Consider the following 51,127-nt stretch of genomic DNA (forward strand, 5'->3'; position numbering starts at 1 on the left):
CGCGCGGTTGCTACCTTTTTTTGAGCGACCTGTACATCGAAACTTTGTTTCGATGTACAGGTCTAATAGTCCTAATATTTGACAAACAACTACTTGAATAAGAAAGAAACCCTTGTGGAATAAGCTCAATAGCTGATTAAGCTACAATTAACAAATTCCAATGTCACACGAAAGAGTACATCACCTGGCAGAAGCCCTTCCTTATATTCAAAAATATGAGAACAAGATTTTTGTAATTAAATACGGTGGCTCTGCGCTGACTAATCAAACAGTTTCAGAATCAACAATCAAGGATTTGGTTTTACTCAATAGCGTAGGAATCAAAGTGATCCTGGTTCATGGTGGCGGCCCCGAGATCAATGAGATGCTCACTAAACTAGGCAAAGAAATAATATTTGAAAATGGACTAAGAACTACAGACAAAGAAACCATGGAAGTAGTTGAAATGGTTTTGCACGGTAAAGTGCAACGTAGGCTAGTAACAATGATCAATTGCGCTGGAGCTAAAGCAATAGGTCTCAGTGGTAGAGACGGCCGTATCATGATCGCTGAGCGACACGCTAGTGCCACAGATGGCAACATGATTGGTGATATTAAATCATCAAACTTAGAATTGGTTCATCAAATACTTAAACTAGGAATGATTCCAGTAATTAGTTCTATTGCGCCAGATGAACAAGGTAATGCCTACAATATTAACGCTGATACTATGTGTGCAGAACTTGCAGTTGGCATGAATGCTTGCAAGATGATGTTAATGACTGACACTCCTGGTATTCTCAAAGACAAAAATGATCCTGCATCTTTAATCACCGAGCTCAGTATTAAAGAAGCTCGCCAACTTATCAAAGACAAAGTCGTCAACGGTGGCATGATCCCCAAAACCGAATGCTGCATTAAAGCAATTGAAAACGGAGTAGCAGAGGCAATTATTCTTAATGGTTTAAACGAGCATAGTTTATTACTTGAAGTTTTTACTGATCTTGGATCAGGGACACGAATTAAACCCTAATTACGCAACTCAAAAGCAATCTCAGCAATCTCTGGTAGTTCAAGTTCTATCATTAGTTCTTTGAATTTTTTTTGAAGCATAGGTTTCATAAATTGAAGCTCATTTGCCATGACAGCAGAGCGCACTCCAATTATCAAAATACGTTCTATAGTAGACTTACTGCAAAAGTCCTCTTTATCTTCACTAGCAAAACCTTGTTTTGCAGGATGTCTAGTCACACGATGAGCAAAAGTATATTCTTTGAGTTTCTTGGCAAGTAAGGGCTTGGTTGCAGTGCTCAAAAATCCATCCCAAGCTTGCATGATTTTAAAATCATCCATCTTGCCATCAATCTCCAAGTTCTTAAAGACTTGGCTCAGTACTTCCTTGATCCCTACTGGCTCAGCTAGTTTGATTCGTTTGGCCATCTAGACAATATCGTAACAAAGTGTGGACTCTGAGCTTGTACCCATGACCCTCCCTGCTTCAATCTCCATAATCTGTGCATTCTCACTCCACTTCTCAAGATGCTTACCAATATGAGTAGTGGTAATAATGACTTGAGTTTGTGGATTAATACACTCTAACAAATAGTCCTGCCTATCTTCATCTAGTTCAGCAAGTACATCATCCAGTAATAAAATCGGGTACTCACCATGTTTAGTTTTGTGCAGCTCAAGCTCAGCGAGTTTAATAGCGAGAGTGATACTACGGCGCTCACCTTGCGAAGCAAAACTAGCAGCAAGTGAGCCATTCAATAAGAACTTAATTTCATCACGATGAGGACCGATATTTGAATAACCTCGAGCAAAATCTCTTGCTCTTACATCTTCAAGCGCTTCTTGATCAATTTGCATGCCCATATAATCTAAAGCAAGCACAGTGTCGCTTCCAGAGATCTCACTATAATAGCGAGCGGCAATCGGTTCAAGCTCCATAATGAAGTTCGCTCTAAGTCCAGTCATTTCATTTGCTGCAGCGATATAAAGCTCATCCCAAACCATCAATTGATCTTGTTGACTAGTATTGAGATCGCGATAATAATAACTCCCTGCTTCAACTAATTCCTTAAAAAATGAATTGCGTTGTGCCAGTATCTTCTCAAACTTGGTTAGCTTGTCCTTATAGCCAAAATCCAATTGAGCAATTACAGAATCTAACCAATCACGCCGGTGAGACGGACTACCATTGATTATTTCGATATCATCCACCATAAAAGAAACAGAAAATATATGATGTAATAATTCATTGGGTTTGTGACTAATCTCATTAATCTTGAGAGTTCTTTTACCACTACGACGAATCAAAAGAGCTATCTCAAGTTCTTCTTGCTTTCTTTCTGCAATAGCATGAATAATAGCTTCACCCAAATCAAAATGCACCAAGTCAGAATCGCGACTCGCACGTCTTGATTTCACGTGACTAAGAATTTGAATCACTTCAAGCAAGTTAGTCTTGCCTTGAGCGTTTTTGCCAATAATGATAGTCTTGGACTGATTGAATTCAATCGCCGCTTCTAAATAGTTTCTGAATCCGAGTAATTTGAGTGATTTAACAAACATAATGAGCTGAGTTCTATCTATCATAACAAGTCAATTGCGGCCAGATGCGTCAAGACGGTATGTTTACTGGTCTCTTTATCCAAATCCCCTTATAATTAGCAGGTGCATCGCAAAACCCTAGCCCTATTAATAAACTTACTGCCAAAGTCCCCTTTCTCTTTATTAACGGAACTAGTGCTCTGCACCGTTCCGACCTTTTTTGTGTCGACATCACTCGCAAAACTTTGTTTTGCAGGATGTCTAATACTAAGCAGCCTTATTAGCCCAGTAGCTGCAAACCCAAGCAAGCTCTATTTTCCGATTGCAAAAGAAGATGTGCAAAACAAAACTCAAACTGAACTTGCTTCTGAAGCAATAATTGATATTGTCGCCGATGAAGTTAGTTACGATCAAGAAAAAACATTTTATGAAGCAAGCGGCAATGCTGAGACTTATCTCAGTTCACGTAAAGCCAAACTTTTTGCAGACTATATTAGTTACGACACTCAAGCCAAAATACTTGAAGCCACAGGCAATGTTAAAATGGTACAAGCAACTGATGCCAGCATTCTTGAAGAGCTGCGCTATGACGACGAGCTACCTGCTGGCACAGACACAATTTATGGTAACTATATTTCTTTCAATGTTGGGACTAGCGAATATAAGCTAACAGAACCAAGACTTTACGCCAATGGCATCAAGATGCTAGCGCGCGAACTCAAATCAAAATACCATACCAAACAAGAAGGCAAGAAGTCCCAAAACATCCTCAACTTCAATCAAGGAACAGTGGCGCTCGATGAACCAATCTCAGTTTATTCTCACGCTACAAGAGTCAGAACTCGATATGGCTTCGATCAACGCCGCCAAGCAATGCGCCGACAAGTAGACTGGAACGACGTTTCAGACAAAAAAACTGTTCGCTATACAGCTAAAGAGGTTTACTACGACAATACTCGCAAAACTAACAACCTCAAAATCAAAGGCGCACGTTTGTGGATCGGTGAACATCTTAGTATCCCATCACCAGTCCATATTACAACAACAGTAGGTGAAGCAGGCAATACTAAATTCAAAGGACCAATTATTGGTACCAATGAGCGGATCGGTGGTTTTGCAATGGGTCCAAGATTTTTTTATGAAACAAAGCCGGGTGTTTTTTCAATTGTGCCTCTAGTGCAAATTGGTAACGGACCAGAAGTATCTTTTGGTGCAATTGGTTCTTTCAATACACCAGGCGACACGACCTCATTGATGGCAGGTTACGGACAACTTGAAGAGCGCTTTATTCTAAATGCTCACCAAAATATATGGCATAGATACCTTCAAGTAGATGCTTTAGTAAACCAATTCAAACGTAACAGTGTCTTTGGAACCAGCCAAGTAGGACAGCTCTACGATCTCTCTAGTGACTTCAGACTCAAACTTCCTTTTATGGATGACAGAGGTATGCGCATTCGCTCAGCAGCCGGTTGGGCAAGTGACAACAACGATCTCTTTAGTGAAGAGCGTAGGGAGCAACTCGCTGAAGAACGTGGAGCTGGTGGACTTGGCAAAGAGCATAGTGGTTACAGAATAGAATTTGAAACTGATTTTTATACCAAACCTATTTGGCGTTATGGAAACGAAAAATACAACTTTAGTGTGCGAGGAAGATCGCAAGCTGCTCTTAGATTCTATGATACTGGAGACAGCTTGCAAGTAGCTCGTTTCGGTCCTGCTTTTGAAACTAGATTTGACAATCTCAAATTTGAACTTGCTTATTTATTTGCAGCCATCGGAGGCAGTTCACCGTTTTTGTTTGATCAATTCGTTGATGGTTTCCAAGCAGTAATTCTTGATGGTGATTATGAAGTCAATAAATGGTTCAGTATCGGTACCTTGCTTACCTACAGCTTGGACAAAGAACGTTTTACCAATAATCAAATCAGAACAGAGTTTGGAGCAGAGGACTTCAAGATGCGCGTAAGTTACGATACCATTCGTAATCAAATTGGACTTGGCTTCAATGTGATCTTTGGTGATACTATTGATTTTGATAAGTTGAGGGTTAAGATTTAAATCCACAAACTTGTCATTGCGAGCTTTAGCGAAGTAATCGAGAGCTCTATTTATAGCTGAAACCACCCAAAATACAGCTAAATTAAAGATTTTTAAACAAATAATCACACAAACTTGTCAAAAAACAATACGTCTATACCTTGTATATGCATCATTCAAGGAAGTCCCCCCGAATCGAAAAATCAGCTCCAAGGAGCTGGTTTTTGTTTTTAACTCTCTTTCAAACCACTCATTGCAATCCCCTTCACAAAATACTTTTGCGTCAGTAAGAAAAGTATCACAATCGGCACTATCATAATTAAAACAGCAGCCATCAATGGTCCCCACTCGGCTCCGCCAAGCTTGCTTTGATATTGCTGCAAGGCCAGTGACAAAGTATATTGAGTTTCGTCGATAAGGAAGATACTTGGTTTAAGCAGGTCGTTCCAGCTAATCAAGAATTGAAACAAGCCAACCACCATCAAAGCTGGCTTGGCTAATGGAACATAAATATCTTTCCAGATAGTGAATTCATTAGCGCCATCGATACGCGCGGAGTCAGCAAGATCACGAGGGATGGTCAAAAAGAATTGACGCAATAAAAATATATAGAATGGCAGCCCGCAAAAATACGGCACAATGAGCGGTAACATAGTTCCATACCAACCCATTTGTTTGAATAGAATAAACTGTGGCACCATCAGAACCATGTCAGGCAGCATGATAGTAGCAAGAGTGATTGCAAAAAACAAATCGCGCCCCTTCCATTCAAGTGCACTAAAAGCATAAGCAGCCAATGAGGAAGCAACCACAACTCCAAAAATATTAAAAACAGCAATATAAATCGTATTTAGCAAAGAATTTAAGAAGTTGATTTTACTAAGAGCCAACCAAAAATTGGACCAAACAACAGGATTAGGAATCCACTCAAACCCACTACTGGACTTACTAGACTTGTTTTGAAAGTCGGAATTATCTCCAAAGGCAACACGCGCATTCAGCGTGGTTGCTACCTTTTTTAAAGCGACCTGTACATCGAAACTTTGTTTCGAAACTGGTCCACTGCAAAAGTCACCTTGATCTTTACTCACGAAACTAGTGCTTTGCACCGTTCCGACCTTTTGTGTGTCGACATCACTAGCAAAACGCTGTTTTGCAGGATGTCTACTATAAATCTGTTCAGAACCCTTAAGGCTCGTTGAAATAATACAAATAAGTGGCAATAAAAAAATGCAAGAGAGGCTAATTAACAGTACATGGCTAATTATTTTTTTCATTTACTTTTGACAAACCAATCACCAGTTGCCCTTGCAAGCAGTTTACCGTCTTGGTTTTTGACTCCACCTTCAACATAGTAAATCGTTCTACCTTTCTTCACGACTTCACCCCAAGCAGTTAATTTATCACCAGGTCTTCCGGCTCTAAGGAAATTAACATTCATTTGCATAGTAACAACGCTATGGGCATTGTCCATAAAATCACAAGTCACTGCGCCAGAAAGAGCAATATCACAAAGTGAATTAATAATCCCACCATGGACTGAGCCACCGATGTTTAAGTGATCGTTCGTAATATCTAGAGTGATGTGGCAAACACTTTCTTCATACTTAAGAAATTTGACACCCAAGAAGCTCTCAAAAGAACTTTTGTACCTGTCTCCAGTTAGTTTTGCGACTTCATCCATGCTAACCAGTATACTAGGGTTATTGTGTAATGTTCAATAGCAAGGCTGGCGAGCCCGAAGGGCTTGATCAAAGTTTATTATTCATAAATGAGATCGAGCGTAACGCAGCTATTGGACATTACGCGACAAGCCTAAGCTTGCGGCAGACACCTAATTTCATGTATTTTGCAACAGAGCTATGTATAATAGAGTTGTTGCTAAAGGGCTTCGCCCTTGTGCAATAACTCTATCAAAATCTTAGATTTTGAAGTTTTTTATTAGACCTGATTACGCTCAAGCTTCGCTTTGGCAACAGGTCTAATGAATTAGTACGCGATGTTAAATACCAGAAAACTCAATTTAATAGACATATTTAGCCTCAAAAAAGACCTACTTTGGGGGAAGGACTACTACGGCTTGTTTGAAAATGGCAAATTGATTGATTGCCTGCTCTATTCCAAACTATACAAAAACAGAAGACTTTATCAAGTTCATGAAAGCGGAAATAGAACCAGAGAGTTTTTGAACCAATTTACTAATCACTTCAGCAGAAAGAGAAAAGTACGATATTTCTTTGCAGAGTTTGATGAAGTTGAGCAAGTTCAAGACATTGAATTTATGCATAATTGCGGCTTCAAAAGATTCGATCGCAATTATTGTTTTGAATATGATTCCAAACATCATGACCTTCATGACAACACCAAACCAACTATTCATTGCCGGGTACTAGAAAGAGAAGACATTGACAAGCTTGTTGAAATTGACAGTAGCAAACAGATTCTTGAATACCGCGATGAGCTTTTTCGCTCACGCCTATTCTTTAAAGAAGAAATAGAAAACATCATTGTCTTTGCCGATCCAGCTGACACCAGTCATATACTTGGCTTTGCCCACAAAAGAGAAATCAAACATGAAGCTAGTTTTGATTTCATACTTCAATCAAAAGACCCTGGCTTGATACAAGACTGCATCACTGCGTTTGCTGAGTATCATATTCATTTTGAAAAATACTCTGAGAGTTTTAGATTCATACTCAGCGAAACTAACAAAGATCTATTCAAAGATCTTGCTCAAGACTATAACCAAGTCTGGACTAGTCAATGCCTCATTCTTGAAGGCGCTCCGCGCATCAAAAACAAAAATCCCAAGTCTAGCTTGGCATTTAGAAGAGCAGCTACTAGTTAAGGATTCACTTCATTGCGGAATCCGTCATTGCGAGAAGCGAAGCGACGAAGCAAACTAATGCTCCTTAAAGCAAACGCAACATTCGTTGCGGTTGCTACCTTTTTTAAAGCGACATCACTAGCAAAACGGGGTTTTGCAGGATGTCTAATACTTAGATTACTTCGCTGCTCTCGCAATGACGCTCATCCCAAAACTAAAGATAAATTAGTCTTGGCATGACCAACGGGAATATCCTTAGCTAAGCTAAAACCTTTACGCAAAACAAGTTCACTTAAATAAGTATCTGGATAATTTGCCTCAGAAGCTATACCTAATTGCATTTCAGCTATTGAATCAAAAATCCCTGCTAATTCAAGTTGATAAAACATCCGCTCAATTTTATAGGCTGGTTCTTTACAATCTTCTAAAAACAAAATCGCATCTTGCATATCTGGCAAATACTTTGTACCAACCAAACTAGCAACCAAGCTCAAATTACCACCATGTACTTTAATCCCTTGGTTTAATTTCATTTGATAATTCATATAAGCTTCTGGATCAATTTGATTCAACAAATCTATGAAGCTATCATTCGTTGTTTTATTCATTGTCGCAAGCTCGATGAGCATTGGCGTGTGAAATAATTCAAGTTTGCCATGATAGGCTTGTGTATACAAAGCCATAAACAAAGCCGTCAAGTCACTGTAACCCAGTACTGGCTTAGGATTCTTGCCCATATAATCATAATCAAGCTTGTCGAGTAATTGCATGCAACCATAACCACCACGCATCGACAATAAAATATCTACTTCTGGATCTGACCAGACTTGCATTATCCCTTCTATCCTCGCTTCTATAGATCCAGCAAAGAAACTCCCGTGACAGAGCTCTTCTTGCAGCAAAATATTTTTAGCTTGCTTTACTTTAAAGCCAAGCTCTTGAAGATAATGAATACCAGCTTCTAAGTTCTCTCCATCTTTGAGAGCTGAAGCAGGAGCAATGATTCCAATAGTAGATGCTTTGGACACACCCATAGTATATATCAAAGCTTATCTGTCAGCGCTCTGCTCTACATTTTGACTATGTTTCCAGTCTTTCAGTACCGCATCCTACGCCCTTGCAATAGTAGTATTGCCATAAGGATCTTGCTTATTTAAATCTGATTCAGCAGAACTTGCAATCTGTCTAATTGCATATTCTGGTTTAATATCATCAACAGAGGAGGCTCCAGGAAACTGAACAGCTTCATCATGGTAAAGATTATGTCCTAAGCCTTGGCTCTTAGCAATATGTTCAAACAATCCAGATAAACTTGCAACACGCTCAGAAATAGAGTTATCACCAGATTCTGCTTTTTTTTGTACAGAATCAGGTGATTTCAACCGGGAAATCTGCTGGGAATCTCTTGTTTGGATAGCTTCACTGCGTTCCATGACTATACAAGGGTTTTCAGAGAGGATATTTTACAAGAAATGCCTTAATCAAGTATTAACCTATTTATTTCTTGGCATGTCCCAAAATCCCTAGAATCGCTTCAAAATCATCAGCTACTGGAGCTTCAAAAAACATTCTTTCTTGAGTTCTCGGATGTTCAAATGACAGACGATAAGCATGAAGCATGGGACGTTTGACATTGAAGCCAGTCTTCTTACTAGCATTGTAAATATAATCACCAATAATTGGATGATTGTACGAAGACATATGCACGCGGATTTGATGAGTGCGACCAGTTTCAAGTTCACATTCAATCAAACTATAATGCTTGCCACCAAACTCTAGAGCCTCAAGCACTTTGAACTTGGTTAATGCTGATCTGGATTTGGTTCTAGCACTAAGGACAACTGCCATACGTTTGCGTTCTTTAGGATCTCTACCAATTGGTTTATTAATCTCACCTTTACTTTCCTTGAACTTGCCTTGAGTAATTGCTTTATAAAAACGTTTGCAAGTTCTATCTTGAATTTGTTTAGCAAGACTTTGGTGTGCGTCATTACTTTTGGCAACTACTATTAGACCAGAGGTGTCTTTATCGAGTCTATGAACTATGCCGGGTCTTAAGACACCATTGATATCAGAGAGGCTTGCACCAGCATGATACAAAACAGCATTAACTAAAGTCCCAGAATAGATTCCTGGAGCTGGATGAACAATCATATTGATTGGTTTATTGATCACCATTAGGTCATCATCTTCATAAATAATATCCAATGGAATGTTTTCAGCAACAAGATTCAGTTCTTCAGCATCGGGAATTATAATATCAATCTCATCATCTAGACTAAGTTTGTAACTTGCTTTTTTCTCTTTGCCATCTACCGTAATCTGTCCTTGGTCTATTAGTTTTTTGATATATGAGCGTGAAAGTTTAAGCCCTTCATATTCACCCAAAAAAACATCCAAACGAGTATCTACTCCAGGCTCATCAATTACAATTTTCATCCGTCTTCACTGCGTTACGACGCAATCCCCCCGTCCTTACTACAGCACGATAGCTTCTTGTTTTGAAAGCTCTCTACTAGCAAAGCCACTACACCCAAGTTAAGCGCAATATCACTGACATTAAAGACAGCAAAATCAATAAACAATGGATTAATAAAATCAACTACATAGCCATAGAAAAAACGGTCAATTAAGTTACCAAGCCCGCCAGCAATAATCAAAGCAAAACCAAGATCTAGTTTTTTGTTTTTAATGACCCAAGCAATTAAACCAAGAATAATCAAGCAATTAATCCAAATCAAAAGCATCGGCATATCATTGAACAGACTAAAAGCAATCCCGGTATTTTCTGCATAATGCAATTCAAGTATCCCAGGAATCACTTCCATAGGAGCTTGTTCCTTCAAAGAAGCAATCGCCCAGAGCTTTGTAAGCCTGTCAAAGATCAAGACTATAAAAAGCCAAAGCATTATTTTTTAGCAGTTTTGTCCTTGTTTTTTTGCTCCATCGCTTTTGCTTTGCGGCGCATTTGACCAAGGTTTTGCATTGCTGCAATTCCACCTTTGCCTTGCATCTTCGCTGAAGCATAAGCAGAACTTGCTTGTAACAGAATATTAGTTGCAACCATATCAAGCTTGGCTTCACCACGTTTGAAATAGCCCCAAATAAACAAGGGTAAAAATATCGCTGAAATAATCAAATACTTTTGAATTGTTGGATTTGAAAACTCCAAAGGTCTAGTTGCAATAGTCAAACTTATCAAAACTATCATCCCTAGCATCCCAGCCAAAAACGGAATCATCTTAATCAAAGTAATTTTGTGTAAGCTTTGAGCCTTGCGAGTTGTAATATCACTAATTTGCAAAGCCACTTGCGAATTAACCTTGTCTCTTTCAAATCTTTTGATTACTTCATAAATATGTTTCTCACTAGGATCAACTTTGCTTTTAGTCACAAAGCGCATGATAGTAGCCCAAGTTGAAAAAGCCCCAAGCTCACCCTTGACCTGCCTGATAACACCATTAACAAAATTGTCATAGATCTTACCGGCTTTTTCTTGATTAGCCTTTGTAACCGTAAGATCTGGCTGTTGTATGGTCATTTTTGATTTTTTGCTAACTTGCATCGAGATTAGATTCTAGCATATTAGCCGAATTAGCTCATGTATAATCAACTAATGCCCTTCATTTGCATAATCCTAATATCATTCCTGAGCCTTCAACCAGCCCTAGCAATTTACCCGACTGCCAAAGTTAAAATCCATAATGCCAAGCTCAAATCAGGCAAAAAAGATTCACTGAGTAATAAATGGCTTGATTATATCGAGGAAGAGCCCGAGCTACTTCAAGCAAAAGACAAAGACTACAAAGTAGATCAATACTGCAGCTTTAGTATTGAAGCGACTGAAGATGGCAAGTTGAATCTAGAGAGCATCAAACTACTCAAACACGAAAACAACATTGCATACAACCTTAAAGCGATTCAATTCCTTCGTGAGAGGGAAATCACAATCAAGCAAAAAAATACTACTAAACCAATTGAGCTTGAGTTTCTTTATTTGAGCTTTTAAGGCACTCACTTGCACGTCTACTCAACTCATCAAGCTCAAAGCGATGAATTTGCAATTGCAATTGCTCCAGCTTGGGATCATAACTAATTGCCTTTAATTCAAGTCCAGCAATATGAGCCAAAATCAAAGCATGTAAACGCATTGAAACAATTGTTTTTGCAGATTTGGCAAGTAAATAAATTAGTTCTTCTGGTTTATAATCATGTGCTTTGATTTCTATAAACTCTCTATCACCTATAAGTTCTTTTACTTGATCATTATCTCCTGGTTGCATTTCCAAAAGCATCACGGGAAGCTCAGTAGCGCTCGCCAGTACCTGTTCAAGCAGTTCTTTGTAATCCTCATAAGGTCTTAGTTGCCTTAAAGCCAAAACTAAATGATTCTTAGCTAATGGTAAATCGATTTCAATTGTATCTTTTTGTTTTTTATAATCTTCAACTAAATTCCAAGCAAGGTCAGAACCATAATAATGATCAAGATCAAGTCTTTGTAATAAATCAGAACTTGCCATATCTCGCACACTAATATTGGTTGCTAATCTCAAAGCAAAATAGCTTGAAAGTTTGGACAAAGGACTAGAAAGCGGCCCTATGCCTTGAGCCAAAATACTAATTTCTGTTTTAGTTAACCAAGAGTAAAACAGTACTAATGAGTAGTAAAAAGGGCTTAATGGGCTACTTAGGTCTTGAAACAAACCACCAATAGCAATAATCTTCTCTGCCTTATAAATTAGCTTAAGATGCTGCCAAAGTGAGTTCTCTTTACTTAACCGAACCGAGTCTGGGTACTGCTTCTCAACGATTGAAGCTAGTATCTCATCGCCATAATTATCACCGCATAAATATCCAAAAACTAAAATCATATATAAACACCGTCATTGCTAGGAGAGCGAAGCTCAACGCGGCAACCTAAGGCATAGAAATATTGTACAATACCTTATGTCCTTATACTTGATTGCCACGCCGCTAACGCGGCTCGCAATGACAATAAATTATGAATAATCAGTCCAAAATTAGGGTATTTTCAATCATTGCCCATATAGACCACGGCAAATCGACACTCGCTGATCGATTACTAGAATTTACTGGCACTATTTCTAAGCGCGATATGCAAGCACAGCTCATGGACACCATGGATATTGAGCGAGAGCGCGGTATCACCATCAAGCTCAACATGGCAAGAATGGAATACAAAGGCTATATTCTTAATTTAATTGACACACCTGGTCACGTTGATTTCACTTACGAAGTCTCTCGCTCACTAGCTGCTTGTGAAGGTGCGCTGCTAGTGGTTGACGCAAGTCAAGGAGTTGAAGCGCAAACACTCGCCAATGTTTACTTAGCATTGGAACATAATCTTGAAATCATACCAGTTCTCAATAAAGTAGATCTACCAAGTGCCGACGTCGAGAGAGTCAAGCAAGAAATTGAAGAGATTATTGGACTTGATTGTTCTAACGCCATTGAAGTTAGCGCCAAGAGTGGACTCAATATCGAAGCACTCTTAGAAGCAATCATAGAGAGGATTCCAGCACCGAAAGGAGATATTAACAAACCACTGAAAGCACTTGTCTTTGACAGCTACTATGATTCTTACTTAGGGATTGTTGCTTACGCCCGTATCGTAGAAGGTCAAGTCAAACGACTTGAAGATATCAAATTTATACAAAGTGGTAGAAAATATCAAGTAACAGAACTTGGTTACCGCAATCCAGGCAAGATAGAAACTCAATCTCTTCAAGCAGGTGATGTTGGCTATATCGCCTGTTCAATCAAAGAAATTCTAAGCATCGTCGGAGATACTATTACCACTATCGCCAATCCAACAAAGGAAGCTATACCAGGTTATAAGGCTGTATCGCCTGTAGTCTTTTGTGGTCTTTATCCAGTAGACAATAAGGAGTATGAAGATCTCAGAGAAGCATTAGAAAAACTCAAACTTAATGACAGCTCCATTAGTTTTGAACCAGAAAGTTCAAAAGCCCTAGGTTCTGGTTATCGTTGTGGTTTCCTGGGCCTATTACACATGGAAGTCGCTCAGGAAAGGCTAGAGAGAGAATATAATCTCAACTTGATTACCACCGCACCAAGTGTAATTTACAGAGTACATAAGATGAAAGGTGAGATAGTAGAAATTGATAATCCAAGTAATTTACCTGATCCCACTCATATAGATTTTATTGAAGAACCCTACGTCACTTTAAATATAATGCTACCACAGGACTACGTTGGAGCCATTATGGAACTGTGCCAAGATCGTCGTGGGATTTACAAAGACATGTCACACATCAATGTTGGCAGTGTCGCTTCACGCACCAGGTTGCATTATGAAATTCCACTTTCAGAAATCGTAACTGATTTTTTTGATCACCTCAAATCAAGATCCAAAGGTTACGCCACTATGGACTATGAAGTCTCCGGCTATAAAAAAAATAAGCTAGTCAAAATGGATATTTTACTTAATGGCGAAAAAGTCGATGCACTATCAACTATTGTTTTTAACGAAAGCGCACATGGCATCGGTTCTAAGTTAGCCAAAAAACTCAAAGAAGTAATCCCGCCTCATTTATTCGAAGTGCCAATTCAAGCTGCTATTGGTGGCAAGATAGTTGCTCGTGAAACAGTAAGAGCCCAGCGCAAGGATGTAACTGCCAAGTGCTACGGTGGTGACATTAGTCGTAAGAAAAAACTACTTGATAAACAGAAAAAGGGTAAAAAACGCATGAAGAACGTTGGTTCAGTTGAATTACCTCAAGAGGCCTTTATGGCTATTTTAAAATTGGATTAGATAAGCCAAGTCTAAAGTATAAGCTCGTAATACCTATCCCAAAACTAGGCTTTGCATTAGACTATAAGCTACAGCAATGCTTGAGCTATACCAATTTAACAAAGAAAACCAAACCAAAAACGGCTTAAGTCGTTGGGATGAAAATGATTCTGAAGTAACAACTAATCTAGTTAGCTTCAATCTTTATAAATTCAAAGTGAAAGATGGCTCGGACAATCTCTGTACTGAATTAATGGCTGAACTTAATAGACTCTATAAAGAAAATGACAAGTTTCAAAGCTATTTTAATAAAGTCAACAGCAAACAAATTGATGTCGAATTCAGGGATGACTATCATCACTTATTAATTTATGACTCAGTCAAAAATAGACTTATTCTTGACTCTAAGGTAGTCAATCAATTTAGTCCTGTTTATTTCTGGGCTTTTTATTATTCACTTGCAAGACAAAACCAAACTGAAGATCTGCTTTATCAAGAGATGTTTGAGTTTTTCACTTGCTTTGACTTCAGACTAATTGATTCAGCAATCAAGTTCCTAGAAAGGGATAGAGAAAGCAGCAAAAGCTTTGATGCTGGTTCATATTTATTAAATTACCTCAAAGCTGTCTTTGCAAAAATCACCAATGGCACTGAAACAGATGGCTATTTAGCCACTCAACTACTTCGCAATAGAACTCTTGCCGGCAAATTACCTTACAACCTTGCAGAGTTTGAAGCGATCTTAAACAAATACGCCAATGATGACCCATTCTCTGGTGAAGCCTGCCAGGAATATTTTGATAGCTTCAAGAGTAATTACGATCCAGATCATGCCAAGGTTTATTACAAACACTTATTAGTTTCTCTCAAAAAGATTGGTCTCAGAACCATTGCCCAGAGAGGTTCTCGTGTTGCTCACGAACAAGGACCGATACTGGTCAATTCCACAAGCATAATCATTGATCAAGATTTTGAACTTAGTCTACGCAAAGCAAGGTCATCAACCATAGAAACAATTTCTAAACTTGAAGATGCTGCAAACAAGTTCTTCAAACTAAGTGCTGACTTTGAATTAGACAAAGACAAACAAAAACTTAAATCATTTTTTGCCGCAAAGCTACTTAATATCAATCTTGACCTAGATAACCTAATCTACCTAGCAAAATCAAATTCACCCAAAGCTCGCTTCCTCAAGTCAGTCAATGAGTTTCGCGACAATGTATCAAGTTACAGTACAGTCTTACTTCAACAGGCAAGAAGCAATAAAAATAAAGAAGCTGGCATCAATTTTCATGACGCAGTAAGGATCCAAGAAAAAAACTTACTCTCAATAATTTTTGACTTAAATCAATTAATAGAAGGAAGTACTCAAGAAAAAGCCAACTCAGTAGTCTATATTCAAAGACCAAGCTCTAGATCAGGTCACTTCATTGCAAGGCTTTTACTTGGGCAAAAACTTTATATCGAAACAGATCAAGAATCAGAGAAACACAGACTCAATGGTATTCCTTACAACTTTGTTAGCCCTGATTTTGACCTAGTAGCTGGAGGGCTTGATTCATTCTTTGAAAACGCCTCCATCTCAGTTGTTACAGATAGACAAAGCGGCAAGCCTGATATCAAGTGGGAAAACGCTGAGGACCTAGCGATTAGCCTTGCTCCTGGGATGTATGAAGCTATCAAGACAGCTCAAAACCAAGGCAAAAATTTCCACTATCAACTTGAAACTACTTTACTTGGTCCATTGATTGAAATTTTCTTGGCAATTCTCGAAAATGAAATCAGCAATGTCGCCAGCATAGAAACAGACAATCAATACAAACATGGTCTTAGCCTGGATAATTTATTTTCGGCAAGTGAAGCCAAAGCCCAAAACCCTGAGCTAGAAAAAATCCTCATTGGCTATCAAAGAGAAATCAATGAAGCTGCTGATTTTTGTTTCAAGTACTACTTGCTTGAGGATGAGGTTCAGAGCTATATGCTGCAAGAGGGCTTAGCTCGCCAGGAAGCTAGTCAGGAGCTGCTACTCAATCTATATGACGTCCAAAGAGACGTCGCCAAATATTGTTTGCTCAAGAAATCACCAGAGCTTGGCTCTGAGCTTTTCACTCAATTTAAGACTTGGTCTGAGACTATCATGTCTGATGAGAAGCTGTCAGCAAAGAATAGAGCCGATCAAATCAGTCACAAACTTAACCAATATATTGAGAATTCAGCGGCAAAGATCTTTGTCAAGAAATATATCAGATATCCACAATCAACAGCCCGTAAGGAATACCTAGAAGCCAATCCTCAAATCAACAGGATCAATATCACTAGCAATAAATCAATCAAAGATGCGGATTTCTATTTTGACTTGAGCGTTGCTCCAAGTCGTATTGATTTTGGAAAGCACGTAGTAGCCTCAATCACAACTATCATGGGTAGAATAATTGGTGCCAATGACCCTGAAGCCCTGATTAAAGCCAAAGAATATATTGACTTTGTTTCGCAAACACAAAACAGCATCTTTGAATCGGCTGCGGAAGCTGGCTCCGTCAAGGTAATCGAGAACACTTGCAGAGCTATTCAATACTCCAAAGCAATTTCTTTCCAAGGTGTTTTTCAATCATTTGCAATTGACGGAGCACTTGCAAGATCTACTATCAACTCTCGTAACGACAAAGCATCTGGCTTGCATGTCATGGAATACGGCACAATGGCTTCAACCGGTTATTGCATCACAAAAGAACCGCTGTTTATTTTATTGGGACTTGCTATCAAGTCGGATACCTTGTTTGATTACCTTGGAGTAGAAACTGAAGAAGCCAGAAATGAATTGAGATCAATCATGGCAGAGCTAATGGAGCTACGTACTAGTTTCAGCTCAGACCTTGATTGGCAAATGCATATCTATCAAGAGATGGCAGAATCCAAAACCATACAGAAGTATCTTGCAAACCCAGATTACAAATGGCTTCCGAACCTCAAATCCATCTTTGCCTTGTTTAAATATCTAGCAGACTACGGCACCGAAGATCAAATGATGTCTCGCGCTTACGCTCAGCTCTCAGCCAAACTTATCGAATACTCAAGGATTATTAACGAGACCGGAATCATTCAGCGTATTCAATTAATGAACTCTGCAATCAAAAGAGCCCAAAACAATAACCCTAAGTGCAAGGACTATAAAGATCTGGTCATTGCACTTAACGCTTCTTACAAAGGCAATGTCTCAGATGAAAGAGAAAATGCCAATCAATACCTAATAGCGTTTATTCTTCAGCAAAAACAATATATCAAAAATACTTCTTTGCCTGAAATCGACATGCTCATAGAACATCAAATCAAAAACTATCCTCTACCTAAAGAGATTAGAATTTTCGATCCGCTTGTTGATCCTCAAACCTTTATGGGTGGTGAGCTTGAAGCCAGAGCTGAATCAGCAATCCAACGAATCACCACACTTGACTTAAACCCTCCTTTAACCAGAGAGGTGATAGAAGCGTCCATAATTAGCTATGGCTCAGATTACAAAAACTGGCGCCTGTTAAGCAAATTACTCAAAACAGCCAAAGATCCTGCAGCAATCGAAATCACTCTTGATTCTATGCAAGCAGACTTAAAATACCTTGAAACTTATAGCAAGGGTTTCTATAAAGATCCACTCATCGCCTATCAAGGGGTTGACGTTATTCAACTCAACTCAGACCATGATGCATTAATTGAATTAATGGAGGATTTAGTTACAGTCAAAACCTTGATGCAAACAAACAATCCTGAATCAAGCCTGGTATTACTAGACAACCCTCAACAAGCCAAACGACCTCTATTGGATTATGACAAATCACTTGAGTGGATGGCGCTTGGTGGTACAGTTAGCTCCCATTTAATTGCAGAAGAAGTTTACGAGAGATGGAAAAATGAATTAAACGAGTCACAGTCTTGGGCAAAAATTTATATACAGAAACTGCTTTATCAAAGACAACTCAATCATAAAGAGCGCTCAGAGGATGAGGCTTATATAGAAATCAAAGCAAAGTGCGCTAGCAGCATAGAGAGAATGAGAAGGGAAGCTGACCTCAAGCGTGATTTGATTATTCAAAAATATAAAGAAGCTCAAGAGATTGGTGTTAGCAACAAAACTCTCAAGCGTTATAGTGAGTGGATACTCACACTCTCTAAACTCAATTCACAACTTAAAGAAGATGAACTCAACTTCAATGACTGGCTAGTTTTAGGTGGTAGATGGATTCTCAATGGACAAAGCAAGACTGATATTCAGTTCATAGTACAACTTTTTGATAAATCTCAAGAACTCAAAAACCTTGGTAAACATAGTTTCCAATTATTAGATCTCTTCATTAGCGAAGCTAAACCACTAGATATTGAAGTCAAAGCTCGCTCTATTGAGAATGCTGGCTCAACAAAGGAAGCAGACCTCTTGGTAAGTTCAGCTGCTGACAGTCTTGAATACCGAGCTCAATTAAGCAAATCAAATCACTGCATAGTACTACGCATGCATGAATTTAGCCATTATCAAATCCCCACCAATGCCAATCTAGAAAGGTCTTGGGACAATCTCGTGCTTGATTACCTCGAAAAACTCAAAGAGGATTCAAGCCCAGACCAGTTGAATCTAATCTTGGCAAGAATGCTCAAAACGCTACTAGCCTACAGTGAGAGTCTCAGTAAATTAGAACCTCATCTTAAACAAAGCACAGAAGATTTTTGCAAGATCAAAGAAGCAGACCACTTGAGTCTCACTGCAATATTTGGTGATCACCGTAAACATAGAGGCGCTATTGGCAGTCTAGCGGCAGCGAGTGAAGATCTTGCTCCCGTCTCTAAGCTCTCTGAGATGTTTATTGTCTCGTATTTAATTATGCTGACAGCTGGAATTGAAGATGAGAATGAAATTATTAACAAGCTAGCAATTTTCTTTGATCAATATCTTAATGTACATGAAGAGGATTACCCTCCTTATATTTTCCACAGTCTTTGTGCTGGTGCTAGTTATGGATTCAATCAAGACTACTACCTTGAACCCAATCTAAGAGCCAAAATGTTCAAGCTGGCTGCCAAGTCAGGAATGGATTGTTATAAAATACTTCAGCATTTAATTGCTCGCAAATCCGTCTTGAAGCATAGTTCGCAAGAATATCGTGATTCCATAATTGGAGATTATGACAATGGCATGATTGCAATTTGCTATCAGCAAGGCAATATCTGCATTGAAGAGCGCTTCTGGAGCTGTATGAGAGCCTTGCGCAATTTTGTCCGCAATTACCACGATAGGCACCCGCTACCAATTGTAATCAAAGGAACTGATGCTACTGTCTCCAAACTATTCCGTTACAAACTTGATGACAATTGCAAGCTTAATTGGATTGCTGGTCTTTCCAATATCGGCAAACACTCTTGGGACCTCAATTGTGTCTTCCGTTCTCCGCTCTTGCGTGACAGAATCAAAATCAACCCGAGCACTGGAACTCAATACATCAATATCTCAGTATTCACTCCATTTTTAACAGACAAAGGTGAAATTAAACAAATCTATACTTCGTTTAGACCTGAACTAATTGAAGAACAAAAATTAGATTATTTATCAGCAGGCACAGGCTATCAAGTAAACGATGAAGGTTTTGTTCACGCCCTGATTAACTTAGAAGCTGATATTGACATGCAAGCCAAGCTTGAAGAGATGACTAACCTACCACTGCGCCTACCCAAACCAAATATCATCATGGCTGCACATACTCATCCACAATATATTAATGGCTTCACGCTTGAACTGGGTATCCCTGAAGTATGGTCTATGCTTAGCATGCAGCAAATGTATGCCAAAACCGAATTACCCAAGATACTCAAGCAAATCTCGCTAGAAGGACTGGTACAAATTGACTTTATGCATAAGGAGTTTGAATCCAAAAGCGACTTGGCATTAGCATTGGATACTAAACTCAAAGCCGCTAACTGTGATCACATTGATTCATGGTTACTTAAAGCCAGTAGGGACTCGGGTGGCAGAGGTATTAGCGGTCAGGTAAGTATTCACAAAGATAGAACTGAGATTCTTAATTTCATTTTTGAAAAAACCAGAACCGATGATTTGGTAATGCAAGAATTCGTTCCAAACAATGCCAGAGCCTTTATTCTGCCAGAGTTTTTGACTAAGCTCGAAGATAGTTTCATTGAAGCAGGCATAGCGATTACCAGAACAACTCCTTACGAGCAAATATTTTTTGCCATGAGAAGCTTTCAGAGCATTAGTGGTATTAAGGGCTATCTTTTCTCTGCCAATATTGGTGCTGTTACAGTTAATGCCGGTCAGGGAGCGAAGATGTTCTATGGTGAGCCAAGCTATATCATGCCGCTTTATATCGCTGGCAAAATCCAAAAACTCATGGATGAACAAGGTGAAGCGATACTCAAAGAAGCTATTCCTAAGCATGCTCTTGAATTTGCCAAAGCAAACAATATCCCAGTAGTGCAAAATCAACTTGGCAGCAGCAACTGTGTGATGCTCAATGGTTTATTTGATTATATTCCTTATGTCTATGCTATCCGTGATTCAAGACGCTATATTCTTAATTGCAAAGACAATAGCAAAGGCGGCATTGACTATTCCTATAACTTTCAAGGCGAGGAAATAATCCTACTTAGTGGCAAATCTCAAAAAGACTCCCTCGACCAGCTCGAAAACCTACTTAAAGCAAGTGCCAATAATGAACACCAAGGTCCAGAAGAACTTATTGATATTGATCTTGCCAAAATCGAACTTAATAGTGGACTCGGGCAAGCCAACCTCTTACAAAAAGCAATCGAAGATATGGCTCCTGAGAATAGAGATGTGTTTCTTGAATGGACCGAGGATCTTGGGGATATCAGTTCTTCACTTATAACTCAGAACTAGCTTCCGTTCCGTTTGAATTTCATTAGGCTTAAAGCAAAAGTAGATGGGACTTTTCGTATAAGTTTTAGATGTCTTGAAGTAGTTCGAGTGCAACTTCAGCAAGCTCTGTCTCAGTAAGCTTATCAAATTCATACCAAAGCTCAACGATATCTGTTTTACAATCAGTCAGCTCAGGGTTCATTGCCAAAAATTCATTTAAATTATCGTACATTCTATAACAAGTGATTGCTCTATAAAGATCTACAACCATTGACTTGTAGTAGCCAACCTCATTGTCATTAATAAAATGGCTAAAAAAAGTGGTAACAAGCTCAACCTGCGAATCATATGCTGTTGATGTTTTTGCGTTATCTCTACTATCGTCGAATAATTCCATGGTTTGATTTAAACAGTTTTGTATTAAGCTTCGGTTAAGATTGATAAAATTTATGCAATTGCACTAAAATCACCCTGATTTTGCGGGCCATAAGAGCTTGTCTTGCCCGTTGGATTACTAGAGCCAGGTCCTTTAGCACTAGAACTTATTTTTTGAGCTGGTTTTTGCAATTGTGCTACTGTAGTATATCCACTTTTAACTTCTTCTACTCCTGCATCTTCTGCATGTCGTTGCGGAGCTGCTGCATTAGCTTGACTAGGGGCACTTGGTTGAATTGCTGTCATATAAGGAATTAAACAAAACCAGGTTAAGTAAGCGTTAACACAAGAAAAAATTCTGTAAATTCATCACAAAAACTCTAATAACCGCAAGCTTAGTGGCTAAATCACGTCATGCTATCATTATGTATTGCAAGATGAGTCAAGAAATTCAATTTAACACTATAGAAGAAGCGATTGCTGATATCAAAGCCGGCAAAATGGTGGTTGTGGCTGATGATAGCGACAGAGAAAACGAGGGCGATTTGATCTGCGCCGCTGATGCGGTGAACCCTGAGATTATCAATTTTATGGCTAAGGAGGGTAGAGGTTTGATTTGTCTTGCCTTGGACAAAAAGATTGCTGCCAATTTAGAGCTTGGTGAGATGGTAGATGTCAGTAGCGATACTATGCAAACCGCATTCACTATTAGTATTGATGCTGATCCTCGTTTTGGAGTTAGTACTGGTATTAGTGCTTCTGATAGAGCAAAGACCATTCAAGTTGCAATTCAAGATGACGCTAAGCCAAGTGACCTAAGAAGACCTGGACATATTTTTCCGCTTAAAGCTATTGATGGTGGTGTGCTCAAACGCATTGGTCACACCGAAGCTGCCGTTGACCTAGCAAGACTTGCAGGCTTCAAGAGTGCAGGGGTGATTTGTGAGATTCTTAAAGAAGACGGGGAAATGGCTCGTAGAGATGATTTAGTGATTTTTGCAAAAAAACATGACCTCAAATTCATCACTATCGCTGATCTTGTTGCTTACAGACTTAAAAACGAACGTTTTGTACATAGAGTGACTGAAGCAGCCCTGCCAACTAAATACGATGAGGATTTTAGGATTATTGGTTACAAGGATTTTCTCTCTAACAAAGAACATGTGGCTCTAGTTTTGGGCGACGTAGAACACTCACAAGACAAATCAGTATTAGTAAGAATGCATAGTGAGTGCCTTACTGGTGATTTATTTGGCAGTCTTAGATGTGACTGCGGCGATCAGCTCAGTAGCTCCATTGAACAAATTCGCGACGAAGGACTTGGTGTCTTAGTTTATCTAAGACAAGAAGGTCGTGGTATTGGTTTACTCAATAAAATCAAAGCATATAACTTGCAAGATCAAGGTGATGATACCGTAGAAGCCAATCACAAACTGGGTTTCCCCTCTGACCTAAGGTCATTTGGAGTTGGCGCGCAGATACTCACAGACCTAGGTTTAAAGAAAATTAGACTGCTGACAAACAACCCTAAAAAAATCCATGGGATTGATGGTTATGGCTTAGAGATTGTAGATAGAGTTGGAATTCAAATCAAGAGTCAGAAACATAATGAGAAGTATCTTGGTACTAAGAAAGACAAAATGGGTCACTTATTATAAGCTCGATTAGCTCATGCTAAAATCAAATCATGAGCTCAGATTGTATCTTTTGCAAAATCATCAGAAATGAAATCCCCACTGAACTTCTCTATGAAACAGAGCAGTTAATTGCTTTTAAAGACATCAGCCCAGCAAGCCCGCATCATTATCTAATCATTCCCAAAATACACAAAGCAAGCCTGAATGAGTTTGACCAAGAGCACAAATTGATACTTGGAGAAATACTTTTAGCTGCAAAAGAAATTGCAATCAAACAAGGATTTGCTGAAGATGGCTACAGAACAGTGATTAACACTGGCAAAGACGGCGGGCAAACAGTGCATCACTTGCATATGCATCTACTAGCTGGAAGGGGACATAAATGGCCGCCAGGTTAAGTCTAGCTATTGCCTTAGCCAAACTTGCTAAGGCAACGATCAAATTGCTCAAACAGGGAGCTGGTTCTGCTTTACCTGGCAGAGTAGCACTCGCTATAGAACCCCAAGCTTTGACATTATTTGCTGATCAATTAAAGCCAAGAGATTTATCACAAAAGGTTCAAGAGCAAGGCTTGCGAACCCCATTGGGGTTTATGCGAAGTTTATTAGCTATAAATGAGAACTCGCGTAACGCAGCTATTGGATCTTCAGTGACAAATCTAAGTAAGTTGCAGAGCATGGTTACTGGCACTAATGGTAAGACGACCACAAGTGGGATTCTCAAAGAGATTTATAAAGCAGCCACTAATCAAGATCCAATCTCTAATGATATGGGTGCCAATTTATATTATGGAATTGTCGCTGAATTAATCAACTCAAGCACTCTTGGCGGCAAACTCAAATCCAATCACTATGTACTAGAAGTAGACGAAGCTGCTTTCCCAGAAATCAGCAAGCAACTGGTACCAAGCTCTATTCTCGTCACTAATCTTTTTAGAGACCAGCTTGATAGGTTTGGCGAGATAGACACCACTCAAAAGCTGATAGTCAAAGGAATTCAACAATGTGCTGGCTCAACTATCATCCTTAACGCTGATGATGCCAAAGTATTTGAGATCAAAGAATTACTCAATGAGCAAGACTTCAAGTTTTTTAGTTTTAGAGTTGAGTCAGATAGTAAAATCAGCAACTTTGATTCAAAGACAGCAGCTAAACAAGAAACAGATTTAGTAACAGAGTTACTTGAAAACAAAGTTGGTAGTTCTCGTATCAAACTAAACTATCAAGGTCAATCGGTAGAACTCGAACTTAAATTACCAGGACTCTATAATACCTACAACGCCAGTGCAGCTGCAGCGACAGCGATTGTTGCTGGCATTGACTTAGAAACTATCAAACAAGGTATTGCAAATTATCATGGCAACTTTGGCAGAGCAGAGAGAAAAGAATTCAACAGTGTTGAATTTCAATGCTTTCTAATTAAAAATCCAACCGGTGCCACAGAAGTACTTAAAGACCTAGCCCAAGATCCTCAAGCCAAATACTTAATAGCGATCAACGATAATTATGCTGATGGCAGAGATGTTTCTTGGCTCTGGGACGCTGAGTTTGAAAGACTCAAAACCGAATCAACTATAATTTGTAGTGGTAGCCGTGCTGAAGACATGGCATTGAGACTGAAATATGCAGGAATCAAGCCAGAACAAATCTCAATAGAAAATAATTTGAAAAAAGCACTCAAACTTGCAACTAGCTCCAAAAAAGCAAATGAGCAGCTTTATTTGCTTCCCACTTATACTGCTCTTTTAGAATTGAATAAACTGTGATGCAATGACTTGTTGCAAAAGTCCAGCTTGCTTATGCTGTCCGCCTTCGCTACGCTATGTCGCGACTGCTACGCAGTTTTTGCAAGACTGACTACATTTTCGAACGCAGCTTTGTCTTGAACTGCAAGTTCAGCAAGCATTTTACGATTAAGTCCAATATTGGATTTAGTTAAGCTATTGATAAATCTACTGTAAGACAATCCTAGTGGAGTTACAGCCGCACCAATACGTTGAATCCAAAGTCCTCTGAAATCTCTTTTCTTAAGACGTCTGTCTTTGAATGCTCTTTTAAGGGCATGCATCATTCCTTGCATTGCTGCTTTAAATATTTTGCTACGTCCACCTTTGAAACCCTTGGTTAATTTCAAGATTTTCTTGTGTTTCGTTTTTCTAGCTATTCCTCGTTTTACTCTCATTATTTTTCCTGTTTAAACCTAACGTGCGTATTTTGGATACGGGAACATAGCCATAGCGTTGTCCATTTGTGAAGCATCCATCACAGATTCTGGTCTTCTTAATCTCAACTTATGTCTGGCAGACATATGTGAGTTCAAGTGTTTAATACCTGACTTTTTAAAGGTCACTTTACCCGTACCAGTAATTTTGAATCTTTTTTTGGCTGACTTGTTCGTCTTTCTTTTGCACATAAGATTGGATTGTATCATAGACCATAGGCATAGAACTATAGAGAATATGTAATTCAATATTCTTTCATAATTAAACATCCTGCAAAACTCAGTTTTACAGGATATCTAATAGACTTACTGCAAAAGTCGGAATTATCCTTAAAGCAAACGCAACATTCGTTGCGGTTGCTACCTTTTTTAAAGCGACATCACTAGCAAAACGGGGTTTTGCAGGATGTCTAATGAAAACCCCTAATTCATAAATACGCTATACGGTATAATTATACGGCGATATTTATATTTTTTATAGATATCTTAAAAACAAAGGAAACAAGACTATTAGCCAAGAGCTGAACAATTCAGTTATTGTTGGCCGTGCCACTGCTCAGTCCACCAGCAGTCCAGTTAATCACGTCCATCAAATAGAGAAAAGACAAACTCCGCAGCTTGCCAGCATAGCTCCCGACAAATCTTTTTTGGGGGGATACAGCAACTCAACCAATAATCAGATTCAAGTATCTGATTCCGAGAAACGAATAAACAAAAAGCCTACTGAAGAACAACCTCTTCTTAAACAAATTAATCTTGATTTGAGTTTTGCCAGAATTGGTAGCCTGGCGATGTTAACTCGCTCAATACTTTCAGCCTTTTTTAATTCTAGTAGAGAAAATGATCCCGAGACTAGTAAAACAAAGACACTGGATATTGTAGATGATTACTTACACAAGCTTAGACAACAATCACAATATTCAATTCACGCTCAACCAGGAAGTGACAGACGTAAGCCTGATGATATTGCTTCTGATGGGGTTGAGAACATGGTTGCAGCGAGCCTCGGAAATAATGTCTATAAACTAAATGCTTTTGTTGCTCCATGGCTTGGCTTATTCAAAACATTTTTTCCTTATAATGACAATCCAGTTTGGGGACTTATTCCTAGGATGGTTGACTTTGTTGATAATAGTGCTGGCAAATTAACAAATATATTTTGGAATATTAGAAGGATCGGTAAAGCCTTTGTTGCATATGATGGTGGTATCGACTCTACTGCATTCCGACATAAACAAAACGAAGTCCGTGAAGTTATTAATTATTATACCAATCGTATATTCTTCAAAAACAATTCTAGACTTTTTAGTCCTTTTATAAATCTCTGGTATAAACTATTTAGTACAGATCAACAACCTCATCAAAAGAGTGGTCTACTGCATTCGGGTCATGACCAAGAAATCAAAGCATTGAAACAAGAGATGTCTCAAAATTTCTGGAATAACTTTAAAGCAATTGGTTCGGCAACCTATAATTGCGCTCATCAAGGCGGTATCCCTAAGGTAGTGGGTAGTGAAGAACCAGAAAATCAAACTTGGTATGTGAGACTCAAAATTGCAAGTAAGTGCCTTGGTTTTCCAGCTGGTGCAATAGGCGCTCTGCTGAACACCGCCGGTATTGGTCTTGATTTCTTCGGCTCTTTATTTAATATCAAACCCTTAAGAGTACTCTCTAATAAATCTACCGACATTGCAAACGGTCTAATGTCGCTAGTTTATTTAACTGGTGAAGTTCCAGCTAACTTAAATGAATTTATCAAGAAAGGCCTAGAAAAATCTGATCCAAATAGATATAGAAACTTGGCTGTATTTGGGATTGGTACTTTAGGTATGTTAAATAGGATTAAAATATTACCAGGAATAAGTGCAACGATGAATCTATTCAAAATCAAACCATTGCTTGATAGGTTCGACAAAACTCTTCGTCACTTCTTCCTATTCTTCTTCTCTTACAATAGATTAGTTCTTCATAGTGATGAAAAAACCCTTGAAACCAAAACCGCACCGATTGAAGAGCTACAAGAAGCCGAAATGCATAATAATTTACGTGCACATCTATTGTTACCATTCAGAGTATTAATGAATGATAGTCAAGTAAGTCATAGTAAATCAGCCTAAACCAATTTCGAAACTAAGTTTCGAAGAAACATCATTCCATCCTAAAATAACTCGAAAGAAGTAAAATCACAAGCGGCATAAGAGCCGATTACATCTTTATTGCTATTAAGGATAGTATTGTCAATAATAAAATCTTGCTCTAACCAATTCAATTGCTGAGCAATCGCTTTAGAGACAATGCCCTTGACTCTGCTACTACCATCGATAATTTTAATTAGAACAACTTCTTTTGTCTCAAGATTTGCAATCATCATCAAGCCCTCAGCACCGCCCTTGGCAATTAGCTTCTTGGAATTGTTCATCAAAAGTGAATCAATTTGAGACTTACCTCCAATAATCAAAGGATAGTCTCTCATTGCCTGAAGAATCTCACCATAAGCAGGATTAACAATCATGGCTGCAAAGATCTTAGTCATTTTAGAGAGACTCATGTGAAAGCTCGGCAGTCCACAACCATCAATTCCAAAAGCCCCCAAGCTCTCAGCTAACAAGTCTTCTAGTTCTTTTAGAATTAATTTTTGTATAGGGTGATCAATCTGCGTATAATCATTAAGTGACCAACCTTGTTTTTTACATGCGGCAATTAAGGCAGAATGTTTAGCAGAACAGTTATGTTCGATCTTTGATTTCAAACTATAACTTGGAGTCTTGTAAGTTCCACAATGTAGATCATCTTCTTGAATATTAAACTTGGACATTAATTTTTTAACCAAAAGGAGCTGCTCGGGTTCAGAATTATGAGAAGCTATCGAAATTGCTAATAATTCACCACTTAAGTCATCACCGAGAATATCTTTTGCAACTTTGGCTTGAATTGGTTTAATTAAAGATCTAGTAAAACAAGTGAAATCAGCATCTCCTGCACTGATTAATTCTCCAACAGAATTAATCAATGTCACAATTCCAAAATGTTCACTCTCGAGTAGATTATCTCTAAAAACTTGGGCTAATTTAATTGTATTAATCATCTTTTAGTCTATAATAACCTTATGATCAGAACTTTTCTTTCTGTTTTCCTATCTATTTTATTACTTTGTGTTCCAGCACAGGCATCTGATAGCGAAACTGTCGAAAAAATATACCAGGAAATATATCAAGCATGGAATGACCATGATGCCGATAAATTATTTGCTTACTACAGCAAAAGTTTTATCACAGGTGATGGTATTAACAAAGATGAATATCGTGAACTGACTGCAAAACTCTGGGAAACTTACCCTGATATCAAAATTGAAAACCAAAAGAAGACTATCAGAAGTCAGGATAACTACGCTACTATTTCAGGAATCGATTTTTTCTATGGTACGAGTGCTGAAGAGAACAATGACCTAAAAAAATCTGGAATACTTAATGCAATTTCCCAAGGACAAACTTTCTTGCAAAAATATGGCAAGAACTGGAAAATTGAATCAGACCATATCAATTTTGAATTAGTTACTGTTTATTACGGTAACGCCAAACAATACCTTGATGAACACCAAATATACTTTAGCAGTCCAGAACAAGTCAAATCTGATGATCAATATTCAGCAACACTTTACTTTATACTGCCAGAGAACATTAAAGCAACAGCCACTATTAATAAAGAGCTCATCCAAAAACCTGGTGACATTAGTCCAGAAGAATCCTTTCAAATCATCAAAGACCATAAGCTCGAAAGACTATTTCAAGCGAACACCAATAATTACAATGAACTTGTTAGCGCCACAATCATTTTATCTAAGGGGATCATTGAGCCCAAGCTTGACGGCATACTTTATATCTCCAAAAGAGTTAACGTACTTGCGACAATAACAAAAGAAAAGCAAGACCAAATAGTCAAAGAAGCTTTTGCTGCAACATCAAAAACTAAAGAAAAGAAATAATGGACCTTGTTGAAAGCAAACTCAAACAATATTTGAGCCAAGCTCAAATTAATGGAGTCGTTGCTATAGCCTGTTCTGCTGGCATTGACTCAATGGTACTAATTGAAAGCTGCCGCAAGAACTATCCGAATGATCAAATCTTCTGCTTTCATCTGGATCATAGCCTAAGAAAGGATTCTAAAAGAGCAGCTGATTTCCTGGAAGCATACTGCAAAAAACACAATATCAAATATATTTGCAAAACTCTTAAAGCTGGAGAAATCAAAGGCTGCGAGCAAAGTGCACGGAAAGCACGCTACCAATTCTTTGAAGATAGTTGCCAAGACTACAATATTAAAAATATTCTACTTGGACATAATCTCAATGACCAAGCTGAAACAATCTTATTCAGGATCTTCAGAGGCACAAATACCAGTGGGCTGCAAGGTATCGCACAATCAAGGCAACATGGCAGTATAACTATCCATAGACCTCTTTTAGAACTTAGCAGGGAAATAATTACTCAATATGCGAAAACTCAGGGTTTAGATTTTGTTGAAGACGACAGCAATAACAATCTTGATTTTGCCAGAAATAGAATTCGCAACAATATTCTTCCGGAAGCTCTTAAAATCAACCCCAAGGCACTAGACAACATTGCTCAACTCGCTCAATTAACGACACTTGAACAAGTCTATATCAAAGAAGGATTTATACATGCTCAATCTCTGCTTAGCGAACCTGCTTGGAAACTAGAAGACTTTCGTAAACTCAAACCAATCATGCAGCGTAAACTACTAGAACAATATTTCACCCCCAATATTGCTTTTGTTAATGATTTCATGGCGGCAATAGCCCAAGGGGGCTTTCATAGGATCAATTTCAGCAAAGATAAATTCTTTACAATTAAACAGAAAGAGATCCATTTAGAGCTACAATTGCAAATATGATTGCAAAATCCAAGATCCAGGTTTTATATTCAAAACAGGAGCTACGTGCCAGAGTCAAAGAATTGGCTGAACAAATCTCGTCAGACTATAAAGACAGCAACAACTTGATTCTTATTGGTGTACTCAAAGGAGCTTTTGTTTTTCTAGCTGACTTGATGAGAGAGATTAGCGTTGACTGTCAGGTAGAATTTATCCGTCTCTCGAGTTACGACCAAGGCACCACCAGCTCAGGCAAAGTTAAATCTATAGACCTGACCTTGCCTGATCTTACAGACAAAGATGTCCTCATAGTTGAAGACATTATTGACTCTGGAAGAACGGCCAAGTTTTTGGTTGACTTTTTTAAAACGCAAAACGCAAGAACTATCAAACTAGCGACTCTCTTTGATAAACCATCCAGAAGAATCAAAGAACTTCAAGAAATCAAAGCAGACTACACCTGTTTTGAAATTGAAGACAAATTTATTTTGGGCTATGGATTAGATTTTGAGCAGAAGTATCGGGATTTGCCTTATGTTGGGTTCATTGAATAATCTCACTATTTGAAATTATTAGAGTTCTTTCGAAACCATAAATGGTTTTGAAAGAGGTCTATTGGCCTTTGTATTATGCAGCTTGAGTAGTAGCTTTAACTAATTGTGAAACTCTTTCGTTCACCGCTTTATGATGATCATCACTATAACCCGTCAACTTAGCACTCCCTTCCATCGCTGGTTTATCAAGTGCTCCAATTAAAAAATAACATGAGCCGATATTAACAGCACTTCTAACTACATCAGCAAAAGCTGATGGTAATTTAATTGCTTTGTATATTTTTTCCTGAACCGGATCTGCAATTAATCTAATCCAGGCCGTTGGTAAACCAATTGCTGCAATACCATCATGCAAGAGCATCTTAGCCCCTGCTTTGATTTTGTCTTCAGGTTTCGGCGCAAACTTGGCATTAGCTGCAACCCTGCCACCCGTTGCAATAATCGCTAGCGACCAAAGTACCCCATAAAAGAGTGAGGCAACAGGTTTTGGTAACCAATTAAACATCAGCACCCGTAAACCTTCAGCCGTTTCATTGCCGAGTGCAAAAGCTTTGCGCAAAGGCCAATCATCTTTAAGGAATTTTTCTAAGAACTTCCAAAGTCCTGTAACTGGTTTCTCGGTGCTCTGTAATTTTTTATTTACAACTAATACTTGATCGACAAGGCTCGGAGCTTCATGCATTGTGACTTTGAGCTCATTAGAGAGATTTTCGGTAGGCAACAACCCAGCTGGAACATCAGCGCTTGCTAGGCGTTGCTGCTCAAGACTAGCTTGAGCTAATCTTGGATTTGCTATAGCAGTATCGAGGCCTGTATCTATAGGCGCACTTCCTTATTGATTAGTACTTACAAATTCAACAACCCGAAGAATACGTAAGACAAATTAATCCTAGCACGTCATACATAGGTTCTTGATTAAATATTGAGAATAATTCTCAATAACTAGGGGTTATCACCCTTGCCGAATGGGACTAGCCATTATCAGAGCTTTCAGATACAAGGCTAGTTGTTTACTTGGAGGAATTCCGGCTCAATAAGTCCATAGCCGTTGTCTTCTCTCTTATAAACAGCAGCAATCCTATTTGAAAAGATATTTAAAAACATATAGAAATTATGACCACAGTCATCCAACATTTCAATTGCTTGTTCTGGTTCCATTGCTTTCATACGAAAACGTTTGACTTTAATAATCTCTGGTTCTGCATACGACTGAATATGACTAGCAAAATCTGCTGGTAGTTCATCTTTTTCAAAATTCTCAAGACCATATGCTTTAACACTCTTGCCGTTGTGTATCTTGCTGTAGATCTTGGTTTTATACTTTCTCAACTGACCTTCGATCTTGTCTACAACTGTATCTATACTTGCATAAACATTGGCTTCAGAAGACTGACATCTAATAACGTGTCCTCCTTTGAGATTGATAGTAATTTCAGCTTTTTGATTCCTGTCTCTATTTTTTTTTAGCACTGAAAGAACCATTCTTATATCGTGGTTCTGAATTAGTGAGTCAAAGTGTTTATGTATTCTAGTTAATTTAGAGTTGGCATATTCTCTGATCGCTTCGGTAATTTCTATATTCTTACCTTCTATAATAGTTTGAGATCCGACATTCATAATTTGTAACTCCTCTTTATTTTCTGCATTAGTCTTAAAACTCTAAGACTTAAGCTGTTTTGACATCAAATTATAGCATTTCAGGCTAGGTCGAAAAACAAAATTGTCTAGTCGAGTCCAAGGAAAAAGCTTTAAACTACAGCAAACACAGTCAGACAAGCTAAAGCCAAAATTGTTCTTGTTTTTTAATCGTCTTTCTGGGTTTAATTCCCTCAGCAAGAGACCTACGGTTTCCTGCACCTTCCCATTTTGCGCAGCAAGCTGCGGGGAATTAAACTCAGAGACGATTAACATGCTAATATCAATTCCCAAGATGGCTAATCTATCTAACAATAAGCGCCCAGTGAATGATAATAAAACTCACTTAGCTAAAAATAAACTCAAAATTGCCTATACATTAGGTGACATTGCCGGCATAGGCGAAGAAATATTTTTTAAATTTCAAAAACAATATCAAACAAGGGAAGATTTAGAAATAACCTTACTCGACGACAAGTTTGCCTATCAAGATCTAGCAAACAAACTTAGCCCAGGTCAATGTTCTGCCGCAGCTGGTGAGCATAGCTATAAAGTTCTTGAATATGCAAATGAAAAACTCAACAATCGTGACTTTGATTATTTAGTCACAGGTCCTGTAGCAAAGGAATCCCTCTGGCTTGGCGGCATACAATGCTCTGGTCAAACTGAATTGCTAGCACAACTTAATGGTCTATCCCGTGAAGATATTGAAATGTTTTTTGTACTTGATCAAATCAAAGTAGTACTTGCAACTCGGCATGTACCAATCACACATGTACCAGAACTTCTTGAACAAAGACTAACAAAAGTCATTAGCAATAGTTTGACTGCTCTTAAAAATATTTGGTTAATCAATAAACCTAGACTTGCAGTTGCAGCACTCAATCCACACGCTGGCGAAAATGGGATCATTGGATTAGAAGAAAATGGTTTCATGAACCAGATGATTCAAGAAGCCCGAGATCTATATCAACTTGAGATTGAAGGGCCATCACCAGCTGACTCATTATTTGCCAGAATGGCACAGGATTATATCAAGGGAAACGAGAAGCGGGAACTGGGAACTGGGAATGAACCCCTCTCCCACGTCCCTTCTCCCTTTCCTCACTTGTACATAGCCGCATACCACGATCAGGTCTTGCCTTTAATCAAAGGTCTTGGTGGACTAAGAGCTATCAATCTCACTGCTGGATTGCCATTCATTAGACTCAGCGTTGACCATGGTACTGGCTTTGATATTGTAGGCAAGGGCATTGCCAATCCTCAAGGCTTATTTGCTTGCACTGATTATTGCTTCGAACTAGCAAAACTAGCTAGCAAAAAAGGATAAAAATCAGTAAAAGCGATAATAAGCCATGATTCAGGGTAAAATCTGTACTTATGGAGATACATTTAATAATCTAAATTATGGCAGACAAAGGTGAATACCGCGGCAAAAGGCCGAGAATATATATTCCATTAAACGAGAATATAAGAGCGAAAAGATTAAGAGTAATCGATGAACTAGGTGAGAACCTAGGAGAGTTATCAAAGGAAGAAGCTTTAGAAAAAGCAAGAGCTGTTGACTTAGATTTGTTTGTAGTATCTGACAAAACCGATGTGCCAATCGCCAAGATTGCAGATTACGGAAAGTATAAGTTCGAGCAAAATAAACGTGAGAAAGGCCAGAAGAAAAAACAAACTGGTGGAGACTCAAAAGAAATCAAAATGCGTTACAACATCGACATTGGTGATTACAACACTCGTGTCTCGCATGCTAGAAACTTTTTAGAGAAGCAAAAAAGAGTTAAACTCAATATCACTTTAAGAGGTAGAGAGATCCAACACTCGTCTTTAGCTAAAGCATTAGCTGATAGGTTCTTAGAGGACTTAATGGAAGTAGGAACCGCTGATGGTGTACCTGATAAAATGACCGGTCGTTCAATAATAGTGTATATTATACCTACGCCTGATAAAGTTAGAATCAAAAAAAGAGATGCTTTATTAGCAAAAAAAGAAATGGGAGAAGAGCAAGATGTTGAAAACCATGCTGAGCTCCAAAATTCATAGAGCAACTGTAACTGAATGTGATCTTGACTATGTTGGTAGTATAACTATTGATAGAGATTTGATGGATGCCGTTGGTCTTCTTGAAAATGAACAAGTTCAAATCCTTGATATTACAAATGGCAATCGCTTAACTACTTATGTAATTGAAGGTGAACGTAGCTCTGGTGTCATTGGTATCAATGGTGCTGCTGCTCATTTAGTAAGCCAGGGTGATTTAGTGATCATTTGTTCTTATGTACAAATTGATGAAAAAGAATTAAAGAACTATAAGCCACAGATTTTGCTGGTAGATGAACAGAATAAACCACAACAAAAGTTTGATAAAGAGCTAGCTTTGACTCGTGTAGGCGCGTCGTAGCAAGGCGAAGACGGCAAGGTTTAAGTACTTAGACTGCCATTGCAGTGTGTAGAGATTGTGCGTGTATCTGATTAGAATTTGGTGTTTTCTGTTTTGATGTTGGAGCTTGTTGAAGAGTGGTTTCGCTTTCTTGATTGTATCTCAGGAAGAAAAATTGCCCAATTTTATCAAAAGCAATAGCTGCCTCTAAAAAGGCTGCTTTGATTTTATCAAAGGCATTAGTATTATCAACGTTGAGCAGTTTGGCTATGCCCTTATTAAATATTCTTGCAGAATAATCTAAAATACTTCCAGCCAAATAAAAGTACCCAGACTTACTTGCGTTTTGACTATCCATTCTAGCAAGACCGTAATCACCACCTACACCAGCAATATCTCGAACTGTTGCTCCAATTTTCTCATGCACTGTCATTCCCAAAAGACCACCAATGGAGGCAATCCCAGAAGAGAAAATCGCAAGGTCGTCACCATCCATTTTTCTAAGCTCCAATGGTGTTTTAATTAATTGCCCCAGGGTTTTCTGGAATACGTCCTTAATCAATCCCCAAGAGTGATTCCATCCCTCTGCGTAGGATTGATAATGACTTCTCTTGTCTTTATCCTTTATTCCTGCAACCATGCCATCAATTCCAGTTGCAATTCCTCTAAACAAATAAATATTGCCTAACTTAAATACGGCTGCTAGACCTTCTGTTAAATATGAAAAAATCAATAATGGGTTTTTCTGTTCAGTTGCAGAAAACAAACCTGCGGCAGAATATGCCAATAGATGTAATTTAGTAGAGAGCATACTTATATGATTGATTATTTTTTTCAATGGATTGTCATCGCTAAATAATCTAACTGGTGCACTCAGTAAATTCAGAGCTACTGAACTAATAGTTGTAAATTTAACAAGTGGCTCTTCAATAAAAGTTCTAAGTTCAGATTTATCAATTGTCTCTTTCTTGGCAAGCATTGGGGCCTGTTTCTCTATATTTTGCTGTAGCAAAATTGGCTTAGCTATACTGCTATCCATTTGAAGGGCCATGATTTGTAGCTATACACAAATATGAGCTTGGATCTCCCAAACTCCAAATATGTATAGATACTTTAAATAATACAATAATAGAAGTTAATATGTAAAGCACAAGGCAAAAATTCTAATAAAGTTGTCCCATGAATTTAACTTACTCGACTGCAAGCAACCGAGTTTTTCAAGTCAAATTCATCATTTTCTTTGAAAATGACCGGCAAAACTTTGATCGTCATTCCATTCAATAGACTTCCTGCGAAAATACCAATTATCTCCATTAGCGGAACACATACTTCGTATGGTTCCGACCTTTTTTGTGTCGACATCACTTGCAAAACAGGGTTTTGCAGGATGTCTAATCCTCCGAGAGCAAGCTCTCGAGTTTTCACTACATTCGGAATAAAATAGCTAGTTTTTAGGGTGTTTTACTCTATCTTTGATATCATCTTTGGTGAAGACTTTGCTTAACGAAGCAGCGAAGCGTAGGCAGCTTGCAAAGCAAGCATCTGCAGGCAGGAACTGCCATAAGCACATTCAATAAGCTATGCTTCTTGAATGACCGAGGACGATTGGCTCAGTTGGTAGAGCACCTGCTCGACATGCAGGGGGTCACTGGTTCAAGTCCAGTATCGTCCACCATTATATATAAGACCATTCGGCACTCTCCGTCTCATCCAAACAACCTAGGCCAAACAACCGAAACAAGCCATTAGGGCAATAGTGGCATAAGTAAATTATGTCCCTTGATAAAAATCAAGAAGCAACTCTAACGAGCCTGTTACACAGTTTGTGTGCCAAGGCTGCACCTGCATTATCCAATCTTGCAGGTAGCACGATTGATATTCAGTTTAATAGTTTTGTTTCTGCTAAAACGAGTGCCGAAAATCTTCATTCAGAAGAAGAACTAGTTCTTGCTTCAGCAAAATTGGCTGAAGGTACAATCAATCTTTTATTTCTTAAAAATGATGCTGCAAGCATAGCCGGTCTCATCACCGGTTCCAAAGAACCCAATCCTGAATTTACTGAATCAATGAACGGAGCATTGAGTTCTGCTATTACTGAAGCTCTCAATACTGTACTTATCAACAATAAACAAATTGACATTGGCTATCAGCAAAATAGTTTAAAACTCAAAATGATTGACCCGAATAACCAAGAGACGCTTGGTCTTGGTCAAATGGGAATGGCCCCGAAAATAGCTCTGGCATTAAGTCTTCATTCTGAATCAAAGAACATCAAAGTTCAAATAGAAGTGCCGACAAGTTTAATCCAAAGTAAAATAGTTTCAGCTGCAAGTCCAAGCAAAACTAACAAAGATGCAACGATTGGTGATGTTTTTGGTGCAGACTTTAGTGAGATAATTAACTCTCACAATCCTGAAGAAATAGATGAGAAAAAAAATCTCAATTTGCTGATGGACATTAGACTTGGTCTAATTGTTGAGCTGGGTAGATCAGAAATGCACCTTAAAGAAATTCTCAAATTAACCAAAGGTTCGATTATCGAACTTGATAGACTTTCTGGCGAGCCTGTAGATTTATTTGCAAACAATAAACTCATAGCACGTGGTGAAGTTGTTGTTATCGATGATAATTTTGGACTTCGAATTACACAATTAGCTGGTCTAACTAATCAAGCCGAACTAAATCTCTTAGGTGGAGACGCTGATTAACCCTCAAAGCACTAATGACCAAAACCCATTCAATGAGGGTAAAACCTCTCAAGCCTACTCGAAAATAGACCCTATCTATGAGCAAAGCGCACTTGAAGCGATTAATTTCGTTGATCCTTTAAAACATAATGGCGTAGAAGGTCTAGTAATTGATATTGGTGCCGGGACTGGTGTTAGTTCAGAAGTAATTCTCAAGACCGGAGTCAAAAATCTTGTACTAGTTGAACCATCAGAAGCGATGCTTGAACAAGCAGTCAAACGACTAGCTGATAAAGCAGAATATTGTAAATTACACGCTGAAGATCTCAATGACAAATTCAATTCCAATGTTGACTTGGCTTACGCACTCAATACTTTTCATTTATTTGCTGACCTAAGTAAATTCCTAGCCAGTATCGCTTGCGCCCTCAAACCCGGTGGCTGCTTTGTATTCAACATCTCAACTCCAACTTATGGCTTTGAAAAACTCACCGAGGAAGAGATAGCAACAATCAAAGTAAATAAAGATTTTTATACTAAGTTAAACGAATCGGCACCTAATGAGATTTTGATTTATACCATCGCTTTACTCGACAAAATTATCGATTGTGATTTCACTGAAGTCTTCACCAAAGATAGCGTTGAACAAATCTTTGCCTCTGTCGGTATGCGACTGGAAGATAGCACCGAAGTAATTATCAAAATGCAAGCTGATTATCAGCGCAATATTTGGTCTATGATGGCTCAGAGTTTTGTCTCTGATCAAAAACAAATAGACGACTTGGTCAACTCAATAGAGCTACCTAAAGAATTGCATATCAGACAAGCCATTTTTAAATTGGTCAACCAATCCTAAGATAGGTTCTAAGAGCTTGCTCGTTTAGACTTTATCGCTTATGCTAATAAGATGGAAATAGTAGGCTCAGAGAATTTTGATCTTGACCTTGGCAGAAGACTATTTGTCATCGTTTGCTTTTTGCTATTCCTCTGGTATTTCCTTAACCTCTTAGCGACGAGGATTAAAACCGGACAATTCAAGATACCTGAATTTCTCAACAAAAAATTCCCCGGGCTCAAGAACATAGACCTTGGTGGTGAAGATCAGCTCTACAAAATCAAAGTCATCCAGCGTCAAATCATGCCTGACGGCTCTGAATTCATGGTCATAGACGTCAATGACAGGCATATCCTGGTCTCTAAACATATTCAATCTGGAATTAATTACATCAGTGATCTTAAAGATAAATCGTAATACAAGTCTTTTTTTAAGAATTATTGCAAAATACTAGTTATTTTTTCTGGTATTATGGTTTGAGTTGTGCTGAGCTAGCTCAGTTGCCAGGCACCGGTACTAATAAGTCAAGATTCGACATGAGAATCAACGACAAGGTGCCAGAATGACAAAAGACGTCTGACGAAAGTCAGATGCGAAATAGACAAAGTATGTGCTGAGCTAGCTCAGTTGCCAGGCACCGATACTAATAAGTCAAGATTCGACATGAGAATCAACGACAAGGTGCCAGAATGACAAAAGACGTCTGACGAAAGTCAGATGCGAAATAGACAAAGTATGTGCTGAGGTAGCTCAGTTGGTAGAGCATCTGACTTGTAATCAGGCGGTCGAGGGTTCGATTCCTTTCCTCAGCACCATATAAACGAAAAAGGAGCCCCCTCGAGGGCTCTTTTTTCGTTTCTGGCGCAGAGAAAGAAATCGTCCCTCAACTGCCACTTGACTCAGGTGGAGAGGTTCCCGTGGTTATGGTACACCCAATACATCAATGCCAAAGCATGACCCACGGTATCTGGCGAAGCCAGATCTAACACGATACAGCGTTAAGAAAACGATTAAGTATCATTTTTAGCTTGACCTCACTAATTATCCCTTCTCAACTTTCTTCAACTCTTGAATTAATTTCTTATGCTCCTCGTCACCAATATTTTTATCTCGATAAGTAAGTGACTTGATAGCCTCTGGTCTACCGTAGCAAATTACACTATCACCAATATTGATTATGGTCTTACCATTAGGTGCTCCCATAAAGTTTTTTTTCTTACCGTCACGCCTTTCAATACTGAGTATCAAAGTCCCTTCACGATCGAGTTTAAGGTCTTTGAGTTCTTTACCAAGCATCCAACTATCTTCTTCAATGGTGATCGCCGATATAACAAAACCCTTACCGAGTCCAAGGATCTCATGGTAATCAAAGATTTCCAGATGAGAATATTTCTCAAGCGCATCTATAATGAGTTTTTTCATTGCATAAGCAATAAACTTGGAGCGCACAAAAAGAATAATACTAATTAATCCTACAAATAGAATTGCAAAAATCACCATGACATCTTGAGTTTCTTTGCCATTGAATGCCAAGATCAATGAAGCAATAGATGTTGTTAAACCCGCGTTACCGCCAAGGATAAGTATCTTGATGATATTTCTTCTTGTCGGATGAGTAAGTATTGTCTCGGATTCTTTAGTTGTAAAACCAGCACCGGTAAATGCAGAGAGCGATTGAAAGCCAGCAATATCAGGAGACAGACCCGTCAGCTCAAGTGCAACAGAAGCTACTCTGATAACCAGCATACTTAATAAAATGACAAAAAATAAACTGAAGAGGGCAAGCATCTATAATTACATTATACCCAGAATGTTGTTAATGAGAGCGCGTCTTTTGGGCTCACAATGATGGATTGATTATTTAACTAGTTCTAAAATCTTTTTCAACGGCAAACCTAAAATAGTCTCTGCCTCACCTTCAATTTTCTCAAAAAGCGTATGACCATTGCGTTCAAACATATAGCTACCACAGGAATGATATGGTTTTTCAAGTTCTACATAGTCAACAATTTCTTGATCAGTTAAAGCTCTCATTGTCAGTCTTGCAGTTTGATAAATCTCTGCTATTAAGGTATCACCTTTGAAAACACAAGCACAGCAGTGTTGAGTGTGAGTTTCACCTCGCAATAAACTAAGATGCTCGATGCATTTTTCATGAGAACCCGGCTTATCGAAGATCTTGCCATCTAGTTCACAAACTTGATCAGCTCCAATTGTAATAGCATTTGGATATTTTACTGATATTGATTGAGCTTTGGCTATAGCAAGGCTCAGTCCTAAATCCTTTATACTCAATTTACTGAGTTTGGTTTTCAACTCTTCCTCATCAATCTCTGGCTTAATCACTTCAAACACAATGCCAGCCTTTTCAAGCATGATCCTGCGTGTCTCTGATCCTGAAGCTAAAATAATTTGCTTTGCCATCTGAACCTAATTATTATAATGGTAAAATATGCTTATGTTCAAACTTCTTTCACCAATTAGCGTTATCTTAGTAGCACTAGGTCTAATGACCCGCAAAGACACTTCAAAGCATGTTCCATTGATGCTCTCTGCTTTTATTGTAGATTTCATCCTCTTAATCATGATTGAATTTACAGATCATGCAGTAGAAGTGGTTGTAGAAGAAGTACAGAATCCAGCCATGAATATGTTTACCATTTTTCACGCTAGTATCTCAACGGTACTACTCTTGTTATACTTTGCGCTAATCTATACAGGATTTGCTCGTCTTAAAGATAGAACCAAGTTTGTACAGTTACACAAGATGCTCGCTTATGCCTTTATCATTTTCAAACTGACTAACTTTATTACAGCTTTCTACGTAGTTTAAGATCAATGAAGCTCCCCGATGCAGAGCATAGGGGTATCTTCATTAGACTTACTGCAAAAGTCGGAATTATCCTTAAAGCAAACGCAACATTCGTTGCGGTTGCTACCTTTTTTAAAGCGACATCACTAGCAAAACGGGGTTTTGCAGGATGTCTATTAATCAGGTGCGTATCGAAGTCATTGGTAGTTTAAATATCGGCCATTAAGTCTAAGTCAAATAATATAGATCAAGCTTAAAGATGGAGAGTCAGATGTATATAGCTGAGGCATAAAACAATGAGGAGACACCTTATGAGCCCAGACGATGAATATGAATTTAATGAAATCGCACAAGCAGCGGCAGTTGAAGCTTCAAAAAGCATCTCAGACTTTCTAGGCCAAGCTGTAGAATTAAATTTTTCTAGATTAATAGACTCCTCAATGACTAGTAACAAAATCATTGTCAAAAGCGACTCTCTTTTAGTTTCTGCCTCAATCAAGGGATATGGTCCCCTATCACTAATTATTAGTAATATCCATGCACTCAACCTTTCTAATATATTTAAAGAAAACAATGGAGAATCAGCAGAAACAGAACTTAAAGAAGAAGATCAACAAACTCTTGCTGAACTTTGCATCGAAGTTCTCAATTCAGCAATAGCATTCTTCATGAAGAGCAATGACGCTGCCGTTCTTGAAGTTCTAGAAACTAGTTCAAAATCATTAATAGCTAACGATAGCTCAAGTCTTGAACTTCCAGCTGGAATAGAAGACTCAATTGGAATGGGCTTCAAAATCAAAACAACTAGCGGACTTGAAGCAGTTATTCAAGTTGAAGCCAATTCAAAACTCGTAGAATTTTTAGCTCAGACACTTGTAGGTTTAAGACCTGAAGCTAGAGAAGGTATAAGCATAGAAGAAACCGGTACTGAGCCAGTAACTACTGAAACAACTGCGGCAACAGAAAATCAAGCCACAACCAATCCTGAAACGACTCTATCAACTAATGATGATGATGTAGTAAACCCTAGTCGCAACCTTAATTTCATGCGCCATGTAAACATGGAACTTGTTCTTGAGCTTGGCAGATCAGAAATGCCAATGAGAGATATTTTAACGCTGACACGTGGCTCAGCTATCGAGCTTGATAGACCTTGTGACAAACCAGTAGATCTTTATGTGCACAATCAATTAATTGCACGTGGTGAAGTAGTTGCAATTGATGACAACTTCGGCATCAAGATTGTTGAGTTGGTTGGCAACCTTGACGTGAGCCAAGGGCTTGCAGCACTAATGCAGTAAATATAAATAGAACCTCAAAAGCATAATAAGCATAGAGGGCGGTAGCTAAGCCATTGGTAAAACCATATGAATGCAAACCAACACCAAGTAAATTAATTCCAAACCAAGATGTTATAACAACAACACAAGCGAAGACACTCGCTAGTGCAATACCAAACTCTTTGAGCATGCCAGCGAGCCTAGCATGAAAAATGATAGAAGACCAAAGTACTATCAATAGCGCACCATTTTCCTTGGGATCCCAGCCCCAGAATCTACCCCAACTCTGATCAGCCCAAATCCCGCCAAGCATAGTACCTAGAAAGCTAAAACAAAGTCCAAAAGCCAAAACTGGCAATATCAATTTATAACTGCGTTTCGCTGCTTCTGAAACCCCATTAGTAGCAAAAAGTCTCTGTAATACGTAGACATGCCCAATAATTCCCGCCATAAAGACTCCAGCATAACCAATACTAATACAAACTACATGAGTTGATAACCAGAAATTAGAATCGAGTACGGCAATTAATACTTGCATGGTATCACCGTCACTAGCAAACTTGCCTGAAACAAGTAAAAGCAATAAAGCAACAAAGCTAGTCAAAATCAAACCAAGATTTTTGTCTACTATTTTATAAATAATCAAACCAATCATCGCAGTAATTAAAGCAACAAATATAAAGGTCTCATATAAGTTAGTCACTGGGGGACGACCTTGAATGATTACCCTAGAGACAAGTCCAAACAGGTGCAGCGCAAAGCCACATAATGACGTCAATAGAGAAAGCCGCCTTAAAACTACAGGCCAAAAGACAAAGCTCATCATTATCAATAAAAAAGCCAAGCCATAAAGGAACTTTGCATTACCAAATGGATTGATTTTATTATAAAGAAGCTCTAAATCAGTATGAATTCTTTTATCAAGCAAACGCGGTTTCAACAGAGTATTAAAAGCGATAATTGATTCATTGAATTGCGTTTGATTAGCATAATGATAAGCCTGATAAATAGAGTCAAGCAAAAGCAATTCTGGTTTATTTGAATCTTCCGTCAACAACAAGTCCCAAATAGTCATAGTCTCTTGTCCAAGAGGAATCACCTGAAACTCGACAATCGGTGTATACAGCTCATCAAAAGCCTTATGAGTTTCAATCCAAGAATATAAAGCGAGAGCCAAACGAACTACTTCTTTATCTTTTTCGCTCAATTGTTTAGCATTAGAGGTATCCAAATTAGACATCCACTCTTCAAGCAAGTTTGAAGCATTCAATATTGCAAAAAGATTATTCTCACCAGACTTGATCCCCAGATACTCAGTTGTTTGAGCAATATTAAAATCACTGTGATTAAAAAAGATACTAAATGAATTCAAGAGTTGATGATAACTATTGAAATTACTATAGACCCGAATAAACTCATTGTCCAAATCTGTTCTATCAGCATCTTCTTTATTTAAAGCAACAATGGTAAAGCTATAAAGCTTCTCAAAGCTCTTTTCTAATTGATCAAAACTATATTTACGGTGTTTAACCGGTTCAATCTCTAAAGCCTCAAGCAAAGCAGGATCATTAATCAAAAAGATCTTTTTATCGGTTGCCTTCGCTGGCTCAAAGACAGTCTGAGCAAACCATTGTGTCGCATCAACCTTCGCTATCTTTGAACGGCCAGAAAAACGCAATAATAAATTACGAGCATAACTTGCTAATGGTTTGTAACGCCCTTGCTCCAAGACTGTAATTCTCTCAAATTGACTCAAGTCAATTTCTTTGGCTGCAACAGGCAAGGTCAATATACAAAGAACCACTACCATCTTGAGGACTGCAAAACACGATGTCCAGATTTTTATATAAGGACTGGATCCTGAGGCTTTGCTCAGGATGACGGCTTGATTAGATTTAAGCATCTCGCCTCCTTAAATAAGTAAAGAAAGCAAAACCAAAATGCCAAAATAGACCAAGAGAAATAATCAAACTGGATATATAAGGAAGCAACCTTGCATGATTTTTTACAATAGCAAGCACTGTAAATTCATTACCATCAAGATCAATGCCATAACTGGATTGATAGACAGTATAAGCAGTGGAACGGAAGGGTTGATTCATCGAAATCGTATATTTGCGCTTGCTATCACCCTCTACTAGTTTCACCTTGCTTAAATAGGACTTGGCAGTTTGAGTACCAGGATGCAAATCTCTTTGGACATCCAATAATTGAATTGCAAAAGGCAAAGTATATTGTTTGCGTCTCAATTCAAAAACATATTGCTCATGGTCAATAGTCATAAAAGCCATACTCTCTTGCTGACCTTCCAGTATGAGTTCTCTGTTATCAACGACTAAAGTCACAGCTCTATTGTTCTTTTCAAAATCAGTTTCAACAGGAAGGTTCTTTAAAATACGCCCAGCAAAAGGCGTATCAAAGTATCTAGCGTTTAAGTATTTAGTACTAATATAGATTTTGTGAGCATCAATAGACTCATTTTGGAAGTCGGATTTATCTCCAAGAGCAACACGCGCTTTCTGCGCGGTTGCTACCTTTTTTTGAGCGCCCTGTACATCGAAACTTTGTTTCGAAACAGGTCTAAGCACAACAAATTTACCAACACTTAGATCTTGTTCTTTAAATATCCATTCTTCTCCGTCTTTCCAAACAGCAAGCTCCCAGAGCATATAATCAGAAGCAACGTTGCTTTGCTCAGCTTCCTTCAATTGCATAAATGATTCCTCACTAAAATGCAAAGTCATAAAAGCACTGAGCATAAGTACAATCAAACCAGTATGAGACAGTATCAAACCAAGATTGGACCAGCGATAGCGAAAACGCAAACACAAAACACTAACAAGGTTGATAAATAGAACCCAAATCACCAAGCGAGCTCCAGGTACAATATATAAACCAGGTACAAACCAAGAATTAAAGTAACGCTGTTGAGCTAAATAAAGACCATATTCAACTTGATCAATAGTCCCGAGCAAAACTAAAACAGCAAGCAAAAACAAACAAACAACAGTAAGTTTCAATGAAGTCAAAAAAGCAAATATTGGGTTTTTGAGTAAGCCTGAGCGCATCAAATAAATAATGACACGAATTTACAAGTGCCGCACGAAGGAACATAATACGAGGTAGAATGGGCTCATGGGCCATTCGGATCGAACTCAAATAAACTACCAGCGTATTTGGAATTTAGCTTGGCCTATCATCCTTGCAAATATCACCATCCCACTCATTGGTGCAACCAATATTGCAGTAATGGGCAGAATGCCAAGTCCCGTTTATATCGGAGCAGTCGCTCTTGGAGTTGTGGTACTACAATGTATTTATTGGAGCTTCTCTTTCTTGCGCAAAGGCACCACTGGAGTAACAGCTCAAGCCTATGGCGCGCAGAATTATCCAGAAATATATTTATCCTTGGCTCGTGCTCTTTTATTAGCTTTTAGTCTCGGAATAATCGTAATAATTTTCCAAGAACTAATTTCCTGGTTAGCCTTCAATGTCTTTCTAAACGGAAGTGAAGAAGTCGAAGCACTTGCTAAAGAATATTTTGGGATCAGAATCTGGGGATCAGTTGCAACTCTTGGCAACTACGTTATGCTGGGCTGGTTTTATGGAGTACAACGTCCTAAGCTCGCATTGGTTTTGCGTATCGCGATGAACGCACTGAATATTCCACTTGCAATCTATATGGTGCTCGGACTCAAGTGGGGAGTTGCTGGTGCTGCCTGGTCGGCCCTGATCTCACATCATTTCGTATTCATTATAAGTATCATTGCTGCATTTATTTTAGCCAAAAAAGAACTCTCAATGACGCATGGGCAAATTGATTGGAGCTTTTTGAAAGGAGTACTTGAATCGAGTAAATTAACAAGACTCTTTAAGATCAACATAGATTTGTTTATTAGAACAGTTTTGTTATTTATCGCTTTTGCTTGGTTTACTTCTGCAGCTGCAAGCCGTAGTGATTTGGCGCTTGCTGTTAACACAGTCCTACTTAATTTATTTTGGTTTGTTAGTTATGCGCTTGATGGTTTTGCCAATGCAGCTGAAGCGCTAATTGGGCAGGCTTTTGGTGCCAAGAATATTGAAGCATTTAATCAAACAGTCAAAAAAACAAGTCAAATGGGGCTGGCTTTTGCTGTTTTGTTTGCCTTGGTTTATTTTTTCTTTGGCGAGAGCTTATTAAGTTTGCTCACAAACTTAGATTCAGTCAAAATTGAAGCAATGAAATATATGCCTTGGCTTATTGCAATTCCAATTACTGGGATTGCTGCTTTTCAATTTGATGGTATCTATATTGGTTTGACTCATACTCGGGTCTTAAGAGATATGATGATGATTTCTTTTGCGCTGTATGCTCTTGCTGTAACACTATTGCCTCAATACTGGGGTAATCATGGGCTCTGGTTAGCTTTGCATCTTTTTCTGATTATCAGGGGTCTTTCCCTATTAATTCCTTTTAATTCAATGAAAGCCAAATTATTTTCGTAAGGCAGGTTTAAAAGTCCAAAAATTTGGGTATATAGTATATATCATCACAAATCACACTTATGATTTCTAAACTTATAGATACTTAGCGTTTTCATATATCGGGCCTTTATTGGCTTTCTTTCTTTTTATATATTAATCGCATCAAATATTCTTAAACTTTATATAAAGCTTATTTAGACTTTATTCAACAAGAAAATTTATCCACAAAGGAGATAAACATGTCATGGTTTTTACTATTTTCAGCAATCATTTTAGAAATTCTCGCAACTGTTCAACTCAAACTATCACTAGGGTTCACTCGTTTTGATCACACCCTTAGTACAGTAATGCTCTTTAGCTTGAGCCTGATTTGTGCAGCTTTTGCTTTCAAAAAAATTGATATTGGACTAGCTTATGCTTTGTGGTCTGGACTAGGTACAGTTGGAATAGTTGCAATTGGAATACTATATTTCAACGAACCATCAAGCATCATAAAGATCTTTTTTGCTTGCTTAATTGTTGTTGGAGTTGTTGGTATTAATTATTATAGCTAGGGTTTAAAGCTTTGTCATTTCCAGTCTGTCACACAGAGGATACCAAGCTTCATCTATTAAGGATACACTGAAAAATAGACTTTCTCGCTCCTTATGTGACACGTGCTCTGCACGGTCACAACCTTTTATCATGGACCCGACTAGAAAAACTTCGTTTTTCAGCGTGTCCTTAAGCTCTACAACTTGACTCAGCTGCATTCGTCAAGCCGTATAGAAAATCCACGCTTAGATCCAATTTATCTAAGCCATGTTTTGCCATTACTTTAGTAAAGTCATCTGCAGCAATTGCTTTTTGCAAATCATTTTTATTGATTTCAGCATTATCACCATTTTGAACTTCATACATACGTCTAGCCAGTTCTACCATTGCATTTGCTTTAGTATATTTGTGGCTATGATAATCTACTTGAAACAAGATTTGCTGAATAACATTGCTCGGAAAGCCCCACTTGTTTAACAAAGTAGCAGACAATTCCAAATGATTGATACCAAACTTCTCTGTCTCCAAAGCAAGTCTTTGATGAATACCGGGCTCAGCCTGACATATTTTAAACTCTTCCTCATAAAATAATTTAAATACTAAACTACCAAGGTTATGAAATAACGCAAGCATATAAGCTTCATCAGTAGCGTCTACACTCTGATCTAACATTGCACAAAATCTTTTGGTTGCTATTGAAATAAAAACTGTTCGAAACCATAATTTCTTGTCAGTGATTGAATTTCTTGCAGCTACAAACAAAGCTATGTTTTTGATTGTATTAAAACCGACATAATCAACAACTTGAACAAGACTACGGAATGGTTTTCTAGCACCGACTGCTGCAGAATTACCATACTTGAAAACATTAGCTGCAAGTACTTCATCTAAACCTAAAGTATCGGCAATTTGTTGTCGTCCCACCGCCGGATCTTCAACCATCATAATTAATTGAATTGCAATTGGCGAGATAGATGGCATCTTCTCCGCTTTTGCAACAACTTCATGGGCCTTATCTACCGTTTTTTGTATCATTATTCTTTTCTCCATAGCCCAGGTTTCTCCTTGACATATAGCTATATATATCGGCACTTTAGCCGGATACTTGAATTTAAAAATATTAATAATAGACATCCTGCAAAACCCCGTTTTGCTAGTGATGTCGCTTTAAAAAAGGTAGCAACCGCAACGAATGTTGCGTTTGCTTTAAGGATAATTCCGACTTTTGCAGTAAGTCTAATGAAGCTTAGTCCATCCCCAAAGCAGTTTTGGAACTTATCCTTAAGCAATCCTTAACCAAGGTCAACTGAAACCAAGTAACCACCATACTTTCTAAGATTAATAACCCCAGTATCCATTATCCAATACTGACCTTTAATACCGATCAAAGTACCTTCTACTACCGGGTCCTTATCCAAGTTAAAACTTTTTACTTTATCAGGATAGCTAATCACTGGATATTCAATTCGTTGGATTTCAGTTTTTTCTGACAAGACTTCTGCTTCTTCCAAAATATAACTCAAATCCTCGTCAAAAATATCTGCTTCAATAAAGGATCGTACCCTGGCAAGCACATTTATTTTTTCTACTTCAAGATCTCTATGATCTATATTATTTTTAAGCATTTTTTGCCAATTAGTTTTGTCTTGCATTTCTTTAGCAAGTTCAGCCTCAATCAAACCAGCATGATAACGGCGTCTCAAAGTCATCACTCGCAATGCTTGCACTGCACCTTGATCTACCCATCTAGTTTTTTCTTGCATTTGCCGAGTAACACCAATCTTGATTCCACTAGTGAGCGCTAGATAAATTGAATGATTAATATTGCAATGCGACTGTGCAAAATCATTATCGCGACAAGTACCTTCATCAAAATGGCAAAGCTCTGGTTTTATAATGCAAGTGTCACACTCTGCAAGATTTTGCAAACAAGGAAAACAATAACCCTGTCCAAAACTCTTGTTTGTTTTTCTGCCACAAGCAACACAATTAATTTGGTCTTGAAATTCAATCTTGACTTTTTTACCAATATATTGATTAATCGGCTCCAATGTCTCATCTTTACCTTCAATCATCCGAAGCTGATAGTCAATTGAATTATCAGAATTGATTTGATGTTTCATTTTACGAAGATGTGCTCTATAGTTCGACATTACATTAAAATAACACGAATCTGAATCGTCGTGAAAATTGCTATACTAGAAATATAATGATGACGATACAAAAACTGATTACTAGGCCACTATTATTGATTTTATTGGTTGGGCTAGCACCAAGCTTGCTTTCTTGTTCAAAGCAAACTAGTATAAATTCCCCAAATACCCCACAAACAAATGTGAATACAAGTATTGAAGAACCACTAGAAGTAGCCACGATTGAAGGTGATCATTATATTGCCATTGCAGCACCACTAACTGGTCCTTACAAGGAACTTGGCAACAGCATCGTAGAAGGTGCCAGTTTTGCAGTAGAAGAATTCAACATGACCGAAGCACCTGAGAAACACAAAATCGGCACACTTATAATTGATGATGGTGGCTTAGTTTCAGAAGGATTAGCAAGAGCTGATTTAGTTATCGCTCAAAACGCTCTTGGTGTAGTTGGCCACTTGAATTCAGCTATCTCAATAGAAACCTCTAAGAAATACTCACAGTCAGGCATTGCAGAGATTTCACCAGCTTCTACCAACCCGAAACTAACAGAAAGAACAGATATCAAAGGTTATGTATATAGAACCATTGGTACTGACAGACAACTAGGTGATGTTGCAGCAAGGTATGTAATGTCAAACGCCCAATTCAAAAGAGTAGCCGTACTTTATAACGACAGAGCTTATGGTGTTTCTGTAGCGTCAGAATTTGTTAGAGTACTGGCGAGGGATCAAGAAAAAGAGATAGTACTTTATCAAGCAATTCCTGTTCGTACCACAGAGCATAGGGCAACAGCCAACAAAGTTGCTGAAACAAAAGCAGACTTAGTATTCTTCATTGGTGAATACAATGATGCTGCTTACTTAATCAAAGAACTCAAAAATGCTTCTCCTGAAACTCAATTTTTAGCAGCAGAGGGTGTTCATCATCAAACCTTTATTGATCTTGCCGACGGTGCAGCCGAAGGAGCACTTGTCATCGGAACCGCTCCAGCACCAGACTTCATTCGCGAGAGATATAAACAAAAATACAACAAAGAAAGCTCAGGCTATGTTGGCACTAGCTACAGAGCTACAATGCTATTACTTCAAGCAATCAAAGCAAACAAATATAAAAACCCAGAATCAATTGCAGTGACTCTTGGCGAAAATAAAATATTTGATCCTAACGGAGATTTGATTGAACCTGATTTTGTAATTTATAAGGTCGCAGGATCAAAGTTCGTTAATTAACCAACTAAGACATTCTTCGTTAACTTTATCTACAGGAATACTAACTACACACGGACAATCATAACTATGTAGTTCTTGGATTCTTGTTTTCAGTTTAGAATAATTCTCTTTTTTAGTTTTAAGTATTGCAACAGACTCACTTGCTTGCTCTATCTTTCCTTGCCATTTGTAGATTGAATAAATTTGTGGGAAAATATTCGCACAAGCAATCAGGTTTTCGTCCAAGAGTTGTTTGGCAATAGCTTTTGCTTCAGTTTCATTTTCACAAGTCAAATAAATTAGAATCATGGTTTTTAGCTTAACAGGCTATATGGTAAACAATGACACTCCGCCTGAAAATTCCTACTCCCCGCTGCAAGCAGACGGGGTATCTACGGAATTTTCTGCC

At 38.3% G+C, this 51,127-nt stretch carries 49 protein-coding genes and 2 tRNA genes; 26 read left to right on the top strand and 25 right to left on the bottom strand.

Features of this window, described 5'->3' with window-relative positions; all coding sequences use genetic code 11:
* The first annotated feature begins 160 nt into the window (after positions 1 to 160).
* A complete protein-coding gene (argB, locus tag O3C63_01960) occupies positions 161 to 1,012 on the top strand; it encodes an acetylglutamate kinase (GenBank protein MDA0771687.1) in 852 nt (283 codons plus the stop codon).
* Here argB and O3C63_01965 read toward each other — a convergent pair.
* Both O3C63_01965 and recF read right to left on the bottom strand, forming a co-directional pair.
* The gene (locus O3C63_01965) at positions 1,009 to 1,419 is read right to left on the bottom strand and encodes a hypothetical protein (protein MDA0771688.1); all 411 of its coding nucleotides are present in this window, start codon (positions 1,417 to 1,419) and stop codon (positions 1,009 to 1,011) included. The genes argB and O3C63_01965 overlap by 4 nt on opposite strands.
* Positions 1,420 to 2,577 carry a DNA replication/repair protein RecF gene (recF, locus tag O3C63_01970; GenBank protein ID MDA0771689.1) on the bottom strand — a complete coding sequence of 386 codons (1,158 nt, stop codon included), beginning with the start codon at positions 2,575 to 2,577 and terminating at the stop codon, positions 1,420 to 1,422. It lies immediately after the preceding gene.
* Between the two features lie 177 nt (positions 2,578 to 2,754).
* Here recF and O3C63_01975 point away from each other — a divergent pair, with 177 nt between their 5' ends.
* The gene (locus O3C63_01975) at positions 2,755 to 4,593 is read left to right on the top strand and encodes a DUF3769 domain-containing protein (protein MDA0771690.1); all 1,839 of its coding nucleotides are present in this window, start codon (positions 2,755 to 2,757) and stop codon (positions 4,591 to 4,593) included.
* 209 nt (positions 4,594 to 4,802) lie between these two features.
* On the opposite strand, the gene O3C63_01980 is transcribed toward O3C63_01975, so the two are convergent.
* On the bottom strand, positions 4,803 to 5,849 hold the full coding sequence (locus O3C63_01980) for a carbohydrate ABC transporter permease (GenBank protein MDA0771691.1): 1,047 nt from the start codon (positions 5,847 to 5,849) through the stop codon (positions 4,803 to 4,805).
* Entirely contained in the window at positions 5,846 to 6,256 is a 411-nt protein-coding gene (locus O3C63_01985) for a PaaI family thioesterase (protein MDA0771692.1), read from the bottom strand. The genes O3C63_01980 and O3C63_01985 overlap by 4 nt, the downstream gene beginning before the upstream one ends.
* 315 nt (positions 6,257 to 6,571) lie before the next feature.
* Between O3C63_01985 and O3C63_01990 the strand changes: the two genes are divergently transcribed.
* On the top strand, positions 6,572 to 7,420 hold the full coding sequence (locus O3C63_01990) for a hypothetical protein (GenBank protein ID MDA0771693.1): 849 nt from the start codon (positions 6,572 to 6,574) through the stop codon (positions 7,418 to 7,420).
* Positions 7,421 to 7,602: 182 nt separating this feature from the next.
* On the opposite strand, the gene O3C63_01995 is transcribed toward O3C63_01990, so the two are convergent.
* The 5 genes from O3C63_01995 to O3C63_02015 all read right to left on the bottom strand — a co-directional run bounded on the left by O3C63_01995 (position 7,603) and on the right by O3C63_02015 (position 10,940).
* Positions 7,603 to 8,427: an LD-carboxypeptidase gene (locus tag O3C63_01995; protein ID MDA0771694.1), complete on the bottom strand. Its 825-nt coding sequence runs from the start codon at positions 8,425 to 8,427 to the stop codon at positions 7,603 to 7,605.
* Positions 8,428 to 8,508: 81 nt separating this feature from the next.
* A complete protein-coding gene (locus tag O3C63_02000; protein MDA0771695.1) occupies positions 8,509 to 8,832 on the bottom strand; it encodes a hypothetical protein in 324 nt (107 codons plus the stop codon).
* Positions 8,833 to 8,896: 64 nt separating this feature from the next.
* A complete protein-coding gene (locus tag O3C63_02005) occupies positions 8,897 to 9,838 on the bottom strand; it encodes an RluA family pseudouridine synthase (protein ID MDA0771696.1) in 942 nt (313 codons plus the stop codon).
* 14 nt (positions 9,839 to 9,852) lie between these two features.
* Entirely contained in the window at positions 9,853 to 10,308 is a 456-nt protein-coding gene (gene lspA / locus O3C63_02010; protein ID MDA0771697.1) for a signal peptidase II, read from the bottom strand.
* On the bottom strand, positions 10,308 to 10,940 hold the full coding sequence (locus tag O3C63_02015) for a hypothetical protein (protein ID MDA0771698.1): 633 nt from the start codon (positions 10,938 to 10,940) through the stop codon (positions 10,308 to 10,310). Before O3C63_02015 ends, lspA begins: the two co-directional genes overlap by 1 nt.
* Before the next feature lie 75 nt (positions 10,941 to 11,015).
* Between O3C63_02015 and O3C63_02020 the strand changes: the two genes are divergently transcribed.
* Positions 11,016 to 11,408 carry a hypothetical protein gene (locus O3C63_02020; GenBank protein MDA0771699.1) on the top strand — a complete coding sequence of 131 codons (393 nt, stop codon included), beginning with the start codon at positions 11,016 to 11,018 and terminating at the stop codon, positions 11,406 to 11,408.
* Here O3C63_02020 and O3C63_02025 read toward each other — a convergent pair.
* The gene (locus tag O3C63_02025; protein ID MDA0771700.1) at positions 11,368 to 12,270 is read right to left on the bottom strand and encodes a polysaccharide pyruvyl transferase family protein; all 903 of its coding nucleotides are present in this window, start codon (positions 12,268 to 12,270) and stop codon (positions 11,368 to 11,370) included. The genes O3C63_02020 and O3C63_02025 overlap by 41 nt on opposite strands.
* A 131-nt stretch (positions 12,271 to 12,401) precedes the next feature.
* Here O3C63_02025 and lepA point away from each other — a divergent pair, with 131 nt between their 5' ends.
* Both lepA and O3C63_02035 read left to right on the top strand, forming a co-directional pair.
* The gene (gene lepA, locus O3C63_02030; protein ID MDA0771701.1) at positions 12,402 to 14,195 is read left to right on the top strand and encodes a translation elongation factor 4; all 1,794 of its coding nucleotides are present in this window, start codon (positions 12,402 to 12,404) and stop codon (positions 14,193 to 14,195) included.
* 76 nt (positions 14,196 to 14,271) lie between these two features.
* The gene (locus O3C63_02035; protein ID MDA0771702.1) at positions 14,272 to 21,069 is read left to right on the top strand and encodes a hypothetical protein; all 6,798 of its coding nucleotides are present in this window, start codon (positions 14,272 to 14,274) and stop codon (positions 21,067 to 21,069) included.
* Between the two features lie 64 nt (positions 21,070 to 21,133).
* Here O3C63_02035 and O3C63_02040 read toward each other — a convergent pair whose 3' ends face one another.
* On the bottom strand, positions 21,134 to 21,445 hold the full coding sequence (locus O3C63_02040) for a hypothetical protein (GenBank protein ID MDA0771703.1): 312 nt from the start codon (positions 21,443 to 21,445) through the stop codon (positions 21,134 to 21,136).
* A gap of 50 nt (positions 21,446 to 21,495) precedes the next feature.
* Positions 21,496 to 21,729 carry a hypothetical protein gene (locus tag O3C63_02045; protein ID MDA0771704.1) on the bottom strand — a complete coding sequence of 78 codons (234 nt, stop codon included), beginning with the start codon at positions 21,727 to 21,729 and terminating at the stop codon, positions 21,496 to 21,498.
* Positions 21,730 to 21,860: 131 nt separating this feature from the next.
* On the opposite strand from O3C63_02045, the gene O3C63_02050 reads away from it, so the two are divergent.
* Genes O3C63_02050 through O3C63_02060 form a run of 3 tightly spaced genes read left to right on the top strand, consistent with a single transcriptional unit; the run spans position 21,861 to position 24,825 of the window.
* Positions 21,861 to 23,081, top strand: coding sequence for a bifunctional 3,4-dihydroxy-2-butanone-4-phosphate synthase/GTP cyclohydrolase II (locus O3C63_02050; protein ID MDA0771705.1), 1,221 nt, complete (start codon positions 21,861 to 21,863; stop codon positions 23,079 to 23,081).
* Between the two features lie 29 nt (positions 23,082 to 23,110).
* The gene (locus tag O3C63_02055) at positions 23,111 to 23,458 is read left to right on the top strand and encodes a histidine triad nucleotide-binding protein (protein ID MDA0771706.1); all 348 of its coding nucleotides are present in this window, start codon (positions 23,111 to 23,113) and stop codon (positions 23,456 to 23,458) included.
* Positions 23,443 to 24,825 carry a MurT ligase domain-containing protein gene (locus O3C63_02060; protein ID MDA0771707.1) on the top strand — a complete coding sequence of 461 codons (1,383 nt, stop codon included), beginning with the start codon at positions 23,443 to 23,445 and terminating at the stop codon, positions 24,823 to 24,825. The genes O3C63_02055 and O3C63_02060 overlap by 16 nt, the downstream gene beginning before the upstream one ends.
* Before the next feature lie 68 nt (positions 24,826 to 24,893).
* Here the strand turns inward: O3C63_02060 and rplT are convergent, their stop codons facing one another.
* Both rplT and rpmI read right to left on the bottom strand, forming a co-directional pair.
* Positions 24,894 to 25,244: a 50S ribosomal protein L20 gene (gene rplT / locus O3C63_02065; GenBank protein ID MDA0771708.1), complete on the bottom strand. Its 351-nt coding sequence runs from the start codon at positions 25,242 to 25,244 to the stop codon at positions 24,894 to 24,896.
* Between the two features lie 15 nt (positions 25,245 to 25,259).
* Positions 25,260 to 25,472, bottom strand: a complete 213-nt coding sequence (rpmI, locus tag O3C63_02070) for a 50S ribosomal protein L35 (GenBank protein ID MDA0771709.1) — start codon at positions 25,470 to 25,472, stop codon at positions 25,260 to 25,262.
* A gap of 455 nt (positions 25,473 to 25,927) precedes the next feature.
* Here rpmI and O3C63_02075 point away from each other — a divergent pair, with 455 nt between their 5' ends.
* A complete protein-coding gene (locus O3C63_02075; GenBank protein MDA0771710.1) occupies positions 25,928 to 27,397 on the top strand; it encodes a hypothetical protein in 1,470 nt (489 codons plus the stop codon).
* 41 nt (positions 27,398 to 27,438) lie between these two features.
* Here O3C63_02075 and O3C63_02080 read toward each other — a convergent pair whose 3' ends face one another.
* Positions 27,439 to 28,365: an asparaginase gene (locus O3C63_02080; protein ID MDA0771711.1), complete on the bottom strand. Its 927-nt coding sequence runs from the start codon at positions 28,363 to 28,365 to the stop codon at positions 27,439 to 27,441.
* A 21-nt stretch (positions 28,366 to 28,386) separates the two neighbouring features.
* Between O3C63_02080 and O3C63_02085 the strand changes: the two genes are divergently transcribed.
* Genes O3C63_02085 through hpt form a run of 3 tightly spaced genes read left to right on the top strand, consistent with a single transcriptional unit; the run spans position 28,387 to position 30,724 of the window.
* Complete coding sequence (locus tag O3C63_02085; GenBank protein ID MDA0771712.1) at positions 28,387 to 29,262, top strand: nuclear transport factor 2 family protein; 876 nt, start codon at positions 28,387 to 28,389, stop codon at positions 29,260 to 29,262.
* Positions 29,262 to 30,191 (top strand): tRNA lysidine(34) synthetase TilS, encoded by a 930-nt coding sequence (tilS, locus tag O3C63_02090; GenBank protein ID MDA0771713.1) that lies wholly within the window; start codon positions 29,262 to 29,264, stop codon positions 30,189 to 30,191. Before O3C63_02085 ends, tilS begins: the two co-directional genes overlap by 1 nt.
* Positions 30,188 to 30,724, top strand: a complete 537-nt coding sequence (gene hpt / locus O3C63_02095) for a hypoxanthine phosphoribosyltransferase (protein ID MDA0771714.1) — start codon at positions 30,188 to 30,190, stop codon at positions 30,722 to 30,724. Before tilS ends, hpt begins: the two co-directional genes overlap by 4 nt.
* 73 nt (positions 30,725 to 30,797) lie before the next feature.
* On the opposite strand, the gene O3C63_02100 is transcribed toward hpt, so the two are convergent.
* Together O3C63_02100 and raiA are read right to left on the bottom strand one after the other, a co-directional pair.
* Positions 30,798 to 31,448, bottom strand: coding sequence for a hypothetical protein (locus tag O3C63_02100; protein ID MDA0771715.1), 651 nt, complete (start codon positions 31,446 to 31,448; stop codon positions 30,798 to 30,800).
* A 278-nt stretch (positions 31,449 to 31,726) separates the two neighbouring features.
* On the bottom strand, positions 31,727 to 32,341 hold the full coding sequence (gene raiA / locus O3C63_02105) for a ribosome-associated translation inhibitor RaiA (protein MDA0771716.1): 615 nt from the start codon (positions 32,339 to 32,341) through the stop codon (positions 31,727 to 31,729).
* Between the two features lie 313 nt (positions 32,342 to 32,654).
* Here raiA and O3C63_02110 point away from each other — a divergent pair, with 313 nt between their 5' ends.
* The 3 genes from O3C63_02110 to O3C63_02120 all read left to right on the top strand — a co-directional run bounded on the left by O3C63_02110 (position 32,655) and on the right by O3C63_02120 (position 34,766).
* Entirely contained in the window at positions 32,655 to 33,689 is a 1,035-nt protein-coding gene (locus tag O3C63_02110; GenBank protein MDA0771717.1) for a 4-hydroxythreonine-4-phosphate dehydrogenase PdxA, read from the top strand.
* A gap of 77 nt (positions 33,690 to 33,766) precedes the next feature.
* Positions 33,767 to 34,408, top strand: a complete 642-nt coding sequence (gene infC, locus O3C63_02115) for a translation initiation factor IF-3 (GenBank protein ID MDA0771718.1) — start codon at positions 33,767 to 33,769, stop codon at positions 34,406 to 34,408.
* The gene (locus O3C63_02120) at positions 34,374 to 34,766 is read left to right on the top strand and encodes an aspartate 1-decarboxylase (protein ID MDA0771719.1); all 393 of its coding nucleotides are present in this window, start codon (positions 34,374 to 34,376) and stop codon (positions 34,764 to 34,766) included. The genes infC and O3C63_02120 overlap by 35 nt, the downstream gene beginning before the upstream one ends.
* Positions 34,767 to 34,794: 28 nt before the next feature.
* Here O3C63_02120 and O3C63_02125 read toward each other — a convergent pair whose 3' ends face one another.
* The gene (locus O3C63_02125) at positions 34,795 to 35,796 is read right to left on the bottom strand and encodes a hypothetical protein (protein ID MDA0771720.1); all 1,002 of its coding nucleotides are present in this window, start codon (positions 35,794 to 35,796) and stop codon (positions 34,795 to 34,797) included.
* A 548-nt stretch (positions 35,797 to 36,344) separates the two neighbouring features.
* Here O3C63_02125 and O3C63_02130 point away from each other — a divergent pair.
* The 5 genes from O3C63_02130 (at position 36,345) to O3C63_02150 (ending at position 39,082) form a co-directional block, all read left to right on the top strand.
* Positions 36,345 to 36,420, top strand: a tRNA-Val gene (locus O3C63_02130).
* Between the two features lie 97 nt (positions 36,421 to 36,517).
* Positions 36,518 to 37,453 carry a flagellar motor switch protein FliN gene (fliN, locus tag O3C63_02135; protein ID MDA0771721.1) on the top strand — a complete coding sequence of 312 codons (936 nt, stop codon included), beginning with the start codon at positions 36,518 to 36,520 and terminating at the stop codon, positions 37,451 to 37,453.
* On the top strand, positions 37,437 to 38,288 hold the full coding sequence (locus tag O3C63_02140; GenBank protein MDA0771722.1) for a class I SAM-dependent methyltransferase: 852 nt from the start codon (positions 37,437 to 37,439) through the stop codon (positions 38,286 to 38,288). The genes fliN and O3C63_02140 overlap by 17 nt, the downstream gene beginning before the upstream one ends.
* A gap of 51 nt (positions 38,289 to 38,339) precedes the next feature.
* The gene (locus tag O3C63_02145) at positions 38,340 to 38,684 is read left to right on the top strand and encodes a hypothetical protein (GenBank protein MDA0771723.1); all 345 of its coding nucleotides are present in this window, start codon (positions 38,340 to 38,342) and stop codon (positions 38,682 to 38,684) included.
* A 322-nt stretch (positions 38,685 to 39,006) separates the two neighbouring features.
* Positions 39,007 to 39,082, top strand: a tRNA-Thr gene (locus tag O3C63_02150).
* Positions 39,083 to 39,308: 226 nt separating this feature from the next.
* Here the strand turns inward: O3C63_02150 and O3C63_02155 are convergent.
* Both O3C63_02155 and O3C63_02160 read right to left on the bottom strand, forming a co-directional pair.
* A complete protein-coding gene (locus O3C63_02155; GenBank protein MDA0771724.1) occupies positions 39,309 to 40,055 on the bottom strand; it encodes a TrkA C-terminal domain-containing protein in 747 nt (248 codons plus the stop codon).
* Positions 40,056 to 40,124: 69 nt separating this feature from the next.
* Positions 40,125 to 40,691 (bottom strand): Maf family protein, encoded by a 567-nt coding sequence (locus O3C63_02160; protein ID MDA0771725.1) that lies wholly within the window; start codon positions 40,689 to 40,691, stop codon positions 40,125 to 40,127.
* A gap of 34 nt (positions 40,692 to 40,725) precedes the next feature.
* On the opposite strand from O3C63_02160, the gene O3C63_02165 reads away from it, so the two are divergent.
* Positions 40,726 to 41,100: a hypothetical protein gene (locus O3C63_02165; GenBank protein MDA0771726.1), complete on the top strand. Its 375-nt coding sequence runs from the start codon at positions 40,726 to 40,728 to the stop codon at positions 41,098 to 41,100.
* A gap of 275 nt (positions 41,101 to 41,375) precedes the next feature.
* Positions 41,376 to 42,380 (top strand): flagellar motor switch protein FliN, encoded by a 1,005-nt coding sequence (locus O3C63_02170; GenBank protein MDA0771727.1) that lies wholly within the window; start codon positions 41,376 to 41,378, stop codon positions 42,378 to 42,380.
* On the opposite strand, the gene ccsA is transcribed toward O3C63_02170, so the two are convergent.
* Together ccsA and O3C63_02180 are read right to left on the bottom strand one after the other, a co-directional pair.
* A complete protein-coding gene (gene ccsA / locus O3C63_02175; protein ID MDA0771728.1) occupies positions 42,316 to 44,262 on the bottom strand; it encodes a cytochrome c biogenesis protein CcsA in 1,947 nt (648 codons plus the stop codon). The two genes, O3C63_02170 and ccsA, sit on opposite strands and share 65 nt — an antisense overlap.
* Positions 44,255 to 45,427, bottom strand: a complete 1,173-nt coding sequence (locus O3C63_02180; GenBank protein ID MDA0771729.1) for a cytochrome c biogenesis protein ResB — start codon at positions 45,425 to 45,427, stop codon at positions 44,255 to 44,257. Before O3C63_02180 ends, ccsA begins: the two co-directional genes overlap by 8 nt.
* A 67-nt stretch (positions 45,428 to 45,494) precedes the next feature.
* Here O3C63_02180 and O3C63_02185 point away from each other — a divergent pair, with 67 nt between their 5' ends.
* The gene (locus O3C63_02185) at positions 45,495 to 46,844 is read left to right on the top strand and encodes an MATE family efflux transporter (protein ID MDA0771730.1); all 1,350 of its coding nucleotides are present in this window, start codon (positions 45,495 to 45,497) and stop codon (positions 46,842 to 46,844) included.
* Between the two features lie 218 nt (positions 46,845 to 47,062).
* Positions 47,063 to 47,377 carry a multidrug efflux SMR transporter gene (locus O3C63_02190; protein MDA0771731.1) on the top strand — a complete coding sequence of 105 codons (315 nt, stop codon included), beginning with the start codon at positions 47,063 to 47,065 and terminating at the stop codon, positions 47,375 to 47,377.
* 169 nt (positions 47,378 to 47,546) lie between these two features.
* Here O3C63_02190 and O3C63_02195 read toward each other — a convergent pair whose 3' ends face one another.
* Positions 47,547 to 48,392, bottom strand: a complete 846-nt coding sequence (locus O3C63_02195) for an HDOD domain-containing protein (protein ID MDA0771732.1) — start codon at positions 48,390 to 48,392, stop codon at positions 47,547 to 47,549.
* A gap of 257 nt (positions 48,393 to 48,649) precedes the next feature.
* Positions 48,650 to 49,510 carry a DUF2797 domain-containing protein gene (locus O3C63_02200; GenBank protein MDA0771733.1) on the bottom strand — a complete coding sequence of 287 codons (861 nt, stop codon included), beginning with the start codon at positions 49,508 to 49,510 and terminating at the stop codon, positions 48,650 to 48,652.
* 56 nt (positions 49,511 to 49,566) lie between these two features.
* On the opposite strand from O3C63_02200, the gene O3C63_02205 reads away from it, so the two are divergent.
* The gene (locus O3C63_02205; GenBank protein ID MDA0771734.1) at positions 49,567 to 50,739 is read left to right on the top strand and encodes a branched-chain amino acid ABC transporter substrate-binding protein; all 1,173 of its coding nucleotides are present in this window, start codon (positions 49,567 to 49,569) and stop codon (positions 50,737 to 50,739) included.
* Here O3C63_02205 and O3C63_02210 read toward each other — a convergent pair.
* Positions 50,722 to 51,027: a divalent-cation tolerance protein CutA gene (locus tag O3C63_02210; protein ID MDA0771735.1), complete on the bottom strand. Its 306-nt coding sequence runs from the start codon at positions 51,025 to 51,027 to the stop codon at positions 50,722 to 50,724. The genes O3C63_02205 and O3C63_02210 overlap by 18 nt on opposite strands.
* Between the last annotated feature and the right edge of the window lie 100 nt (positions 51,028 to 51,127).

Source organism: Cyanobacteriota bacterium (assembly GCA_027618255.1).
GTDB lineage: Bacteria > Cyanobacteriota > Vampirovibrionia > LMEP-6097 > LMEP-6097 > JABHOV01.

Excerpts from the sequence above, each read along its gene's own strand:
- lspA (MDA0771697.1), bottom strand. The coding sequence starts at position 10,308 with ATGCTTTGGCTTTTTATAGTCTTGATCTTTGACAGGCTTACAAAGCTC.
- O3C63_02170 (MDA0771727.1), top strand. The coding sequence starts at position 41,376 with ATGAGGAGACACCTTATGAGCCCAGACGATGAATATGAATTTAATGAA.
- raiA (MDA0771716.1), bottom strand. The coding sequence starts at position 32,341 with ATGAATGTCGGATCTCAAACTATTATAGAAGGTAAGAATATAGAAATT.
- O3C63_02145 (MDA0771723.1), top strand. The coding sequence starts at position 38,340 with ATGGAAATAGTAGGCTCAGAGAATTTTGATCTTGACCTTGGCAGAAGA.
- O3C63_02205 (MDA0771734.1), top strand. The coding sequence starts at position 49,567 with ATGATGACGATACAAAAACTGATTACTAGGCCACTATTATTGATTTTA.
- O3C63_02020 (MDA0771699.1), top strand. The coding sequence starts at position 11,016 with ATGCCCTTCATTTGCATAATCCTAATATCATTCCTGAGCCTTCAACCA.
- infC (MDA0771718.1), top strand. The coding sequence starts at position 33,767 with ATGGCAGACAAAGGTGAATACCGCGGCAAAAGGCCGAGAATATATATT.
- O3C63_02045 (MDA0771704.1), bottom strand. The coding sequence starts at position 21,729 with ATGACAGCAATTCAACCAAGTGCCCCTAGTCAAGCTAATGCAGCAGCT.
- ccsA (MDA0771728.1), bottom strand. The coding sequence starts at position 44,262 with ATGCTTAAATCTAATCAAGCCGTCATCCTGAGCAAAGCCTCAGGATCC.
- O3C63_02055 (MDA0771706.1), top strand. The coding sequence starts at position 23,111 with ATGAGCTCAGATTGTATCTTTTGCAAAATCATCAGAAATGAAATCCCC.
- tilS (MDA0771713.1), top strand. The coding sequence starts at position 29,262 with ATGGACCTTGTTGAAAGCAAACTCAAACAATATTTGAGCCAAGCTCAA.
- O3C63_02110 (MDA0771717.1), top strand. The coding sequence starts at position 32,655 with ATGGCTAATCTATCTAACAATAAGCGCCCAGTGAATGATAATAAAACT.
- argB (MDA0771687.1), top strand. The coding sequence starts at position 161 with ATGTCACACGAAAGAGTACATCACCTGGCAGAAGCCCTTCCTTATATT.
- O3C63_02160 (MDA0771725.1), bottom strand. The coding sequence starts at position 40,691 with ATGGCAAAGCAAATTATTTTAGCTTCAGGATCAGAGACACGCAGGATC.
- O3C63_02025 (MDA0771700.1), bottom strand. The coding sequence starts at position 12,270 with ATGATTTTAGTTTTTGGATATTTATGCGGTGATAATTATGGCGATGAG.
- recF (MDA0771689.1), bottom strand. The coding sequence starts at position 2,577 with ATGATAGATAGAACTCAGCTCATTATGTTTGTTAAATCACTCAAATTA.
- fliN (MDA0771721.1), top strand. The coding sequence starts at position 36,518 with ATGTCCCTTGATAAAAATCAAGAAGCAACTCTAACGAGCCTGTTACAC.
- O3C63_02040 (MDA0771703.1), bottom strand. The coding sequence starts at position 21,445 with ATGGAATTATTCGACGATAGTAGAGATAACGCAAAAACATCAACAGCA.
- O3C63_02185 (MDA0771730.1), top strand. The coding sequence starts at position 45,495 with ATGGGCCATTCGGATCGAACTCAAATAAACTACCAGCGTATTTGGAAT.
- O3C63_02180 (MDA0771729.1), bottom strand. The coding sequence starts at position 45,427 with ATGCGCTCAGGCTTACTCAAAAACCCAATATTTGCTTTTTTGACTTCA.
- O3C63_02085 (MDA0771712.1), top strand. The coding sequence starts at position 28,387 with ATGATCAGAACTTTTCTTTCTGTTTTCCTATCTATTTTATTACTTTGT.
- O3C63_01990 (MDA0771693.1), top strand. The coding sequence starts at position 6,572 with ATGTTAAATACCAGAAAACTCAATTTAATAGACATATTTAGCCTCAAA.
- O3C63_02155 (MDA0771724.1), bottom strand. The coding sequence starts at position 40,055 with ATGCTTGCCCTCTTCAGTTTATTTTTTGTCATTTTATTAAGTATGCTG.
- hpt (MDA0771714.1), top strand. The coding sequence starts at position 30,188 with ATGATTGCAAAATCCAAGATCCAGGTTTTATATTCAAAACAGGAGCTA.
- O3C63_01965 (MDA0771688.1), bottom strand. The coding sequence starts at position 1,419 with ATGGCCAAACGAATCAAACTAGCTGAGCCAGTAGGGATCAAGGAAGTA.
- O3C63_02125 (MDA0771720.1), bottom strand. The coding sequence starts at position 35,796 with ATGGCCCTTCAAATGGATAGCAGTATAGCTAAGCCAATTTTGCTACAG.
- O3C63_02165 (MDA0771726.1), top strand. The coding sequence starts at position 40,726 with ATGTTCAAACTTCTTTCACCAATTAGCGTTATCTTAGTAGCACTAGGT.
- O3C63_02005 (MDA0771696.1), bottom strand. The coding sequence starts at position 9,838 with ATGAAAATTGTAATTGATGAGCCTGGAGTAGATACTCGTTTGGATGTT.
- lepA (MDA0771701.1), top strand. The coding sequence starts at position 12,402 with ATGAATAATCAGTCCAAAATTAGGGTATTTTCAATCATTGCCCATATA.
- O3C63_02120 (MDA0771719.1), top strand. The coding sequence starts at position 34,374 with ATGTTGAAAACCATGCTGAGCTCCAAAATTCATAGAGCAACTGTAACT.
- O3C63_02000 (MDA0771695.1), bottom strand. The coding sequence starts at position 8,832 with ATGGAACGCAGTGAAGCTATCCAAACAAGAGATTCCCAGCAGATTTCC.
- O3C63_02050 (MDA0771705.1), top strand. The coding sequence starts at position 21,861 with ATGAGTCAAGAAATTCAATTTAACACTATAGAAGAAGCGATTGCTGAT.
- O3C63_02190 (MDA0771731.1), top strand. The coding sequence starts at position 47,063 with ATGTCATGGTTTTTACTATTTTCAGCAATCATTTTAGAAATTCTCGCA.
- O3C63_02195 (MDA0771732.1), bottom strand. The coding sequence starts at position 48,392 with ATGATACAAAAAACGGTAGATAAGGCCCATGAAGTTGTTGCAAAAGCG.
- O3C63_02210 (MDA0771735.1), bottom strand. The coding sequence starts at position 51,027 with ATGATTCTAATTTATTTGACTTGTGAAAATGAAACTGAAGCAAAAGCT.
- O3C63_02200 (MDA0771733.1), bottom strand. The coding sequence starts at position 49,510 with ATGTCGAACTATAGAGCACATCTTCGTAAAATGAAACATCAAATCAAT.
- rpmI (MDA0771709.1), bottom strand. The coding sequence starts at position 25,472 with ATGTGCAAAAGAAAGACGAACAAGTCAGCCAAAAAAAGATTCAAAATT.
- O3C63_02060 (MDA0771707.1), top strand. The coding sequence starts at position 23,443 with ATGGCCGCCAGGTTAAGTCTAGCTATTGCCTTAGCCAAACTTGCTAAG.
- O3C63_01980 (MDA0771691.1), bottom strand. The coding sequence starts at position 5,849 with ATGAAAAAAATAATTAGCCATGTACTGTTAATTAGCCTCTCTTGCATT.
- O3C63_02015 (MDA0771698.1), bottom strand. The coding sequence starts at position 10,940 with ATGACCATACAACAGCCAGATCTTACGGTTACAAAGGCTAATCAAGAA.
- O3C63_02035 (MDA0771702.1), top strand. The coding sequence starts at position 14,272 with ATGCTTGAGCTATACCAATTTAACAAAGAAAACCAAACCAAAAACGGC.
- O3C63_01985 (MDA0771692.1), bottom strand. The coding sequence starts at position 6,256 with ATGGATGAAGTCGCAAAACTAACTGGAGACAGGTACAAAAGTTCTTTT.
- O3C63_02080 (MDA0771711.1), bottom strand. The coding sequence starts at position 28,365 with ATGATTAATACAATTAAATTAGCCCAAGTTTTTAGAGATAATCTACTC.